The sequence below is a fragment of the Streptomyces sp. S.PNR 29 genome, from assembly GCF_030386795.1.
GTDB lineage: Bacteria > Actinomycetota > Actinomycetes > Streptomycetales > Streptomycetaceae > Streptomyces.
On sequence record NZ_JANUQM010000019.1, the window covers coordinates 114,645 to 166,489 of the forward strand.

A 51,845-nucleotide genomic window follows, 5' to 3' on the forward strand; every position below is an offset into this window, starting at 1 on the left:
GTGGCGTTCAGCGACGACGACTCCTGGTGGGCCCCCGGCGCCCTCGGCCGGGCGGCCCGCCTGTTCGACGACCATCCGAGGCTCGGTCTGCTCTCCGCCCGCACCCTCGTCGGCCCGTCCGCGGACCCCGACCCCCTCAACGACGTCCTCGCCGACTCCCCCCTCGGCCCGGCCGCCGACCTGCCGGGCACCCAGGTCCTCGGCTTCCTCGCCTGCGCCTCCGTCGTCCGCCGCAGCGCCTACCTCGACGCGGGCGGCTTCCACCAGCTGCTGTTCTTCGGCGCCGAGGAGACCCTCCTCGCCTACGACCTGGCCGCCCGAGGCTGGGGCGTCACCCACCACCCCGACGTGGTCGCCCACCACGACCCCGACCCCACGCCCCGCACCGACCGCCCGGCCGTCGTCCGCCGCAACGAACTCCTCACCGCCTGGCTGCGCCGCCCCCTGCCGTACGCGCTCGCCCGCACCCGCGACCTGGCCGCCGAGGCCCGCCATGACCCCCACGCCCGGCGCGCCCTGCGCGAAACGCTGCCCCGGCTGCCCGCCGCACTGCGCGACCGCAGGCCACTGCCCCCGCCCGTCGAGCGGGCCGCCCGCCTCCTGGAGGGAGCCTCATGACCGACGCCCGCACCACCGTGGTCGTCATCACCCACAACCGGCGTCCCGAACTGCTGCGCACCCTCGACCGCCTCGCCGAACTGCCGGAACAGCCGGCGGTGATCGTCGTCGACAACGGCTGCACGGACGGTACGGCCCCCGCCGTCGCCCGGCACCACCCGGGCGTCCACCTGCTCCGTCCCGGCCGCAACCTCGGCGCCGTCGGCCGCAACCTGGCGATCCGCCGGGTCCGTACGCCGTACGTCGCCTTCTGCGACGACGACTCGTGGTGGGCGCCCGGCTCGCTGTCCGGGGCCGCCGACCTCCTCGACCGGCACCCCGCGCTCGGCTCCGTCACGGCCCGCATCGTCGTCGAACCGGATGGCGCCGAGGACCCGATCGTCGAGGAACTGCGCAACTCGCCCGTGCCCGGCCCGAGCTGGCTGCCCGGCCCGGCCCTCGGCTCCTTCCTGGCCGCCGCGACCGTGCTGCGCACCGACGCCTTCCGCGCCGCCGGCGGCTTCCACCCCCGGCTGTGGCTGGGCGGTGAGGAGGAACTGCTCGCCGCGGACCTGGCGGCGGACGGCTGGTGGCTGATGTACGCCGATCATCTGACGGTGCATCACCAGCCGTCCGTGGCCAGGGACTCCACGCTGCGCCGGACGCACGGCATCCGCAACACCCTGTGGTTCACCTGGCTGCGTCGCCCGGCCCGCCCCGCCCTGCGCCGCACCCTGCACCTCGCCCGCACGGTCCCGCGCGACACCGCGTCCCTGCGCGCCTTCGCCGAGGCGACGGCCGCCCTGCCGTGGGTGCTGCGGGAGCGCAGGGTGCTTCCGGAGGAGGTCGAGTCGCGGCTGCGCCTGCTGGAACCGGCCCAGCGCCGGTCGAAGGCGCGCAGCTACACGGGCTGAGCCCCGACGCACACGACCCCGCGCCGGCCACCGTGGCCGGCGCGGGGTCGTACGGGTCGGTGTCGCGGACGGACGGCTCAGCCGGAACTCGGGCGCTCGCCCTTCGGCCCCCGGCCGCGCTCGGTCTTCGGGCCGCGGCTGCGCCACTCCTGGTCTTCCTGGAGTTCCTCGTTGGCCGCCCTGTTGGCGTCCTGGTCGGAAATGCCGGACCCTTCGGCGTCCTTGCGGAGCCGGGCCCGCCGGGTGTCGTACTTCTTGCTTCCGGGTTCGGGCACGACGATCACCTCCTGCCGACCGGGTCCCCGGGGCCCCGGAAGGGCAAACGCCTAGCCTTCCGTCCAGCGGCACAGCAGCCTGAACACCGCGAACAGCGCCAGGGGCCACACACCGGCGAACGCCCAGATCACGCCCGGCTCGGAGGTGATGATTCCGGCCACCATGAGGGCGATCGACACGGCGAGCAGGGCGATGACCGTCCGCAGCCGCGGCCGGTACGCGGCCAGACGGTTCGGATCGGGGCGGCGGCTGGGCCGCAGCGTCCGCAGGCGCCGGTCGAGCCGGCGGTCGCGGCGGAGCGCCCGTTCTATCTCGTCGAGGATGCGCTGCTCATGATCGGGGAGTCGGCCGGTGGTCACTGCCTCTCCTCTCGGGGCGACCGGACAGACATGCGGGTGCCCCGAGAAGGCCGGAAACTAACCCTCGGCCCCCGGCGCCAGCGCCTCGACGAGCCGGTCGGCGCTGTCCGGCACGGCACCGTCCCGGAACCCGGCGCCGATCCGCCGGGCGGTCTCCCGGCCGGGGCCCAGGCACCAGTCCCACCAGCGCTCCAAGTGCCGTACGTCCAGCCGCTCGGCGGGCACCAGCGCGGGCCAGCCGCAGGCGTGCGCCTGTGCGGTCACCTTCGCACCGCCCGCGACCGGGTCGACGGCCAGCGCCGGGATGCCGGCACGCAGCGCCAGCACCAGCCCGTGCAGCCGGTCGGTGACGACGAGATCCAGCCGGGCCAGCACCGACTGCAGTTGGGCGGGCGTCGCGCTGAGCCGCCAGTCGTGCGCGTCGAGCCGGGTCTCCAGCTCCAGCCGGGCGCAGTCCCTGCCGGCCAGCCAGCGGGTGATCTCCTCGGCGGCCTCGGCGTGCCGCCGCTGCCGCCCGTACTCCTGCTGCCCGTGCGTGAGGACCACCCCGACCACGGGTGGGACGGGCAGGGCGGGGGCGCGGGCGGCGAGGTCCTTCGTCGGCTCGACGTCCGGGGCGTCGCGGGCCAGCACGCGGTGGAAGCCGGTGACGGCCGGGGAGCCGGGGTCGATCACGGAGGTGCCGACGGCGATCCGCACACAGTGCGCGAACCGCCGGTGCAACTCCTCGACCTGCGGCCCGTGCACCGGCCCGCACACGAACACCAGATGGGAGTACGCCTGGGGATCCACGTCCTCGAAATGCAGGCCGTCCGCCCGGAAGCCGGGGCTCCATACGACGTCGTAGGCGTGCCCCGCCCGCCCGAGCACGTCCTGGACCCGGTGCAGCGCCAGCACGTCCCCGGCGGTCGCCTCCCCGTCCAGGAAGCTGAACCACCCGGTCAGCAGGATCCTCGGTCGCCCATGCACAGTGCGGGCCGAGTGCCCTGCCGGCCGGGTCGGCAATCACCGCATGTCACGCATCGCAGGTCACTGGGCGTAGAACGTGGCGTCCGCCCGGTCGGTGGCCGTGCTGGGGGTCTGCACGTACAGCAGGTACTCCCAGTGACGGATGTAACGGCCCGGGTAGTTGTACGACTCGTAGGAGACACCCGCGGAGTCGGACAGCCCGGCGCGCCTGACGAAGGTGGCGTCGGACGCGAACTGGGCCGTGCCGTCGTTCTTCTCCAGCCACACCTCCAAGTTCTTGTGCCGCAGGTAGTAGCCGGGGAAGTTGGCCGACTCCAGCGACACCGTGCCGCTGCCGGCCAGGCCGGGGACGACGCGGAACTGCGAGTCCGCGAGCGGGGAGACATTGGCCTCGATCTTGGCGCGGTAGTCCCAGTGGCGGATGAAGCGGTCGGCGAAGTTGTACGAGGAGAAGCGCTGCGGGGTGACCCCGTCGGCGACGGGGATGCCGAAGTCGGGGGTGCCGTCGGCCTTCCAGTACAGCTTCTGCACGCGGGTGCGGCGGTTGGGGTCGTTGAGCGGGTCGCCGGTGATGTCCTTGTAGCTGCGGTCGTGGTAGACGAGGATGTCCGACTTGCCGTCCTCGGAGACGGTGAAGGAGTTGTGGCCCGGCCCGTACTGCGAGGTCGCGTCGCTGGACTTGAAGACGGGCTGCGAACTCTTCGACCAGGAGGCGGGGTTGGTGAGGTCGGCCGAGGCGGACGCGGTCAGCAGACCCAGGCAGTAGTTCGCGTCGGTGGCGCTGGCGGAGTACGACATGAAGACCTTGCCGCCGTGCTGGATCACCGCCGGGCCCTCGTTGACCTTGTAGCCGACCGTCTCCCAGGACAGCGTGGGCTGCGAGATCTCCGCCGGAGTGCCGGTGATCGTCCAGGGGTTGGCCATCTTCGCGACGAACAGGCTCGTGTTGTTGTTCTCGGCCGGGTTGCGCTGAGCCCAGGCCAGGTAGCGGACGCCGTTCACGGAGAACGTGGTGGCGTCGAGGGAGAAGCTCTCCCACGTGGTCTTGATCTGGCCCTTCTCGGTCCAGGTCGCGGTGAGCGGGTTGGCGCCGGTGCCCTCCAGGACGTACATGCGGATGGCCCAGATGTCGTTGGTGGCGCCGGCCGCGAAGTACACGTACCACTTGCCGTCGATGAAGTGGATCTCCGGTGCCCAGATGTGGGCGCCCATCACACCGCTGGTGTGCTTGGTCCAGATGGTGACCTCCTGGGCCGTCGACAGGCCCTGGATGGTCGTCGCCCGGCGCAGCACGATGCGGTCGTACTCGGGGACGGTCGCGGTGAAGTAGTAGTAGCCGTCGGTGTGCTTGAAGATGTGCGGGTCGGCGCGCTTCTCGGCGATCGGGTTGGTGTACGTCACGGCCGGGGAGGCGGGCACGGCGGCCTGTGCGGTGGTGCCGGGCCCGGCGAGGCAGGCCGCGACGGCGAACAGGGCGGCCATGAGCAGGCGTATGGCGGTGCGTCTCAAGGTGGTTCTCCAGAGGGGGGTCAGGCGGTGGGGACGAGCCGCCACTGCTGGCAGGTGTTGTTCAGCCAGGTCCACTGCCGTACGTCGGTGCCGTTGGCGGTACCGCAGTCGGCGACGTCGGCGACCTTGCCGCTGCTCTCGTTCACGATCCGGACGTAGTCGCCGCTCGCCGTGAACACCAGCCGGAAGCGCTGGCACTTGTTGTTCAGCCAGGACCACTGCCTCAGGTCGGCGCCGTCGGCCGCGGAGCAGTCGGCGGTGTCCAGCACCTTGCCGGTGGCGACGTTGACCAGCCGGTTGGTGTCGTCGCCCAGGTCCTCGACCTTCCACTTCTGGTTGGCGCCGCCGTTGCAGCTCCACTGGAAGACGTTGGTGCCGTCGGCGGTGTTGCCGCCCTCGACGTCCAGGCACTTGCCGCTGTTGCGGTTGACGAGGGTGTACGACGCCGGGGTCGCCGCCGTCTCGCCGGACGGGCCGGGGAGCGTGGTGCCGAGCGCGACGGGCGTGCCGAAGTTCGGGGTGCCGTCGGCGTTCCAGGTGAACTCCTGCGCGCGGGTGGTCCGGCCGTTGCCGCAGCCGCCGTTCGCGGAGGAGTTGGCGTGGTAGACGATCCAGTTCTCGGTGCCGTCGGGCGAGGTGAAGAAGCCGTTGTGCCCGGGTCCGTACACGCCGTTCGCGTCGCTGCGCTGGAAGACCGGCGTCTGCTTCTTGGTCCAGGACGCGGGGTTCAGCGGATCGGAGCCGGTCAGCTCCAGCTGGCCGAGCTTGTAGTCGGCGGTCGCGCAGTAGCTGGCGGAGAAGGTCAGGAACGTCCGGCCGTCGTGGTACAGCGGTTCGGGCCCCTCGTTGACCGCGCCGCCGGAGGTCTCCCAGCTCAGGGTGGGGCTGGAGATGATCGTGAAGGTGGAGCTGCTGAGTGTGTACGGGTTGCTCATCGGCGCGATGACCAGGCTCTGCTTGCTGCCGCCGATGAAGCCGCTGCCCACCAGATAGAGCCGGTTGTCGTGCTCCAGCACGCTCGCGTCGATCAGCCAGCCGTTCGGGGAGAGGTTGGAGCCGGTGAGTGATCCCTTGTAGGTGTACGGCCCCAGCGGGTCGGTGCCGGCGCTCTCCAGGACGTGGGTGCGCTGGGAGTCGCAGCAGGCCACACCGCTCTGGCCGGCGGAGTAGTACAGGTACCAGTGGCCGTTGAAGAGGTGGATCTCCGGGGCCCAGATGTTGGTGTTGCGGGTCGGGGTGGTGTCCGACCACACCTGGATGTTCGGCGCGGTGGCGAGCCCGGCCAGGGTCGGCGACTTCCGCATCCCGAGGATGCCGGTGAACGTCGTGGTGATCAGGTAGTAGTTGCCGTTGTAGTACTGCAGCCAGGGGTCCGCGCCCTTGGTTGATTTGAGGGGGTTGGTGTACGGGCGGCCGTCGGCCGCGGACACCGGCTGGGTGGCGCCCACGAGCGCGAGCAGCAGGGCGAGCACGCAGACCAGCAGGGGTCTGTGGCGCGTGCGGGGGTGGTGAGTCCGAGCCATACGGGACCGTCCCTGTCCGTAATTTCGAACGTAGTTCGTGAATTCGGTCAGAAGATAAGTGGGGGGCATGATCCCGTCAACGATTTGGGCAAGAGCGGGTGCGCGGTACCGGCTGCCGCAACAGCCTCACGCCGCCGTGTAGCTGAAGAAACCCCGCCCGGACTTCCGCCCCAGCAGCCCGGACTCGACCATGCGGCGCAGCAGGGGCGGCGGGGCGTACAGGGGTTCGCGGTACTCCTCGTACAGTGCCTCCCCGATCGCCGCCACCGTGTCCAGGCCGATGAGGTCGGCCAGGCGCAGCGGGCCCATGGGGTGGGCGCAGCCGGCGGTCATCCCGGTGTCGATGTCCTCCGCCGTCGCCGTGCCCGAGCTGACCATCCGTACCGCCGCCAGCAGGTACGGCACCAGCAGGGAGTTGACGACGAAGCCCGCCCGGTCCTGCGCGACGATCGTCCGCTTGCCCAGCACCTCACCGGCGAAGGCCCGCACACGCTGCTCCGTGGCCCGGGAGGTGTGCAGGGACGGGATCACCTCGACCAGCGGGAGCACCGGGACCGGGTTGAAGAAGTGCAGGCCGATCACCGACCGAGGGCGGCTGGTGGCCGCGGCCAGGCGGGCGATGGGGATGGAGGAGGTGTTGCTGGCCAGGACGGCGTCCGGGGCCGTGACCACCTCGTCCAGCCGCCGGAACAGCGCGGTCTTGGCGTCCTCGTCCTCGACGGCGGCCTCGATGACCAGGTGCGCCGCGGCCAGGCGGGACAGGTCGGCGGTGACGGCGATGCCCGCGAGCGCGTGGGCGCGGTCCTGCGGGGTGAGCGTGCCCTTCTTCTCCGCCCGGAGCAGGGAGTCGGCGACGCCGGCCAGCCCGGCGCGGGCCCTGTCCTCGGTCACGTCGCACAACGTCACGGACAGCCCGGCCCGGGCGCAGACCTCGGCGATGCCCCGGCCCATCTGCCCGGCGCCGACGACTCCCACGCGTGTGATCGCGGTCATGTGTCCCTCCCTGTGGTGTCGGATCGAGCGTAAGCCGGGCACATGCCCTCTGACCTGCTCTGATGGAACGCTTTTCGCGCACAAAGATGCGCCGGCCGGACGTCGACGTCAGGTGGCGGAGGCCGTCGCCGGCTCCCGCAGGCGGCGGATCACAGCGCGTACCGCGGGGGAGGTCTCCCCGCTGCGGTACGCGCCCACCAGCCGGGTGGTGAGCCGCAGGTCCGCCAGGGGACGGAAGGCCACGCCCGGGATGTGGACCCGGCTGAGCGAGGCGGGCACCAGCGCCACGCCGTGACCGCCGCCGACCAGCGTCAGGGCGGCGATGAAGTCCCGTACCGGAGGAGCGATGTCCGGGGTGAAGCCGCCGTGGTCGCCCACCTGGAGGATCTGGTCGCGGCAGCCGTACTCCTCGTCGAAGTACGGTGCCACGAAGCGCTCCTCGCGCAGTGCGGCGGTCGGCACCGCCTCATGGGCGGCCTGCGGACCGTCCTCCCGCACCGCCAGGAGCACCTCCTCCGTGAGCAGGCAGGTCGCCGTGACCCCGGGCGGGTACACCGGCCGCCAGCGCAGGAAACCGACGTCGATGTCCCCGGCCGCCAGCGCCTCCAGCTGGGCCGGGGTCTCCAACTCCCGCACGCCCACCGTCAGGTCGCTGCCCGGTGCCGAACAGGCGGCCAGGAGGCCGGTGACGACACCCGAGAAGGCGGCCGAGGCGACATAGCCGATCTCGGCGTGCCCCAGCTCCCCGCGCCCGGCCCGACGGCCCACCGCCTCCGCGCGCGCCGCCTGGGCGAGCGTGCGCTCGGCCTCCGCCAGGAACAGCCGCCCCGCATGGGTCAGCGCCGGGCGCGAGCGCCTGCCGCGGTCGATGAGGCGCACGCCGAGATGCGACTCCAGCGCCCTGATCTGCGCACTGAGCGCGGAGGGCGCCAGATGCAGCCGGTCCGCCGCCCGCGCGAAGTGCAACTCCTCGGCGACGACGGCGAACGAGGCCAGCCAGCGCAGTTCCACCGTCTTCTCCTGCCTGCCGTCTCCGGCCTGCCCTCAGGGGAGCACGACGTAGTTGCCGAACCCGCCGTCGCTGTCGGTGACGCGTCCCGAGATCGCTTCGTTCACCTTGGACAGCGGGAAGGGCTTGGTGATCAGGTAGGACAGGTTCAGGGCGCCGGTGCCCACCATGTCGGCGACCTCCTGGCCCTGCGCGGTGGTGAACCAGTTGGAGCCGATCAGCTGGACCTGCTCGTCCATGAGCCATTTCACGTCCACCGGCAGCCGGTCACCCACACCGCCGACGTTGATCACCCTGCCGCCGCGGCGGACGCCCAGCATCGAGTCCAGCATCGTCTCCACCGGGGCCTTGGCCCCCAGGGCGCTGATCACGAAGTCCGCCCCCTCACCGCCGGTGCGGGACTTCGCCCACTCGCCCGAGGAGCCCTCGCCGAGCCGCATGACCTCGATCCGGTCCGGGGCCAACTCCTTGACACGCTTGAGGAGTTCCTCGTTGCGGCCGGTGCCGAGGACCCTGGAGACGCCCGAGGCCAGCGCGAGCAGGGTGGCGGCCACACCGAGGGTGCCGGTGATCCCGTCGATCAGCCCCACCTGACCGGGGCCGGCGGCGGCGTGCCTGAGGGCTCCGTAGGACGTGCCGATGTAGCCGAGCTTTCCGGCCTGCTCGAACGTCATGGTGTCCGGGATGTTGACGATCGCGTGCTGCGGCGCGGTCATGTACTGCGCGAAGCCGCCGTAGGGGTAGAGGTCGAAGATCCGCTGCCCGTCACGGGACGTGCTGAAGTAGCCGTTCAGCGTGAAGTACCGGCACCGGCTGAGCTCGCCGCCGCGGCACACCTGGCAACTGCCGCAGGAGCGCAGCGGGCTCACATACACCCGGTCGCCGGGCTTGGTGTTGAGCACCGCCTCACCGACCGCCTCGACCACGCCCGCGGGGTCCAGGCCGAAGATCGCGGGCAGCTTGGGCAGCGGCTGGTGCGGGTACCACGTGGGCCAGTTGTTGATCACGTTGGCCATGTTCGGCACGATCCCGCACGCCTTGACCCGTACCAGCACATCGGTCGGACGCGGGGTGGGCACGTCGATCGTGTCCACCGACATCGGCTCACCCAGCGCGTGCAGCCGTGCGGCGAGCATTTTCGCCATGGAAATACTCCTTGAAATCACCGCGCCGAGAGCTACGAATTCGGGAACGGATTCGGGTAATTGGCCTCAAGATCGATGTCCAGCAGACCCATGATGCGGACGCCGGAGTTGTACCAGGCGATGGACAACGACAGTTCGACCATCTGCCGGCTCGTCAGATGTTCGGCCGCGGCACGCCATGTCTCCTCGGAGACGTCGACCCGGAGCGTGGACTCCTCGGCCAGGCGCATCACCGCCTTCTCCGTCTCGTCGAACAGGCCGGACGACTCGAAGTCGGCCACCGCCGCGAGCTGTTCCTCGGTCAGCCCGGCCTTCAGGCCGTGCGACTGGTGGTGCGCGACCTCGTACGCGGACCGGGTCGCGTGCCCCACGGTCAGGATGGCCAGCTCACGCAGGCGGGGACTGAGGTCGGCGGCGCGCAGCGAGTTGGCGTAGGTCAGGAACGCGTCCAGCTGGGCCGGCGCGCCCGCGAGGGCGAGGAAGATGTTCGCCGTCGGTACCTTGCGCTCGGCTTCCAGCCGGTCGTACAGGGGTTTCAGCGACTCGTCCGCGTCCTCGCGGCGAAGGTAGGGCACTCGTGCCATTGACGTCTCCAGGGGGAGGGGATGCGGAAGGTCAGGGGATGGGCTGTTCGAGCAGGAACCGCTCCAGCGACATCGGCTTCGGCAGCTCGGCCGGCGGGGTCTGCGGCACACCGGCGAAGGGCGACGCCTCGAAGTACCACTTCTCCAGGGCCGGCAGGCCCCAGCGGGCGTTGGTGCTCAGCGACGCGGCGTCCCAGCGCACCGGCTCGATCTCGGTGTCGATCGTCTGGTAGTGGCTGTTGAACACCTCCACGCGGTGCCCGTCGGGGTCGCGGAGGTAGGCGAAGAGCATCCCGCCCGGGCCGTGCCGTCCCGGGCCCCGCTCCACGCCGTCGCCGTAGCCGAGGATGCCCGCCCAGTCGCAGGCGGTGAAGATGTCCCGGCTCTCGGAGACGGTGTAGGCGAAGTGGTGCAGGGCGGGCCCGGTGTTCTCGACGATCGCGAGGTCGAGACAGGTGCCCTTGCGGTACATGAACGCACCCAGCAGCTTGTCTCCGTGCTCCAGGTACTCGGAGTTGCGGAAGCCGAGCTCGCTGTAGAACGCGCACAGCTCGTAGGTGTCCGGGGCGAAGACCTGGTAGTGGTCCAGGCGCTGCGCGTGGGCACCCCGGTGGCGCTCGAAGTCGATGTGCAGCCGCGGCCGGGTCTCCATGTGCGCGCACAGTTCGAGCGGTGTGCCGACGGGGTCGCTGACGTGCAGTGTGCGGCCCTGGTACGGGACGTCGGCCCACTCGGCGGGCAGCCCGCGTTCCCGGAACCAGGCGTAGGCGAGATCGAGGTCCTCGTCGAAGAAGACCCGGAAACCGATCCTGCGGCACGAGCCCGCGCCCTCCTCGTCCAGCTCCAGGACGAGGCTGTGGTGGCAGGCCTCCGCCAGGCCGCGGAGGTGGACGGTGCGCGCGTCCTCGTCGCTGACGACGAGCCCCAGCGCGGCCGTGTAGAACCTCTTGCTCTCGGCCAGATCGGCGACGGTGAGACGCACATGGCTGGACCGGGTGATGTGGAAACTCGGGCGCAGATTGACGGGAGGCAGCATGGTGGGCTCCGTGCTCCGATCGGCTCTGGAATTCGATGACTGTAATACCGGGAGGCCGTTCTACGGCGGTCTCGTATTGCGGGGAGCGCGTATTACGGCGTGGCGAACGGAAAAGCGGACCATCCGCTGAATTCCGCGGAGCCGCCGAGGGCCTCCTCGATGCGCAGCACCTCGTTCCACTTGGCCATGCGCTCGGAGCGGGTGAACGAGCCCACCTTCAGCTGGCCGGCGTCCCAGCCGACGCTCAGATGGGCGATGGTGACGTCCTCGGTCTCCCCGGAACGCGCGGAGACGATCGTGCCGAAACCGGCTTCCTGTCCGGCCCGGAGGGCCTGGAAGGACTCCGTGACCGTGCCGGCCTGGTTCGGCTTGACGAGTACGGCGTTCGTCGCACCGGCGGTGGCCGCCGCCTCCACCCGCTTGGCGTTGGTGACCAGGTAGTCGTCGCCGATCACCTGGCAGCGCCGGCCGTAGCGCCGGGTGAACTCCCGCATGCCCTCGTGGTCGTCCTCGCCCACCGGGTCCTCGACGGACAGGATTGGGTACTGCTCGATCCAGCCGCCCAGCATGTCGATGAGTCCGGCGGTGTCCAGCGTGCGGTCGTCCAGGGCCAGCGTGTACCGCCCGGCGGAGCCGAACTGCGAGGCCGCGACGTCCAGCGAGATGCCGACCTGGGCGGGGGAGGCGAAGCCGGCCGTCCCGATGGCCAGGGTCAGCGTCTCCAGGGCCTCCTCGTTGGAGTCGAACGCGGGCCAGAAACCGCCTTCGTCGGCCACCCCCTGGGCCTTGCCGGCCTTGCGCATCAGACTCCCGGCGGCCCGGTAGATCTCCGCCGTCCAGTCCAGGGCCTCGGCGAAGCTCCGCGCGGCGGGGCAGACCACCATGAAGTCCTGGACGTCGACGCGCCGGTCCGCGTGCGCCCCGCCGCCGAAGATCTGGATCTCCGGCAGCGGGATCCGGACGGGGCGGTCGCCCGCCAGATGGAGCCACAGCGGCTTGTCCGCCGCGGCGGCCGTGGCGTGCAGGACGGCCATGGAGGCCGCCACGATGGCGTTGCCGCCGAGGCGGCTGCGGTCGGCGGTCCCGTCGAGGTGCACCAGCAGCCGGTCGACCGCCGCCTGGTCGGCCGCGTCCCGGCCGATGAGGGCGGGGGCGATCTCCTGGTTGACGGAGCCCACCGCGCGGTGCACGTCGAACCCGCCGAACCTGGTGCCGCCGTCCCGCAGGTCCAGCGCCTCGCCCTGCCCCGTCGAGGCACCGGCCGGAGCGATGGCCCGCCCGACCGCACCGCCGGCGAGACGGGCCTCGACCTCCACGGTCGGGCGACCGCGCGAGTCCCACACCCGGCGGCCGTGCAGCCTGGCGATGCGCGTGTCTGTCATGGGGTACGACCTTTCGACCTACGGGTGCGATCGGAGCGGCTCGGCGGCCTGGGCCCGGAGGGAACGGCGTATGTCGGCCGGCTCCTGCACCGCTGCGTCCGGCGGTGCTATCGATAGCGCAATGGTGGGGAGGTGATGCTGTGCGTGTCAAGGGTGAGGTGTGCACGATTCGCCAGGTGGTTCGATCGACGGTGCTATCGTTAGCATGCTGTCGGGTTGTAGGGCCCGACAGGACTCCGGTGGGCCGCGCTCCGCCCGGACGGACGGACAGCACGGGCGGGACCGGCCCACCGGTCAGAGGGCGAGGGCGGGACCGCGCGCGGTCAGTCGCTCTCCAGGCGGCTCAGCGCCTGCATGGCCTCGCGCTCCAGGCGTGCGACATCGCAGAGGATGCTGCCTGCCCGCACGAGGCACTGCTCGGCGCCCGATGCACCGGCCTTCGTGATCAGCGCTGCGACTTCTGTCCACAGGGTGGCCGCCTCGGCGTACAGTCCGTGGCCGGTGCGCAGGTGGCTGCTGTCGAGCTGTTGGAGGCACTCGGCGAGGAAGTCGCGGTAGAGGTTGCGGAACAGGGCGCCGCCGGTGCCGGCCTGCTCCATCAGCAGGGCGGCCTGCGGTAGGTCCCGCTGCGGGTCGTCGGTCCGCCGGAGCCAAGTGCGCACCAGCTTGCCGGCCTTCTCGATGCCTCGGTGGCCGAGGTTGGCGATGGGCGGGTCGAGGAAGGCTTCGGCGCAGGCGGTGATGGCGGGAACGATCCGGTCCGATGGTGACGGCAGGTTCCTCGGAGCGGTGAGGGTGAAGGACCGGTGCCTGGCGGTCATCGGGCCGCGCGCGGCCCTGGCCCGGGCGAGGCTGGTCAGGCTGGTGGACACCGTTCCGCCTTGCTGGTCGGTGTCCACCAGGTAGGCGTCGTGGTCGTCGTAGCCGTACATGGCGACGACATGACCGCCGAAGTGCACCTTGGACCCGAAGTAGTCCAGGTGGTAGCTGTCGAGCTGCAGTCCGACGGGGTGACCGGCGTCGATGGGGGCCACCACGTTCTCCCATGCCCTGCGGGGGGAGGTGGTTTCCTGGACCCGGAGCTCCAGCCCGAGTCCGGTGGCCAGGTTCCTGGTGAGCTCGAACGGTCTGACCCGTCCCCCGAGGAAGGGGAAGCCCATGTTCTTGCTGTCCCAGTAGACGAAGGACAGACCGGAACCGAGGCCGAAGAGCATGGGCTCGGACAGATCGAGTCCCTGGTGCCGCAGCAGCACCCCCAGAGCCGTCGTCTCGCAGTGCTGCGTACCTCGGGCATCGATGCCCCGTACGGTGGTCATGCAGTGCTTTCCCGAGCGGAGTCCGGCCGGTGTCAGCCCACCGCCTTCCTGACGAGGGCGCTGATGCGCTGTTCGTCGGCTGCGGTCAGCTCCTTCAGGGCGTAGGAGGTCGGCCACATGGTGCCGTCGTCGAGCGCCGCCTGGTCGCTGAATCCGAGCGTGGCATACCTCGATCTGAACTTCTGCGCGCTCTGGAAGTGGCAGACGACCTTGCCGTCTCTGGCGTAGGCGGGCATCCCGTACCAGAGTTTGGGCGTGAGGTCCGGAGCGGCGGCCCTGACCACGGCGTGAATCCGCTCGGCGAGGACCCGGTCCGCCTCCGGCATCTCGGCGATCTTCGCGAGCACGTCCCGCTCCGCCGCCGCCTCCTTCTCCGCCCGCGAACCGCGTCGCGCCGCCGCCTTCTTCTGTTCCTGAGCGTGCTCCTTCATCGCGGCCCGCTCTTCGGCGGTGAACCCGTTGTACTGCTCGGCTGCCGTGCCGGAGTTCTCGGCGGGCGACTTCGACGGCGACGTGTGCTGCATGGCAGATGTCCTTTCGTGCACGGAGCGAGGCAGGTGGGAGGGGCGGGAGTTCAGGACCGGGAGTCAGGCGGTGCGGAGACCGTGGACGGCGCGGCGGTGAGTGACGTGCCAGATCGTGCCGTCCGGTGCCCGTACGACGCCGCCGTAGCCCCACAGCGACTTGGTGGCGGGCTTCAGCACCGTGGCGCCGGCGTCCACGGCGGCGCCCAGGAAGCTGTCGACGGTGGCCGGCCCGGACACCGTGAGCGCCAGGGCGAAGCCGCGGAATCCGGTGGAGTGCGCCTCGGATGCCCGCAGGCGTACGTATGTGTCCACTGAGAAGGCGGTGCAGAAACGGTGGGCGGCCTCGGGGTCGGCCACCTCCAGGGTGACGGATGCGAGGGCCGTGGTGGATGCGGTGGTTGCCATGGCCATCACGCTATGGGCTGCCCGGCGGCCCGGGCTTCTCGAATCCTGACCGGTCTGGTCACCCGCTTCGCCACACACGCCGGCATCCCCTCCACCGTGACCGCAGATCCCGCATCACCGGCCGTACTCGCCGCTTCCGCCCGGTCGGCCGCCGCTTCCGCCCGGTCGGCCGCCGCTTCCGCCGCACGGCGCCGGAAGGCTCCGGGCGGCATGCCGACCAGCTCGGTGAAGCGGGTGGTGAACGTGCCCAGCGACGCGCAGCCGACCGCGAAGCAGACCTCGGTGACGCTGAGGTCGCCACGCCGCAGCAGCGCCGTCGCGCGCTCGATGCGACGCGTCATCAGGTACGCGTACGGCGACTCGCCGTAGGCCGCGCGGAACTGTCGGCTGAGGTGTCCGGCGGACATGCTCACCTCGCGGGCGAGCGCCTCCACGTTCAGCGGCTGCGCGTACTCCCTGTCGATCCGGTCGCGGACGCGGCGCAGCCGCGCGAGATCGGCCAGGCGCTGGGCCTCGACGCGTGCACGCCGCCACTCGGGCTGACACATTGCGAGAACTCCCCTTCCCTTCGGTGATGAGGACCGGGCCGCCGGAGCCGGCCGAGCACCCGCACGGCTCAGCGAAGCTCCTGGATGCGCACCAGGTTGCCCGCGGGGTCGCGGAAGGCGCAGTCGCGGATGCCGTACGGCTGCTCGGTCGGCTCCTGGACGACCTCGGCGTCACTGGCCTGCACCTTCTCGAACGTGGCGTCGAGGTCCGGGGTGGCCAGCAGGATCCAGCCGTAGGTGCCCTTGGCCATCATCTCGGTGATGGTGCGGCGCTCGGCCTCGGTGACTCCCGGGTCGGCGGCCGGCGGCGCCAGGAGGAGGGACGTGTCGGGCTGACCGGCCGGGCCGACCGTGATCCAGCGCATCCTGCCCTGCCCGACGTCGCTGCGGACCTCGAAGCCGAGTACGTCGCGGTAGAAGGCGAGCGACGCGTCCGGGTCGTCGTGCGGCAGGAAGCTGGTGTGAATGGTGATGTCCATGCCGAGCAGGCTAGAAGCGGCTCGGTGTCCCGCGCTTCTCGATTCCTGACCGACCTCACCGAAACCGTCCGCCACAGCCTCGGCAAGCCGGCCGATGCGGGAGGCATCGGCCGGCGCGAGTTCCGCGTGGGGCGGTGCTCCCGTGGCGGCTACGCGAGCCAGAGCGAGCCACGCCGATGACGCGCCGGCGGAATGTCCACCGTGTCCGCGGCATCGAGTGCGAGTGCGCCGGCGGTGGAATTCACCAGCCTCAGGAGAGTCCCCACCTGGGCTCGTAGCCGCTGCCGCGCCCGGCGTTCCTCCACCGCGGACCACTGGGCGACGGAGCGGTCCCCCTGGTGTCGGGGGAACGAGTAGAAATCCACCGTGCGGCGGACCACGCCCGGTTGGGGCCTTCTGGACTCTCGTGTCGCATCAGCGAGGCTGCGTGCGCTGTACCTGAGGTCGTAGAGCACCACGGAACGCCAGGGGCTTCCTGGTGAGCGGTCGTGCGTGCTCCGGCTGTGTGCAGGGGGAAGGTGGTGGGCGGTGCGGGTCACGGGACTCCGTTCGCAGCAACCGCCAGGTATTTCCTGGCGGGCTACCTGAAGCCCCTCGGCCCTGTCGAACGTGCGTTGTCCATGCGCGCAACACTATCTCGCCGCTTCCGCGGGCATGCTTGTCACGTGTCCGCGGATCCCGTACCCCGAGGACCTCGGACCTGTGCCGTCACGGGCGGCACCGTGGCCGCTGAGTGAGCGGCGCGGGCCCGCGTGCCGGGGCCGCGCGGACGAAGGACCGGCCCGCACCTGACGGGAGAACGGACCGGGAGGTCGTCACGCCGTCGGCAGCCGTTTCCCGGCCGGTCCCGGAAGAGACCGCCACCGCGAAGGACATGACGGTGAACGACATCACGGTGAACGACGTCCGGAGGCGCCGGACGGAGCCCCTGCTCGACGGCCGCGCGGCCGGCCCTTGGGCGGTGCCGTGCTGCCCCGGACGATCAGGGAGCCGGGGGAGAGCGAGGTGTACGGGCCGTCGTTGCCGGGCTGCGTCCTCAGGCGCCGCAGCAGCCACAGGGCGCACCCGGTCGCCATCTCCTGGACCGGGAGGCCGACGGTGGTGAGCCCCGGGCCCCACCAGGAGAACCCGGGCTCGTCGCCGAAGCCCACCACCGACAGGCTCCCGGGCACCTTGACGCCCAGCTCCGTCAGTTCCTCCAGGACGCCCAGGGTGTGCGGCACCGACCCGAGCACCAGGGCGGTGGGCGGCGACGGCTGCTCCAGCAGCCTGCGCACGGCTTGGCGGCTGTGTTCGGTGGACGACGGCGGTCCCAGCTCGACGTGTCCGGCCTCGTCGGGCAGGCCGCCCTCCTGCAGGGCGGTGCGGAAGCCCCGCAGACGCTCCGCACCCGTGGGCAGTTCGACGGGGCCGCCCAGGTAGCCGAGGTGCTGGTGCCCCTGTGCGACGAGATGGGCCGTGGCCTCGCGCAGCGCCTCGTGGTCGTCCAGGCCGAACCACTGGGAGCCCAACGACGGGTGGCGGCGCAGCAGTTGCAGGTGCGGCATCGCGCGCAGCAGCTTGACGGAGTCGCCGTGCGGGCGCGCGGTGGGCACGATGATGACGCCGGCCACACGGTTCGCGGACAGCTCCCGCAGGTGGCGCAGCTCCACCATCCGGTCGTCGTCGGTCTCGGAGAGCATCAGCTGGAAGCCCTCGGCCTCCATGTTCTTCGACAGCTCGTGCGCGATGGTCGAGTAGAAGCTGTTGCGGATGTCCGGAATCACCAGCCCGACGACGTTGCTGGACGCACCCCGCATCATCCGCGCCGCGCGGTTGCCGACGTACCCCATCTCCGAAGCCGCCTGACGGACCCGGAACTTGGTCTCCTCGCTGATCCTCGCGTCGTCGGCCAGCGCCCGGCCGACCGTCGACACGGAGACCCCCAGGCGTTCGGCGATGTCCCTGGTGGTGATCACGTGATGGGGCCCCCTCGCATGACTGGTCCCGGCGCCGTTACATTCTGTGTGCCAACGATAGCACCGACGTTGCGCTCCGTGGTCGCGCAGATCTGATCTCCGGGTTGATGTGTGCGGTCTGTGCTAACGTTAGCACTGCTGATCGGGCCGTGCAGCCGCCCGCGGCTGCCTAGTTGCGGAGGTCATTCGTGCGGATCGTCAGGTATTCCGTCGGCGGTGTGCGCCACTATGGACAACTGAAATCAGGTGACACCGGGATCACGCGATGCGAGGGCGATCCCTTCACCGGAATGGCTCCCACGGGTGTCACCGACGAAGTCGGCGATGTGACCCTGCTTTCACCGCTGGAGCGGCCGCGGATCTTCGGGTTCGCCTACAACTACGCCGCGCATGTCGACGAAACCCACCGTGATATTCCGGACGTTCCCGTGTGCTTCATGAAGCCGAGTACGGCGGTGGTGGGGCCGGGTGATGCCATCGTCTATCCGGCCGCCGGCGAACTCATCCATTTCGAAGGCGAGTTGGTCGTCATCATCGGAAAGGAAGCCCGCCATGTGAAGCCCTCCGACGCGCAGGAGTACATCCTCGGCTACACGTGCGGAAACGATGTCAGCGACCGCATCGTCCAGCGCGAGGAGAGCGCGTTCGGCACGCTGCTGATCGGCAAGGGCCAGGACACCTTCGCCCCTCTGGGACCGGTCATCGCGACGGACCTCGATCCGTCCGGGCTGTCCCTGACCACCCGTGTGAACGGCACGGTCATGCAGTCGGCGAGCACGGCCGACCTGCTGCTCGGCGTGCCGGAGCTCGTCGGTTACCTCAGCCGCCACCTCACGCTCCTCCCGGGCGACGCGATCATGACCGGAACCCCTGCGGGTGTCGGGCCGATCCGCCCCGGTGACGAGGTCGAGGTCGAGATCGAGGGCATCGGCGTCCTGCGCAATCCCGTCGTGGCCGAGCGCCTTTGAGGTCCCGGTCCGGCCGTGTGACCGCGCGACGTGCGCCGGGGCCTGTCCACCGCCGAGCGGTGGGCAGGCCCCGGTCGTGTGGGGTCACCGTCGGCTCACGGACGGACCGCGTTGTTGAACTGCGAGGTACGGACGAAGGACAGGGCCAGGACGCCCACCAGCGGCAGCAGCGTCACCTGCAGCAGCCCCGCCCGGTGCCACCCGAAGGACTCCACCAGGGCGGCGAAGAGCAGGCCGGAGAAGGCTGCCGTCCCGTAGTAGCTGGTGACGAAGAGACCGGAGGCGCGTCCGATCTGCTCGGGGCGCACGGCCCGCTGGATCGCGCTGTTGGTGTTCGGGTAGAGCACGCCCAGGCCGAAGACGCCCATGAGGAAGGCCAGTACGCACTGCGGGCCGGTCCCGACGTGGGTCTGGTAGATGCCCACGCTGATGACGGAGCAGGCCAGCAGGCTCACGATCAGCAGGTTGCGCTGGTTCATACGGTCACCGAGCCAGCCGCCGAGGATCGACAGCATGCCGCCGAAGCCGAGGAAGCTCATGGCCAGCGCGGCCTGGCCGGAGCCGTAGTGCTGGGAACTGATGAGAAACGTCGGGTACAGGCCGATGAATCCGTAGACGGCCACACCGCTGACGACCGAGTGCAGGGCCAGCGCGACGGTGTTGCGGTGGTAGGGGGAGGCCGGCATGTACTCGTAGGTCCTGGTCGAGGTGACCCTGTCGACGGTCGTCTCGGTCAGCGCTGCCTTCACGAGGAACACCGAGACGGCGGCGATCAGCAGTCCGGCCGTTCCGAACAGGTAGAACGGCGAGTGCCAGGTGCCGTGCGTGTTCATGAGCCAGACGCCGATCAGCGGGCTGACGAACACGCCGAGGGAGTAACCGACGCCGATCGTGCCGAAGGCGAGGCCCCGCCGGTGGGAGAAGAAGGCCCCGACCGCCGCGAAGATGGCCGCGGACTGCATGCCCTCACCGAAGCCCGAGATGATCCGGTACGCCGTCATGTCGGCGAAACCGGTCGCCAGAGGGGTGGCCATCGTGCCCAGGGAGTAGATCACGATGCTGACCAGCAGCACCGTCTTGCGGCGGAAGCGGTCGAGGAGGTAGCCCGCCGGGAGTCCGGCGATCGCCATGCCGAGGGTGAAGTTCGTCGCCAGCAACCCGCCCTGCTCCAGGGAGAACCCGTACTCCTGGCGGATGTTCGGCAGCAGGGGAGGGAAGACCTGCCGGTCCATCGCGTTGACCATGTAGGACAGCGTCAGCAGCAGGAAACCCACCCCGATCATGGGGCGGGAGAGCGGGGCCGGGCCGCTGTCCACCGTGCTCCGGACGGGCACGGTACCGGTGTCGACTTGCGCTGCGTGATTCATTGCGGCTCCTGGGGAAAACGGGGCCACGGCAGGCCGCGGCGGATTCGTCGCCGTACGGGATGTACGGGCGAGGCGATGAGGAGAATCGGTGAGCAGAACACGGACTCGGGGCGGCGACCGATGACGTCGCCGTGCGCGTGAGAGAGGGCGTGCGGTGGTCTGCCGCGCGGTCGAAATGCCGCGTGCGGAATGGCGCGGGCCGGCCGCACGGCCGTAAACACCCGTCGTAGAACGTCCGTGGCTGTGGCGTCTTCGACAGCCGGACCTTGTGTGGACACTTGTCGGCCACACGGTCCTGGGCTCGCAGAAACCATGATGGGAAGACCCCGGCGCGTCAAGACATGAACGGCGGATTTCTTCGGCGGTTTCCGTCTGTCGCAGCCGCCACGCCAAGCCTTGACGTGGTGAAGGCGCTCAATGCTATCGTTAGCACCACGTGGTTGTGACACAGTGATTCGACCTGCATCCCTCTTCCCTCATCACTGGCGGCCCGGTAACGGGCGGGACGCCCGGCGTCCGCTGCGGACCGCACGATTCTGCGAGGACCACCTATGAACCCACCGAGCCGCCCGGGCACCGTGCTGCTCACCGACTACGCCTGGCCCGACGACTCCGTCGAGCGATCGGTCATCGAGAGGGCGGGCCACACTCTGGTGACCGGCCCCGCCGAGCCCGCCGCCGCCGAGGTCGTCGAGGAACTGGTCGCCGAGCACCGGCCCGCCGGGATCCTCACCTGCTGGGCGCCCGTCTCCGCCGCCGCGGTCGGCGCCTCACCGGACCTGCGGATCGTGGCCCGGCTCGGGGTCGGCCTCGACAACATCGCCGTGGACGCCGCCACCGAGCGGGGCGTGTGGGTCACCAACGTGCCGGACTACTGCGTCGAGGAGGTCTCGGACCACGCCGTCGGCATGGTGCTGGCCTGGACACGCGGCCTGGCCGTGTCCGACCGGGACGTCCGTGCGGGCCGATGGGACCCCGCGAGCGCCCGGCTGCGCCGGCTGTCTGCGCTGACCTGCGGCGTCGTCGGATACGGGCGCATCGGGCGGGCCACGGTGCGCAAGCTGGGCGCGTTCGGCTGCCGGATCCTGGCCCACGACCCGCACCCGCCGAAGGACGTCCCCGGCGTGGAGATGGTGGACCTGGAGGAGTTGCTGCGCCGCAGCGACGTGGTGATCCTCCATGTGCCGCTCACGCCGGACACCCACCACATCGTCGGCGCCGGGCAACTGGCGCTGATGAAACCGGGCGGCCTGCTGGTCAACGTCAGCCGGGGCGGTCTGGTGGACACCGACGCGGTCATCAAGGCGCTGGACAGCGGGCACCTGGGCGGGGCCGCCTTCGACGTCCTGGAGAGCGAGCCGCACGTTCCGGCCGGGCTGACGGCCCAGCCGGGCGCGCTCCTCACCCCGCACGTCGCCTTCTCCTCCGACGCGTCGGTGACGGAACTGCGCCGCCGCGCCGCCGAGGAGGTCGTACGGATCCTGGCGGACGAGGCACCCGCCCACCCCTGCAACCGCCCTCGCGCCCTGCCCGCCGGGGCGGGTGACCGGCGATGAGCCAGACCTCGACCCACGCCGGCCCGGACTCCGCGCTGACCGGCTTCCTGCTCGCCCATGACCTCGCCGAACCCGGCGAGGCCGCACAGTGGACGCCGCTGGCGGGCGGTGTCTCCTCCGACCTGTGGCGGGTGGACCTGCCGGGCCGCTCCCTCTGCGTCAAGCGGGCCCTGGCCCGGCTGCGGGTCGCGGCCGACTGGCAGGCGCCGGTGTCGCGCAACGCCTACGAGTGGGCGTGGATGCGCTTCGCGTCCCGGCACCGCCCGGACAGTGTGCCGGAACTGCTGGCCCACGACGCCGGAGCCGGCCTCTTCGCCATGGCGTACCTGCCCCCGGATCGCTACCCGATGTGGAAGGCACGGCTGCTGGACGGCGAGGTGGACGTGGCGACCGCGGCGGCCGTCGGAGAGGTGCTCGGCAGTCTGCACGCCGCCAGCGCCGGGGACGCCGCGCTCGCCGCCCGGTTCGCCACCGACGACAACTTCCACGCCCTGCGCATCGAGCCGTACCTGCTGGCCACCGCGGCCGCGCACCCCGGCCTGCGCGACGAGCTCCGGCGCATCGCCGACCGCACGGCCGGCACCCACCTGGCCCTCGTGCACGGCGACGTCAGCCCCAAGAACATCCTCGTCGGCCCGTCGGGGCCCGTCCTGCTGGACGCCGAATGCGCCTGGTACGGAGACCCGGCCTTCGACCTGGCCTTCTGCGTGAACCACCTGCTCCTCAAGACCCTGGTGGTGCCCGGCCGCCGCGCCGACCTGCTGCGGGCCGCCGGTGCCCTGGCCGAGGAGTACCTCCACAAGGCCGGCTGGGAACCCCGCGCCGCGCTGGAGGCCCGCGCCGCGTCCCTGCTGCCGGCACTGCTGCTGGCGCGCCTCGACGGCAAGTCCCCCGTGGAGTACCTCACCGACGACCGCGACAGGGCGTTCGTACGGGCCACGGCGGGTGCCCTGCTGCACACCCCTGCCGAGACGGTGGGGGCCGTACTCGACACCTGGCGGTCCGGCCTCGTCCGGCACCCCGCTCCCGACAACCGGCAGAATCGAGGAGACACCCATGCGCAGAGTCGTCACCGGTCATGACGACAGCGGCAGGTCGGTCGTCGTCAGCGACGGCCCGATTCCCCGCAGCCGCCGGTTCACCAGCCTGCCGGGCTGGGTCTCGTCCCTGCCCTGGGCGACCGAACCGGGAGCGCCCGTCAGCCGCACGGGCGAGGACCCGACGCCGAAGGTCGCCAGTCTGCTGCCGGCACCCGGCGGCACGCGCTTCATCGTGCTGACCATGCCGCCGGACTCGGCGATGCGGGACCCGTCGTTCGACCCGGCCGCCTTCGACCGGGAACAGCGAGCCGACTCACCCGGCATCGCGGAGCTCATGGAGCCCGACGGCATGCACACCACCGCGACGGTGGACTACGGCATCGTGCTCCAGGGCGAGGTCGTCCTCGAACTCGACGACGGCCACCTCACCCCGCTGTCCGCGGGGGACATCGTCATCCAGAACGGCACCCGCCACGCCTGGCGCAACCGCAGTGACCGGCCCGTCACCGTGGCCTTCGTCCTGATCGGCGCCGAGCGCGTCCGCTGACGCGGGGGCCGGTCGGGGTCAGTCGTGCAGCAGGGTGCGGCCCAGCCAGTCGGAGTGGTCGCGTACGCCGGGGAGGGTGAAGAAGTAGCCGCCGCCGGTGGGGGTGATGTAGTCGACCAGGGGTTCGTCGACGAGGCGTTCCTGCGTGGCCTCGAACTGGCGGACCACATCCTGCTGGTAGCAGCAGAACACGAGCCCCATGTCGAGATTGCCGGCCCGGTCGACACCCCGGTCGTAGTTGTAGCCGCGGCGCAGGATGCGGGAGGCGTCCGTGCCGGCGGTGCGCGGGTTGGCGAGCCGGATGTGCGCGTCGAGCGGGATCGCCTCGCCGTGGGGATCCTTGGCGTAGTGGGGGACGTCCCTCTCCCGGGCACCGTCGAGCGGGGCCCCGGTGTCGCGGCGGCGGCCGATCATCTTCTCCTGCTCGGTGAGCGAGACCCGGTCCCAGAACTCCACCCGCATCCGGATGATCCGGACGACCTGGTAGCTGCCTCCGACGGCCCACGACGGCTCGCCGGTGCCCCCGGTCACCCAGACCAGCCTGTTCATCTCCCGGGCGGAGGACGTGTCGGGGTTGGCGATGCCGTCCTTGAAGCCGAGGAGGTTGCGCTGCGCGCCGGACGGCCGGGAGGGGTTCCGGAATCCGTCCACACGCCACCTGATCTGCATCGCGCCCCGGGTGTGGCGGGCGATGTCGCGCAGGGCGTGCAGCACGGTGTCGGAGTGGCCCGCGCAGATCTGCAGCGACAGGTCACCGTGGCACTCGGCCGCGTCGAGGTCGTCGTTCGGGAAGGTACGCATCGGCTTCAGGTGCCGTGGCCGGGCGGAGGCGAGGCCGTAACGGTCGTCGAAGAGGGAGGCGCCCACCCCGACGGTGACGGTCAGCCCGTCGGCGGGGACGTCGGGGCCGAGGATGCCGCTGTCGGACGGCGGGGAGCCCACGCCCAGGTCCTCCGGGACCCCACCGGTGGTCAGGAAGCGGGCCCGTGCGGTCAGCGTGCGCAGCAGGCCGGCGAGTTCGTCCCGGTTCCCGGCGATGACGTCGAAGGAGACGAAGGCGGCGGCGGGTTGCTGCGGGGTGACGATCCCGGCCTGGTGGGCGCCGTGGAAGGGCACCGCACCCGTCGCCGTGGCGCCGCCCTCCGACGCGGCGGCCAGTTCCGCCCCGGCGAGTCCGGCCCCGGCCAGCGCCGCCCCGGCCGCGCCGACGCCGAGGGCGGTCTTGACGAACGTACGGCGCCCCGCGGGGCTCGGCTGCTGGGTCGGCATCAGGGGTCCTCTCCTGGTGGTGCTGTCGTGCGGGTTCCGGGGCTCAGGCCGCCCGGCGGATCTCCAGCAGGTCCGGAACGGGGGCGAGTTCCTCCAGCAGCTGGCCCATGGCGCCGTCGAGCCGCTCACGGGTGCCGGTGGGCAGGCGCTCGACGGGGGTCCAGCCGCCGTCCTCGCGGCGGGCGGCGAGCACCAGGTGCTCGGTGCGGCCCATCCAGCTGCCCACGGCCGTGAGGACCTGCGGGTCGCGCCGCTCGATCAGCGGGCGGAGCAGGCCGAGCAGCTCCCGCGTGCCCTGGAGGTCGGCCTCCGCCGTGGCCAGGTTGGTGCCGCTGCCGTAGTCGTCGGCGCCGGTCAGCTCCTGCTGGAGGGTGTCCTCCAGGATCTCGTGGGTGCGCAGCGGAAGGTCGTTCGGGTCGAAGTCCTGGTGGGGGAAGTCCTTCTGCAGGCCGGCGACGTCGGCGGTGAGCCGGCCGGCGGCCCTGGCGAGGGAGGAGGCCGGCTCACCGTGCCACAGGCCGTACTCGACGCGGTGGAACCCGGTGAAACCGGGGTCCTTCAGCCCACCGGGCAGCCCGGCCGTCGTCCCGTCGATCTTCGCGTCGAAGTTCCCGAACGTGCCGTAGGCGGCGCCCAGCGCGGCGTACGCCTCGTGCGCGGGCACCCAGTCCGCGCGGGCCCGGTCCAGTCGGCCGGCCTCGATGTCGCGCTGCAGGGTGCGGGTCCTGGTCAGCAGTCCGGCCAGACCCTTCTGTACGTAGGCCCGGTACGCGGCCAGCGGCCCGGCGAGGTCCTTCTCCGCCACCGGCAGCACCGGCCTGTCCGTACCGCCACCCGTGACCCGGACCGCTGCGGAGGTGACGGCCCTGCCGCCGGCCGGCACGCAGCGCCAGGCGTACCGCCCGCTGCCGATCGTGGCGATGAGGGCGCGGGTGGTGCCGGGCGCGATGCCCTCGACCTCGCCGTAGACGGCCGACGTGGACGGGTCGATCAGGTACGCCTCGACGGTGCGGCTGCCGTTGTTGCGCACCTGGAAGGACTGCCGTCCGGGCTCGGGAGCGGCGAACCCCCTGCCGCAGTCCGCCGGGGAGACCGTGATGGTGGCGGCGGAGGCCGGCTTGGCCCCACTGACCGCGACCAGCACACCGGCGACCAGCGCGGGCGCGGCGAGCGCGGCTGCCGGTACGACCCAGCGGGGGAGGCGGCGGGCGGTCGGTGCGCCCCAGCGGGGGAGGCGGCGGGTGGTCGGCTCGGGTGTGGGTACGGCGGCGGCCGTCGCCGGTGTGCGGGCAGCGCCCGTACCGCGCACGCCCCGCACGAACAGCCCCATCACCGCCACCAGGTACGCGCCGTACACCAGGATCTGGAGCCACGTCATCTGCGGAGTGAGATTCAGTGTGCCGCTGACCAGCGTGGCGTACCAGGAGCCCGGGTCGATGCTCGCCGACAGGTCGAAGGCGTACGCCGTCGAGCCCGGCAGAACGCCGCCCTCCTCAAGGTCGCGCACGCCGTAGCCGAGCACCCCGGCCGCGATCACGATCAGCGCGGCACCGGTGACGGTGAAGAACCGGGTGAGGTTTAGGTGCAGCACCCGCCGGTACAGGCCCCAGCACACGGCGGCCGCCAGCAGCAGGCCCGCCCCGGCCCCGATCAGCGGGCCGGCGGACTCCCCGGCCGCCTGCCCCGTGGTCCACAGGAACAGCGCGGTCTCCAGCCCTTCGCGCCCCACGGCGAGGAAGGAGGTGGCGACCAGCACGCCCGCGCCCATGCCCAGGGCGGCGGTGACCTTCTCCTTGAGCTCGCCGGAGAAACTCCGCGCCGACCGTCGCATCCAGAACACCATCGCGGTGACGAAGACGACGGCGACCACGCTCAGCGCGCCGCCGAAGGCCTCCTGCGCCTGCCCGGACAGGTTGGCCGCGGTGAACGTCAGCACCGCCCCGAAGCCCATCGACATGCCCACCGCGGCCAGCACCCCGGTCCATACGTGCGGCAGCCGGGAGCGATGGCCGGAGCGGACCAGCGTGGCCACCAGAACCGACACGACCAGGCCGGCTTCCAGCCCTTCACGCAGGCCGATCAGAAAGCTCGGCAGTGCGTTGTCCCACACCAGGGCACTCCTCTCGGGCACAACTCGACGCGATCACCGCTCGGCCAAGGCGGGCTTAGCGTAGGCAAACCTAACTGCCCGTGGTGGAAGGGAGTTGAGGCCCTGTTAAGAGACGGGTGAGAACCCAGTGCATGCTGAATGCCGGTCAGCGGACCGAACCACAAGGAGCCGAGGTGCGACTCGACGCGGTGAGCAAACGCTACGGAAGAGGCGGTTGGGTCCTCCGGGACGTCCACGCCGAGATCTCCCCGGGGGACGTCGTGGCGTTCTCCGGCGGCAACGGGGCGGGAAAGTCGACGCTGTTGCGGATACTGGCCGGTGTCTCCCGCCCGACCAGCGGATCGGTCACCGGCAGGCCCACCGCCGTCGGCTATGTGCCCGACCGTTTCTCCCCTCAGGGCAGGATGTCCGCGCTCTCCTACCTCACGCACATGGGCCGCATCCGGGGACTGCCCACCCGTACGGCGGCCCAGCGGGCCCGGCAGCTGCTGGACCGCCTGTCGCCGGCGGGCGGTGAGGAGGCGCAGCTGCAGACCCTGTCCAAGGGCAACGCCCAGAAGGTCGCGCTGGCACAGGCGCTGATCGTGCGGCCGGGGCTGCTGGTCCTCGACGAGCCCTGGTCGGGGTTGGACGCCTCGGCGCACGGCGTCCTCGCCGAGGTCATGAAGGAGGTCGCCGAGGCCGGCGGCGCGGTCGTGTTCACCGACCACCGCGCGGCCGTCGTCAGGGCCCACGCCACCCGCTCCTACACCGTGCGGGACGGCGGGGTGAGCGCCGGCCCGACCGGCCCGGGCGCGTCCGCACGGCCGGTGACCGAGGTGCTCCTCACCTGCCCGGACAGCGGGCGGATCCCCGCGCCGCTCGACTGGTCCGCGCTCGACGGCGTCGTGTCCGTCAGCGACCAGGGCACCACCACGGCCGTCCGCGTCGACCAGGCGTGCTCCGACGCACTGCTGCTCGTCGCGCTGCGACAGGGCTGGTCCGTGGCGGGCCTGGTCCGCGACGCGGACGGGTTACGCCGTCACGGGCACGGGAGGTGACGGAGGTGATCGCGCTCATCCGCTACTCGCTGGCGGTCGTGCTGCACTCCCAGCGCTACCTCGCCCCGCTGCTGCTGTTCACCGGCCTGATGGGGGTGCTCACCGTCAACGGCAGCGGCCCGCTGCCCCCCGCCTACGCGTCGTCGGCCGGGGCCCTGTTCGTCGCCTCGACCTGGCTGACGGTCGCACTGCTCAGCCTGGACAGCGCCCCGCAACGGGCCATCGTGACCGTCACCGCCGGCCGGTCCTGGCGGGTGCTGCTCGGCTCGATCGCGACGGTGCTGTTCAGCTGCCTGCCGCTGATGGTGTTCGGGCTGCTCTTCCCGCTGTGGGTGGGCTCGTACGACGTCCGCCCGGCGGACCTGCTGCTCGGCACGGTGGCGCAGCTGACCTGCGCGCTGACGGGGACCGGCATCGGCGTGGTGTGCTCACGTCCGGTTCTCCGGCGGCACGGACACGCGCTCGTGGCGGCCCTCGCTCTGGTGATGACCACGCTGTTCGTGCCGGGGCTGCCGCCGGTGAACCGGCTCTTCCGGCTGATGGCCCGCTCCTCGGACTCCGCCGGACTCCTCGCACCCGCGCTGGGCATGCTCGGGATCTCGGCGCTGCTGCTCGTCCTGTGCGGGGCGGTCGCGCAGTACGTGACGACTCGCCGGGACTGAGGCCGGGCAACGCTCTCGCTCACGGCGACCGGCTGCCCCGCCCGCACCAGCAGCAGCGCCAGCAGCGCCCTCTCCTGCGGCCCCCGAGTGCCGGCTCCACGCCGGCCCGCCGCACCCGTACCGCCCCCAGAACCGCGAAGTCCACCGGCGCCGGCGGCACTTCGTCCCCCTTGGATCTGCCCATGCCGCTCTCAGCGGGCCGCGGCGGCGAGGGACCGGGCCGGATGGCGTGGGCCGAGGAAGACGACGATGCCGCCGGCGTCGGGGGAGGGACGGGTGACCCGGGTCCAGCCCCGACGCCGGTAGAAGGCCACGGTCCGGGGCGCCTGGGTGGAGGTGAGCAGCCAGGAGCGGCCTTCCGGGGCGTCTGCGGTGACCGCCTCCAGCAGGGCGGAGCCGATGCCGGTGCCGTGCGCGGCAGGGCGGACGGCGATCTCGTCGACCTCGCGGGCGCCGCACAGCCACTCGACGGTGCGCTCGGCACCGAGGCCCGCGGCGGCCTGGGGGTAGCAGCGGTCGGTGGGGAAGGGGGTGAGGGTGGTCCAGGCGGTGGCGAACCCGACGACCTGACCGTCCTGCACGGCTGTTGCCGCCCTGAAGCCCGGACGCCGTACGTCCACGGGCAGCCGGTCCGCGAACTCGGCGGCCATCTCCGCGTCGGCGTTCCACGGCGGGGCGCTGAAGGCGTCGACGTACACGGAGTACAGGGCGTCGGTGTGGGTGAGCAGGTCCTCGCCCTGGAAAACGCGGATGTCGGTGCCCATCAGGTCCCCTGCTCCTTCGTGCGCGCTTGCGGGTAGGCCATCAGCTGCCCCAACTATGCAACAAGGATTGATCTTCACCCCGCGGTTCGCCACAGTCCTCGGCCATCCGCCGCGTGCGTCGACGGACGCTCCGGGCATGTCGGGTGAACCAGTCGGCCCTGTGCGGTCGCGGCCCTCGCTCACCAGGGACAACCCGGAGAAATGCCCAGGACCGACGCGGTCGGCACCGAACCCGACGGGAGGACCTCATGACCGCCGGGATGCCGCACGCCGACGACGTCGTCACCCGCGGCTGGCCATGATGGCCACGGCGCCCACCCGCCCGCATCCGGGCGGGGAGACCGCGGCGGAGAATCTCGCCGTCGGCCCCGCCGCGGCCGTGATCGACCGGGCCCGTGACGCCGTACGCAAGGCGATGGGCGACGACAGCTGATCGGTTCCGACGGCGGCCGGAGCGGGGCCCCGGGTGGCTGTTGGTCCCTCCCGTGCCGGGTACTCGCTGTCTCAGCGGTGATGGGATACCGCTGCTCAACCGGCGCAGGTGAGGAGGCGACGGTATGCGAGTGCACGATCGAGTGGTGGTGGTGACCGGGGCGTCCAGCGGTATCGGGCGTGCCACGGCCGAGGCGTTCGCCCGGAAGGGCTGCGCGGTGGTACTGGCGGCACGCCGGGCGGAAGCGCTGGAGGCCGCCGCACGGGACTGCGAGAGGCATCGCGGCGCACGGGCCCTCGCCGTCCCGACCGACGTGACCGACGTCGGAGCGGTCGAGGAGCTGGCCCGGCGGGCGGTGGAGCGCTTCGACCGGATCGACGTATGGGTGAACGCCGCCGCCGTGACCGTTTTCGGGCCCTTCCAGGAGGTCCCGCTGGAGGACTTCCGCAAGGTGCTGGACGTCAACGTCATGGGGTACGTCCACAGTGCCCGCGCCGCGCTGCGCGTCATGCGCGAACAGGGCCACGGCACGCTGATCAACGTTTCCTCGATCGCGGGGGTGGTCAGCCAGCCCTACACCCACGCGTACGGCATGTCGAAGTACGCCGTCCGGGCCCTCAGCGCCAGCCTGCGCCAGGAACTGCGGCTGGAAGGCGCGAAGAACATCCACGTCTGCACGGTGCTGCCCGCCACCATCGACACGCCGCTCTTCGAGCACGCGGCGAACTACACCGGCCGCAAGGCGGTGGCGATGCCGCCGGTGTACTCCCCCGAGCGGGTGGCCCGCACCATCGTGGACCTGGTGCGGGTGCCGCGCCGGGAGGTGGTGGTCGGTCCCATGGGCCGCTCCACGGTGCTGGAATCCCGGATGGCCCCGGGCATGGTCGAGCGCATGATGGCCCGGCAGGTCGACAGGACGCACCTGTCCCGCGAGGAGCCTGCCCCGGCCACCCACGGCAACCTGCATGTTCCCGCACCGGGCACGGGCGCGGCCCACGGCGGCTGGGGCGGACGCCGGCGCACCGCCGTGCGCCGGCTGGGAACGGCCGCCGCGCTGGCAGGCGTCGCCGCGGGTGCCCGCCGGCTGGCCCGCACTCCGTGACCGACGGCCCGCCGGCCCAGCGGCACGACGGGAGCGCGGGTGCCGCACGGTCACCGCGGCCGCCGGCGCCCGCGCCCCCGCGGTGGAGCGGGGGGCGTCAACGGCTCAGCAGACACGGCAGTGTGCTCAGGCCGGTGGCGCCGACGAGGACGGCGCAGGCGCAGGCGGCGTGGCGTCTGAGCAGGTCGCGCCGGAGTTCGGCGTAGCGGTTCTCGTACTCCTGCCGCAGCTCCGCGGCCCGCGCGACCGTGGCGAGGAGCATCTGACGCGTGAGGTCGATGCGCTGGCGGACGTAGTGGCTGGTGAGGTCCTCCGCCTGGGCCGCGGTCAGCCACGGCATCCGGGCGCAGAGGTCCGCGGCCTCGCGGCGCGCGTCGTCGTGGTGGGCGCGCGCCATGAGGTAGCCCTCGATCTCGTTGACCAGCGGGCCGGCCCGGTCGCCGTGCGGACCGTCGCCTCCCGGGCGGCTCATGGCCGCGGGCCGCCTTTGTGGTCACTGGCGTCCAGGACGTCGCGCCGGCCGACGTTCTCCCGCTGGTCGAGTTCGGCCAGATCCGGGTGGTGCAGATCGAAGGCGGGGGATTCGGAGCGGACCCGGGGCAGCGTGATGAAGTTGTGGCGCGGTGGCGGGCAGGAGGTGGCCCACTCCAGCGAGCGCCCGTATCCCCAGGGGTCGTCGACCTCGACCCGCTTGCCCTGCTGGGCGGTCTTCCACACGTTGTAGAGGAAGGGCAGGGTGGACAGGCCGAGGAGGAAGGCGCCGATGCTCGACACGGTGTTGAGGGCGGTGAAGCCGTCGGCGGCGAGGTAGTCGGCGTAGCGACGGGGCATGCCCTCGGAGCCCAGCCAGTGCTGCACCAGGAACGTTCCGTGGAAGCCGGTGAACAGCGTCCAGAAGTGGATCTTTTCCAGGCGTGTGTCGAGCATGGTGCCGGTCATCTTCGGCCACCAGAAGCTGAATCCGCCGAACATCGCGAAGACGATCGTGCCGAAGAGGACGTAGTGGAAGTGCGCGACCACGAAGTAGCTGTCGGTGACGTGCCAGTCCAGCGGCGGTGAGCCGAGGATGACACCGGTCAGCCCGCCGAAGAGGAAGGTGACCAGGAAGCCGGCCGCCCACAGCATCGGCGGCTCGAAGGACAGCGAGCCCTTCCACATGGTGCCGATCCAGTTGAAGAACTTCACCCCCGTGGGGACGGCGATGAGGTAGGTCAGGAAGGAGAAGAACGGCAGCAGGACGGCGCCGGTGGCGAACATGTGATGCGCCCACACCACCGAGGACAGCCCTGTGATGGCGATGGTGGCGCCGATCAGCCCCGTGTAGCCGAAGATCGGTTTGCGGGCGAAGACCGGGATGATCTCGCTGATCACGCCGAAGAACGGCAGCGCGAGGATATAGACCTCCGGATGGCCGAAGAACCAGAACAGGTGCTGCCACAGGATCGCCCCGCCGTTCGCGGGGTCGAACACCTGCGCACCGAAGCGGCGATCGGCCTCCAGCACCAGCAGTGCCGCCGCCAGCACCGGGAACGCGAGCAGCACCAGTACCGAGGTGAGCAGCACGTTCCAGGTGAAGATCGGCATGCGGAAGATGGTCATGCCGGGACCGCGCATACAGATGATCGTGGTGATGAAGTTGACGGCGCCGAGGATCGTGCCGAAACCGGAGAGCGCCAGCCCCATGATCCACAGATCCCCGCCGACGTACCCGCTGCGGATGGGTCCGCTGAGCGGGGTGTAGGCGGTCCAGCCGAAGTCGGCGGCACCCTGCGGGGTGAAGAAACTGCCCAGCACGATCAGGCCGCCGAAGAGGAACAGCCAGTAGGACAGCATGTTCAGCCGGGGGAAGGCCACGTCCGGAGAACCGATCTGCAAGGGCATGACCGCGTTGGCGAACCCGGCGAACGTCGGCGTCGCGAACAGCAGCAGCATGATCGTGCCGTGCATGGTGAACGCCTGGTTGTACTGCTCGGTCGACAGCAGTTGCAGCCCCGGACGGGCCAGCTCCGCGCGGATCGCCATCGCCAGCGCCCCGGCGATCAGGAAGTACCCGAACGACGTGATCAGGTACAGGTGCCCGATCTTCTTGTGGTCCGTCGTCGTCAGCCAGGAGACGATCACCTGCCCCCTGCTGCGGCGCTCCGCCGCCGGTACCGGAGCAACCGGTTCAGTGTGTGTCGCCATCAATTCCCTCGATCGGCAGCAATCAGTGCAAGGGCTGGTACAGAGCGCGACGACCAGCCCAGCGGAACGTAGTCCCGCCGCCTTCGAGCCATCACCTCGCAGCGGCTGTCCTTGGGCCGAACGGACGACGGATCCATCCGTCCGGGTGGGTGGCGGCCGGAGTCCTCGGTGTGGCCGGACGCTGCGCGCATCGGCCGGACGCCGTGGGCGGCGCCGGCAGGGCGGGGCGGCGTCAGGCCAGGTCCGCGCCCCGCAGCAGGAGCTGTGCCACGGCCATGCCGGCCACCGCGATCGCCGCCCGGAACGGCCACCGGCTCCGGGGCCCCGACGGAACGGCCGTACCCGCGACCGCGACGGTTCCCGCCACCGCTGTCAGTACCCGGTCCGAGGCCGCCACCGCCCCGGGCGGCCCCGCGGCGACCACGCCCACGGCCGCCAGCATCACGAACGGGGCCAGCCAACGGCAGGCCGGGCGGCCCAGCCGCTGCGGCAGCCCGTGCACGCCCGTCGCCAGGTCGTCCTCGATGTCCGGAAGGACGTTCACCAGATGCGCCCCCACGCCCAGCAGCGCCGCCGCCGTCACCGCCCACCAGGCGGGCCAGGACGGCGACGGCAGACCGAGGGTGACGAAGACCGGCAGCGAGCCGAAGCCCACGGCATAGGGCAGCGGTGAGAGCACCGTGTGCTTCAGCCGCAGGTTGTACGTCCAGCCGGCGGCCACGCCCACCAGGTGTGCCGCTCCCGCGGCGGCGCCGCTCAGCAGGGACAGCGGCACGCACAGCCCCAGGGCCGTCCCGGCCGCGAGGGCCGCCGCCCGGGGCGGGAGTTCACCGGTGGCCAGCGGCTTGTCGTGTCGCCCGCAGGCCGTGTCGCGCCGCGCGTCGGCCGCGTCGTTGCACCAGCCGACCGAGAGCTGACCGGCCAGCACGGCCGCGGCCACCGCGGCCGACCCCGTCACCCCACGGCCCGCCGCCACGCCCAGTGCGGTCACGAACGCCGTCACGGCCACGGCCGGCTCCGGATGGCAGGAGCGCAGCAGCACCGGGACACGGTGTGTCGTACGCGCGAGAACCCCAGACGGGTGGAGAGACACGTACGCAAGGTAATCGGACACGCACGGCGAGGAAGTCATTACCGACATGCGTGTCCCCGTGATCGTCGACCCTGCCCCGTCCGCGTCCCGGTCCCCGTCCACCGCGCCGCGCCCGACGGCCGTGCCCGCCACGGCGACCCCGATCGCCGCCGTCCGCACCGCGCTGCCGCCGCACCGTTACGCCCAGGAGGACCTCACCGAGCCGATCGGCGACCTGTGCCTGCCCCCGGGGGCGGACCGCACCGTACTGCGCCGCATTCACGCGTCCGCCGGGGTGCGCACGCGTCATCTCGCCCTGCCGATCGAGCGGTACGCCGCACTCGGCGACTTCGGGCGGAGCAATGACGCGTGGATGGCGGCGGGCCTGCGACTGGGCGAGGAGGCCCTCACCGGAGCGCTGAAGGAGGCGGGCCTCGGGCCGGCCGATGTCGACCTGCTGGTGTGCGCCTCCATCACCGGCGTCGCCGCCCCCTCGCTCGACGCCCGGCTGGCCGGGCGCATGGGGATGCGGCCCGACGTCAAGAGGCTTCCGGTGTTCGGCCTGGGCTGCGTGGCGGGCGCCGCCGGCCTCGCCCGGGTGCACGACTACCTGCGCGGGCACCCCGACGACACCGCCGTACTGCTCACCGTCGAACTGTGCTCGCTGACGCTCCAGCTGCGCGACGACTCCCGCGCCAACCTCGTCGCCGGCGCGCTGTTCGGCGACGGTGCGGCAGCGCTCGTCGCACGCGGCAGCGGCAGCGCCGGACCGGACGCCGCCGGGCCCTCGGTGGTCGCCACGCGCAGTCGTCTGTATCCGGACACCGAACAGCTCCTGGGGTGGAACATCGGCGCCGGCGGCTTCCGCGTCGTGATCGATGCCGGTGTTCCCGGCCTCGTCCGGGACCACTTCGGCCGGCACGTGCGCGCCTTCCTGGCCGACCACGGCCTGACCACCGGCGACATCGGAACCTGGGTGTGCCATCCGGGAGGCCCCAGGGTCCTCTCCGCCGTGACCGACAGCCTCGGCCTGCCCGCCGGTGCCCTGGACTCCGCGCGGCGCTCACTCGCGGCCGTGGGGAACATGTCGTCCGTCTCCGTACTGCACATCCTGCAGAGCATCCGGGAAACCCGCCGCCCCGAGCCCGGCACATGGGGGCTGCTCCTGGCGATGGGCCCGGGATTCTGCTCCGAACTCGTCCTCCTGCGCTGGTGAGCGTCCTCATGCCGTGGTACCCGCTGCTCGTCCTCGCCGTCGCCGCCGAACGCGTCGCCGAACTCGTCGTCGCCCGCCGCAACGCGGCCTGGACCCTCGCCCGGGACGGCGTGGAGCACGGCCGTGGCCACTACCCGGTGATGGTCGCCCTGCACACGGGCCTGCTCGTCTGCTGTCTGCTCGAACCCGTGCTCGCCGGCCGGCCGTTCCTGCCCGCTGTCGGGTGGCCCATGCTCGCGCTCGCCGTACTGGCCCAGGCCCTGCGCTGGTGGTGCATCACCACCCTCGGGCCGTACTGGAACACCCGGGTCATCGTCGTTCCCGGAGCGCGCCTGGTCGGCGCGGGCCCCTACCGCTTCCTGCGCCACCCCAACTACGTCGCCGTCGTCGTGGAGGTCGCCGCCCTGCCGCTGGTCCACTGCGCATGGCTGACCGCGACGGTGTTCACCGTCGCCAACGCGGTGCTGCTCGCGGTCCGTGTCCGGTGCGAGAACGCGGCCCTGGGCCAGGCGGTGCCCGCGTGAGGGGCGGGCACGACCTGCTGATCGCCGGAGGCGGGCCGGCGGGCCTCGCCACCGCCCTGTACGCCGCACGCGCCGGTCTGGACACCGTCGTCGCCGAGCCCCGCCGGGCGCCGGTCGACAAGGCGTGCGGTGAAGGCCTGATGCCCGGCGCCGTCCGCGCCCTGACCGCCCTCGGCCTGGAGGTCCCCGGTCACCCCCTCACCGGCATCCGCTACGTCCAGGGAAGCCGCCAGGTCCAGGCCGCGTTCCGGCACGGCCCGGGCCTCGGAGCACGCCGCACCGGCCTGCACGGCGCCCTGCACCGGGCCGTCCTGGACGCGGGCGTGCCGGTACTGCCCCTGCGGGTGGGAGAGGTACGGCAGGACACCACGGGCGTGACCGTCCCCGGCACCGGGCTGCGCGCCCGGTGGCTGGTCGCCGCGGACGGCCTGCACTCACCCGTGCGCCGCTCCCTCGGCCTGGAGGTGAAGACCCGGGGCGCACCCCGGTACGGGCTGCGCCGGCACTACGCGGTGCCCCCCTGGTCGCCTTACGTCGAGGTCCACTGGGGAACGCACGCGGAGGCGTACGTCACCCCGCTCGGCCCCGCACTCGTCGGCGTCGCCCTGCTGACGTCCCGGCGCGCCCCCTTCACCACCCAGCTGGAGAACTTCCCCGAACTGGCGGCCCGCCTCCCCCCGGAAGCGGCCGTCACCGCGGTCCGAGGCGCGGGGCCGCTGCGCCAGAGAGCCCGGACCCGTGTCCACGGGCGGGTCCTGCTCGTCGGGGACGCCGCCGGATACATCGACGCGCTGACCGGTGAGGGCGTCTCCCTCGCCCTCACCGGCGCCGAAGCCCTGGTCGCCAACGTGCGCCGGGGCACACCCAGCCGCTACGAGACCGACTGGAGCCGCACGACCCGCCGCCACCGTCTCCTGACCCACCTCCTCGTGCGGGCCCGTCAGCAACCCGCCCTCGCGCCCCGCATCATGCCGACGGCCGAACGCCTGCCCCGCCTCTTCGCGGCAGCGGTGAACGCCCTGGCATGATCACTTGCCTTGGTGACCGCCGCTCACCCCATCCACGGCGCGAATAGCCCGGATACGGAATCCGGATCGCTCAGGGGATGGCGACGGGCGTTCCGGCCCCCCATAGTCGTCGCTACCCGCACGCCGCTGTCCGATCCGCCGCCGGTGTGCGGCCCTCGCCGGCATGCCGTGCGCCGTCTGCGCCCCGTGAGGCATGCCCGCTCCGTCACGCCGTCCCCTGGAGTCGCCATGCCCGGTTCCGTGTTCCCGCCGCCTCCCGCCGCGGTCGATGACGCCGCTCCGTCACCCGTCGCCGTGTCGGGCCCGGCCCATCTGCTGCGGGTGACCCTGCTGATGGCGGGCAGCTGTCTGCCGATCCTGGGGGCGGTGCTGATCGCCCCGGTGCTGCCGAGGATGCAGGACCACTTCGCGTCGAGCCCGGGTGCCAAGGCGCTGGTTCCGCTCGCGTTGACCGTGCCGGCCCTGGCGCTGGCGCTGCTGGCCCCGTTCGCCGGGGTGATCGTCGACCGGCTGGGCCGTAAGCGCCTGCTGGTGGTGGCGACCGTGCTGTACGCCGTGTTCGGCACGGCGCCGCTCTGGCTGGACTCCCTGGGCGCGATCATCGCCAGCCGCGCTCTGGTCGGTGTCGCCGAGGCCGCCATCATGACCTGCTGCACCACACTGATCGGCGACTACTACACCGGTCACCGGCGGGTGAAGTACCTCGCCCTGCAGACGATGTGCGCATCGGCGTCGGCCACCGTCTTCTTCGTGCTCGGCGGCGTCGCCGGCGCGGCGGGCTGGCGCGTGCCCTTCTGGGTGTACGCCGTCAGCCTGGCGCTCGCCCCGCTGATGGCCACCGCCCTGCCCAGGCCGGTGGTGCACGCGGCCGCCGAGCGTGCCCCGGCCGCACGCCGCCCGTTCCCCTGGCGGAAGCTGGCGGGCATCTGCGCCCTCACCTTCTTCGGGGCGATGGTCTTCTACACCGTCCCGGTGGAGATGGCGTACCTGCTGGACGACCTCGGAGTCGAGAACACAGGGGTGATCGGTCTGGCCACGGCGGTCGCCAGTGCCGCCACGGTGGGCGGAGCGGTCGCCTTCGCCCGCCTGAAGCGCGCCCCGGATCCGATGCTGCCCGCCGTCCTCGCGCTCTGCGCGGCCGGATTCGCCGTGATGTTCCTCGCGGGCAGCGCCCCGGTGCTGGTGGTGGGCGCGGTGATCAACTGCCTGGGCACGGGCATGCTGCTGCCCGCCCTCCTCACCAGTGCCATGTCCCGGCTGGCGTTCGAGGACCGCGGCCGGGGCACGGGGCTGTGGACGGCGGCCTTCTTCGGCGGCGAGTTCGTCTGCCCGCTGGCGCTGCTCGCCGTGGAGTCGGCGGTCGGCAGCCTGGCCGGTGCGGTGGGCGTACTGGGGCTGGCCGCCGCGGTCGTCGCGGGCGGCCTGCAGGCGGCCCGCCGCCGCGCGGACGCCACCGGTCCCCGGGCGCTGCCGGAGCGGCCGGCCTGAGGCCGGGAAACCGGGGAGAGCACGGAAGCAGGCGCCCGGCCCCGCCACCTCGGGCGGGCACCCCGCGGGGGCGTGACATCCACGGATGGCGCGGAGGCGGGGCCACGACGTTCCCGGCTGCCGCAGACGCGCGGCTTCGCCGATCACGGGCGGGGCTTTGCCGTTACGGGGCTGCTGTCGCTCAGGGGCTGGTGCCGGTTACGGGCGCTGCCGTCGCTCACAGGCCGCCCGGTCAGACTGCTGCTCCGTTCCTGGGCCGCTGCGGGTCGGGCGGCTGCCCCATTCATGGGCCGCTGCGCCTCTGGGGGGGGCTGCCCCGCTCACGGGCTGCTGCGGGTCTGGGGGCTGCCCCTGCTCACGGGCCGTCCCGCTCACGGGCTGTGCCGCGCAGGGGTCTGTCCGCTCACGGGCCGCTGCCGGCCAGGGCACTGCCCTGCCCTGCTCACGGACCACCCCGCTCCCGGACCGCTGCCCAGCGCAGGACGACTGCCGGTCCCGGACCCTCAGGTCGGGATCGGATCCGGTCCCGCCTCCGGCGCCGGTGCGGCGGAGGCCGCCTCTTCCCCGCTGTCGCCCGTCAGCGTCGCTCCCACCTCCGCCGCCTTCCGCCGTAGCCAGATGTGGGCCGCGTCCTGGGTGTGCACGGGGTGCCACCACATCGCCTGCCGTACCGGTACGGCCTCGAAGGGGCAGGGCAGGACGCGCACCGCGGCGGAGCGGACCGCCCTGCGGGCGAGGCGTTCCTGGATCATCCCGATCCGGCGAGTGCCCTCGATCATGTGGGGGAGCAGCTGGAAGGTCTGGACGGAGACCTCCACCCGCGGGCTGATGCCGAGCATGCTGAGCTGGCGGGCTACCGGCGCGTCATAGGGGCGCTGGTATACGGCCCACGGCAGGCGGGCCAGCAGGTCCAGGGTGAGTGCGTCGCCGACCTCGGGGTGGTCGTCGGCGACCATGCACAGCCAGCGGTCCTGGAAGAGGTCGACGCAGGGGAAGCCGTCGATGACGCCGTGCGGCATCAGCAGTCCGTCGACGGTGCTCAGCAGGGCGGCGGTGTTCTCCTCGACGGAGGGCGCCGGATGCTGGAAGGTGAGCCGGATGCCCGGAGCCTCCTCGTGCAGGGCGTGGGCGAGCGCGGCGCCGAACACGGCCGCGCCGTAGTCCGAGGCGAGCAGGGTGAACTCCCGGGTCTCGGCGGCCGGGTCGAAGTCGGCCTGGCTGGAGAAGACCCGTTCCAGCAGGTCGCACGCGGTGGCGCTGCGGTCGCGCAACGCCACGCCGAGCGGCGTCAGCTCGTAGGCGTTGCCGGTCCGGGCGAGCAACTCGTCGCCGAAATGGCGGCGCAGCCGGGACAGCGCCGCACTCATCGCGGGCTGGCTCAGTCCGACGCGCTCGCCGGCCCGGGTGACGTTGCGCTCCTCCAGCAGCGCACGCAGGGCCACGACGAGGTTGAGGTCGAGTCGGGACAGGTTCACCGGGCACCACCCAAGAGAGCGAGATGTATCCACGCCGTGGATGTGGCACATCCACAGGATTGATTTCCGTGATTCGCCGTTCGAGGCCACAGTAGACCGCAACCCAGCGGGAGGACATCTCATGGCAACACTCGTGCAACCTGCCGGCCCGTTCGCCCTCGGCACCTTCTCGCTTCCGGACGGGGAGCCGTTCCCCGGACTGCTGGCCGGCGGCCGGGTGCTGGACCTCGGCAGGTCCCTGGCCTGGGCGCCGTCCGGGATGCGCGCCGTGCTGGAGCGGTGGGAGGAGGCCCTGCCCGTCCTGCACACCCTCGCGGGCGAACCCGCCCTGGAGTGGCGCCCGTTGGACGGACTGCGCGTGCACGCCCCCGTCGAACCGCGCCAGGTCTTCCAGTCCGGCGCCAACTACCGGCAGCACGTGATCGACCTGGAGGTCGCCCACCGCGCCCCCGACGACCCCCGCACGGCCGAGGAGGCACGCGCCGAGATCGCGGAGATCATGGACCGGCGGGCGGCCGAGGACCTGCCGTACGTGTTCATCGGCCTCCCGAGCGCCATCACCGGCCCGTACGACGATGTCGTCCTGCCGGCCTGGGCCGAAAAACCCGACTGGGAGCTGGAGTTGGCGGCCGTCATCGGCAGGCCCGCCCACCGGGTCGGCGTCGAGGAGGCCCTGGAGTACGTCGCCGGCTACACCATCGCCAACGATCTGACCGACCGGGCCACCGTCTTCCGGCGGGACATGCCGGCCATCGGCACCGACTGGCTGCGCAGCAAGAACGCCCCCGGCTTCACCCCGCTCGGCCCGTGGATCGTGCCCGCCGAGTCGATCGGGGACCCGGGCGACCTGCGCGTCACCCTGAAACTGAACGGCGAGACCATGCAGGACGAGTCCACCAAGGACATGATCTTCGGTGTGGCGCGGATGGTGTCGTACGTCTCCCGGACCGCCCGACTCCTGCCCGGCGACCTGGTGCTCACGGGCAGCCCGGCCGGAAACGGCATGCACTGGGGCCGCCTGCTGCGCGACGGTGACGTCATGGAGGGTGCCATCACCGGGCTCGGCGTCCAGCGCACCCGATGCGTCGGGGAGGCCTCGTGAACCGCCACGATCCCGAGGGTGCGATCGCCGAGGCCGCCAAGGCGTACTCGAACTGGGGACGCTGGGGCGAGGACGACGTGCTCGGCACGCTGAACTTCCTCGACGAGGCCAAGCGGCGCGAGGGCGCCGCGCTCGTACGACGGGGCGTCAGCTTCTCGCTCTCGCAGTCCTTCGACATGAACGGCCCGCAGAAGGGCTGGCGCCGGCGCACCAACCCGGTGCACACCATGCTCGACACGGGCACCGACGCCGCCCTCGGCAACCAGGGCTTCCCGCACGGCATCGGCGGCGCGGACGACGTGATCGCGATGCCGTTGCAGTGCTCCACCCAGTGGGACGGGCTCGGCCACATCTTCGACCACGGCAAGGCGTGGAACGGACGCGACGCCTCGGCCACCGTCACCTCCGAGGGCGACCTGGTCACCGGCATCGAGCACATGGCCCCGCATGTCGCCGGACGCGGGGTGCTGCTCGACGTGGGTCGGGTCGCCGGCGAGGACGGCGAGTTGCCCGACGGTTTCGCGATCACCGAGGACCACCTGACCGCGGCCGCCGAGGCGCACGGGGTGAGCGTGGGCCGGGGGGACCTCGTCGTCGTACGGACCGGGCAGCTGGCCCGCGCCCGGCGGGACGGCTGGGGCGACTACGCGGGCGGGCCCGCGCCGGGCCTGTCGTTCACCACCGCCGGCTGGCTGCACCGCACCGAGATCGCCGCGATCGCCACCGACACCTGGGGCTTCGAGGTCCGGCCCAACGAGTTCGACCACGCCTTCCAGCCCCTGCACCAGGTCGTCATCCCCAACATGGGCCTGCTCATCGGCGAGATGTGGGACCTCGACGCCCTCGCCGCGGACTGCGCCGACGACGGCGTGTACGAGTTCTGGCTCACCGCCGCTCCCCTCCCCATCACCGGCGCTGTCGGCTCCCCCGTGAACCCCGTCGCCGTCAAGTAACCCGCCGAGCCGTACTCCCGCCGCCCGAAGCCGCGCGGCCCGACCTCGGGAGGTATCCCCGACATGGCTGACAGCCTCAACCGAAGAATCCTCGTCGTCGGCGGCGGCGCCTCCGGCAACGCCGTGACCGTCCTGCTGCGCCGGGCCGGCATCGCCGTCGACCTGATCGAGGCCAAGCCCGACTGGAACGCCACCACCGGCTCCGGCATCACCCTCCAGGGCAACGCCCTGCGCGTCCTGCGCGAACTGGGAGTGTGGGATCAGGTGGAGGCCTCCGGGTTCCCTTACAGCGAGGTGGGCCTGACCGCCCCCGACGGCACCGTGCTGGTCGTCGTCGAGGACATCCGGACCGGCGGCGACGACCTGCCCGCCACCCTCGGCATGCAGCGCCCGCAGCTCCAGCAGATCCTCATCGAAGCGGTCCGCGCCTGCGGCGCCACCGTCCGCCTGGGCACCACCGCCGAGTCCCTGGAGCAGGACGCCGACGGTGTCTCGGTGCGGTTCAGCGACGGCACCGAGGGCCGCTACGACCTGGTGATCGGCGCCGACGGCCTGGGCTCCGCCACCCGCGCCGCGATCGGCGTCACCGACCGGCCCGAGCCGACCGGCATGGCCATCTGGCGTATCGCCGCCCCCCGGCCCGAGAGCGTGACGCGCACCGACCTCGCCTACGGAGGCCCGGCCTACATCGCGGGCTACACCCCCACCGGCGACAACACCCTCTACGCGTACCTCGTCGAAGGGTGCCGCGCCCGCTCCTCCGTCGACCCGGCCGACTACGCCGACGAGATGCGCCGACTGGCGCAGGGGTACGGCGGGTCCTGGCCGGAGATCACCCAGCACATCACCGATCCCGGACAGGTCAACTACACCTGGTTCAACCGGCTGCTGGTCGAGGGCTCCTGGCACCGCGGCCGGGTCGTGCTGATCGGCGACGCCGCCCACTGCTGCCCGCCCACCATCGCCCAGGGCGCGGCCATGTCCCTGGAGGACGCCCTCGTCCTCGCCGAACTGCTCACGAGCGGCCGGGACTGGGACGACGAGCTGTTCCAGGGCTACTACGAGCGCCGCGCACCCCGGGTGCGGACCGTCGTCGAGGCGTCCGTGCAGATCGGCCAGTGGCAGCTCGACCGCGTGCGCGACGCCGATGTGCCCGGGCTGATCGGCCGCACGATGAACATCCTGAAGGAGCTGCCGTGAACGGACTCACGGTGGACGTGCACGCGCACGTCCTGCTCCCCGAGGTCGACGCCCTCGTGGCGGACCTGCCCGGACTGGCCCGGGCCCGCGCCCTCGACGCCCGCCGCAACGGCCCCGCGGCCCTCGCCGTCAGCGGCCCCATGGTCCGCGAGCGCGCGCCGAGGATGACCGACGTCCGCCTCCGGCTGGCCACGATGGACGCGCAGGGCGTGGACGTCCAGCTGGTCAGCCCGTCCCCCTCGCACTACCACTACTGGACGGACCAGGAGACGGCCGAGAAGGTGTGCCGGCTCGCGGCCGAGGCGACGGCGGCCCACTGCGCCCAGGCTCCCGGGCGGCTGTACGGCCTCGGCCTCGTGCCCCTGCAGCACCCGCAGCTGGCTGTACGTTCCCTCGAACACGCCCTGGAGCAGGGCCTGTCGGGTGTCGAGATCTCCAGTCACGCCCCGGGCCGCGAGCTGTCCGACCCGGCGTACGAACCCTTCTGGACCCGCGCCGAGGAGACCGGCGCCATCGTCTTCCTGCACCCTTTCGGCTGCACCCTCGACGAGCGCCTGGACCGGTGGTACCTGTCCAACACCGTCGGCCAGCCGACCGAGAACGCCGTCGCGCTGTCCCACCTGATCTTCTCCGGGGTACTGGACCGGCACCCCGGGCTGACGGTGATCGCCGCGCACGGTGGCGGCTACCTGCCCACCCACATCGGCCGCTCCGACCACGCCTGGCGGGCCCGCCCCGACGCCCGGGGCTGCGCACGGGAGCCGAGCAGCTACCTGAAGCGGCTGTACTTCGACTCCCTCGTCCACGACCCCCACGTGCTGCGGGAGCTGGTCCGCGCCGCCGGCCCGGACCGGATCCTGCTCGGCTCCGACTTCCCCTTCGACATGGGCACCGAGGACCCGCTGGGCGCGCTGCGCGCCGCGGGCCTGCCCGAGGCCGACTTCCACGCCGTACGAGGCGGCAACGCAGCCGCCCTGCTGAAGAAGGACTGACCCGATGCGTCTGCTCACCCACCTGCGGCACGTCGACCTCGCCGTGCCCGACTACGACAAGCAACTCGACTTCTACGCCGGCGTCTGGGGCCTGACCAAGGTCGCCGAGGACTCCGGGATCTCCTTCCTCGCCGCCGAGGGCAGCCCCGAGAGGTACGTCGTGCGGCTGCGCAGGGCCGACGAGAAGCGTCTCGACCTGGTCTCCTACGGGGCCGGCAGCCCGGCCGACGTCGACACCCTGGCCGACCGGCTCCTCTCCCAGGGCGTGCGGTTGATCTCCCAGCCGGGGAAGCTCGACACCCCCGGCGGTGGTTACGGCTTCCGCTTCTTCGACGTCGACGGCCGCACCATCGAGGTATCCGCCGACGTCGAGGCCCGGCAGCACCGCAGGATCGAGGAGAAGGAATCCATCCCGGTCCGCCTGTCGCACGTGGTGCTCAACTCCCCGGACCTGAACAGGACCCGTGAGTGGTACGAGCGTCACCTCGGCTTCCGCCTCTCCGACACGCTCAGCTCGCCGCACATGGGCGAGGTCATGCACTTCATGCGGATCAGCAACCAGCACCACTCCATGGCCATCGCCCAGGGCCCGCACACCTCCCTGCACCACGTCTCCTTCGAGATGCGCGGCCTGGACGAGTACATGCGCGGCTCCGGCCGCGTGATGCGCGCCGGTCACCGCAAGATCTGGGGCCCGGGCCGGCACATGGCGGGCGACAACACCTTCACGTACTTCCTCGACCCGCACGGCAACACGGTCGAGTACACCACCGAGCTGGAGGAGCTGGACGAGGACACCTGGCACCCTCACGTCTACGACTTCTCCCGGCCCGAGGTCACCGACCAGTGGGGCACCGCGAACCCCATGAACGAACTGGTCGCCAAGGAGTCGTTCAACGACGTCGACCGCGGCGTCTTCGTCGCGCCGCCGGTGTGAGGGCATCCGCCATGCGCATCGCCAGTTACGTGCACGAGGGGCGCCGCCACTGCGGCGTCGTGGAGGGCACCGTCGTACGGGCCCTGCCCGACGGCACCGCACCACTAGCAGCCGTCGGGGTCCGACCCGTGGGTGCCGCCGTCCCGCTGTCGGAGGTACGCCTGCTGCCCCCGCTGGAGCCGCCCACCGTGCGGGACTTCGTCACGTTCGAGGAGCATGTCGAGGGCGTACGACGGTCCGTGGACGGGGCCGGCGGGGTGCCGGAGCAGTGGTACCGCGCCCCGACGTTCTACTTCACCAACCCCTACGCCGTGTACGGCCCGTACGACGACATCCCCATGCCCCCGGGGTCGAGCGTGCTCGACTTCGAGCTGGAGGTGGCCGCCGTGATCGGCAAGGAGGGCCGCGACCTCACCCCCGAGCAGGCCCGCGACCACATCGTCGGCTACACCGTCCTCAACGACTGGTCCGCCCGCGACCTGCAGTCCGCCGAGATGAGGGTGGGCCTCGGCCCGTGCAAGGGCAAGGACACCGCCACCACGCTGGGTCCCTGCCTGGTCACCGCCGACGAACTGGAGCGGTACCGCGACGCGGACGGCTTTCTGCGCCTGGCGCTGACGGCCCGCGTCAACGGCGAGGTGGTCGGCAGGGACCTGCTGTCCCACATGAGCTGGACCTTCGAGGAGATGGTCGCGTACGCCTCCCGCGGCACCGTCGTCCGCCCCGGCGACGTCCTCGGCTCGGGCACCTGCGGCAACGGCGGCTGCCTGGCGGAGCTGTGGGGCGTACGGGGCAGGCAGGACCCGCCGCCGCTGAAGCCGGGCGACACCGTCACCCTCACCGTCGAAGGCATCGGCACCGTCTCCAACACCGTGGTCCCGGGCGCGGTGCCGGTGCCGCTGCCGGCCGGCCGCCGCCGCAGCCGGGAGCGGCCGTGAGCGACCGGTGTCCCAGGCTGCTCGGCAGGGTCGTCGTCGTCACGGGCGCGGCCCGGGGGCAGGGTGCCGCCGAGGCCGAGGCGCTGACCCGCGAGGGCGCCCATGTGATCGCCACCGACGTGACCGAGGCACCCGGCTGCCGCCGGCTCGACGTCACACGCGACCAGGAGTGGGCCGCACTCGCCGCCGAGCTCAAGGAGTCGTACGGCCATGTCCACGGCCTGGTGAACAACGCGGGCATCACCTGGCGCGCCCGCCTCGGCGACGTACGTCCGGACGACTTCCACCGGGTGCACGCGGTCAACGTCACCGGTCCGCTGCTGGGCATCCAGCACCTCGCCCCGCTGATGCCGCCGGGGTCGTCCGTCGTCAACGTCGGCTCGACGGCCGCGCTCACCGGCCACTACCCGGTCGCCTACACGGCGAGCAAATGGGCGCTGCGGGGCCTGTCGAAGGCGGCCGCCCTGGAGCTCGGCCCCCGCGGCATCCGCGTCAACACCATCCACCCCGGCTACATCGAGACCGACATGACCGCCTCCGCGGCCCCCGCCTTCCGTGCGGCGAACATCCGCGAGACCCCGCTCGGCCGCACCGGCACCGTCGACGAGGTCACCCCGCTCGTCGTGTTCCTCCTCTCCGCCGAGGCGTCCTTCATCACCGGCGCCGAGATCCCCGTGGACGGAGGTCTCACCGCCCACGGAGGCGCCAAGTCCGTGTCGGATGCACTGCGTTCATGACAGCCGTGGCGTGGACGGGCAGGGCCCTGCGAGTTGCGGACAGAAGGTGTCCGCGATCGGCGCTAGCGTGCGGAGCATGACCAAGCGGAGCGTGACCAAGACGACGACCCCGGCGGGCCCCGTGCTCGGCACCCGCGCCCTGAACCGCGCCACTCTCGCCCGGCAGCTCCTGCTGAGCCGCTCGCCGATGTCCGCGAAGGCCGCCGTCGAGCATCTGGTCGGCCTTCAGGCGCAGAACGTGAAGCCCCCGTACTACGCGCTCGCCGCCCGCCTCGACGGCTTCGCACCCGAGGAGCTGTCCCGGCTGATGGCCGACCGCGAGGTCGTCCGGATCGTCACCCTGCGCTCGACCATCCACACCCACACCGCCGACGACTGCCTCACCCTGCGGCCGCTGGTGCAGCCGGCCCGGGACCGCGAGATCAACACCTTCCGCAAGGGGCTCGCCGGCGTCGACCTGGACCGGCTCGCCGCGCTGGCCCGCGACCTGGTCGAGGCCGAACCCCGCACCATGGGGCAGCTGCGCGAGGCGCTGCTCGCCGAGTGGCCCGACGCCGACCCGCAGGCCCTGTCCGTCGCCGCCCGCTGCCGTCTCCCGCTGGTCCAGGTCACCCCGCGCGGACTGTGGGGCAGGAGTGGCCAGGTCGCCCTCACCACCGCCGAACACTGGCTGGGCCGGCCCGCCGAGCCGGCCCCCGCTCCGGACGCGACCGTACTGCGCTACCTCGGCGCCTTCGGCCCGGCGTCCGTGAAGGACATGCAGACCTGGTCGGGACTGACGCGGCTGCGCGACGCCTTCGAGCGGCTGCGTCCCGGGCTCGTCACCTTCCGGGACGAGAAGGGAACCGAACTCTTCGACCTGCCCGACGCTCCCCGCCCCGACCCCGGCACCCCGGCCCCGCCCCGCTTCCTGCCCGAGTTCGACAACCTGCTCCTCTCCCACGCCGACCGCACCCGTGTCGTGCCGCCCGAGCACCGGGGCCGCACCTGGCAGGGAAACCTCGCCCACAGCGCCCTCCTCGTCGACGGCTTCCTGGCCGGGGTGTGGCGGCTGGAGCCGGACGCGCTGGTGATCGAGCCCTTCGGGGGGCTCAGCAAGGCCCAGCGGGAGGAGGTCACGGCGGAGGGGGAGCGGATGCTGAGGGTGCTGCACGGGGAGTCGTCGTACGACATCCGCTTCGGGACCGTGCGGAAGCGGTGACCGTCGCCCGGACATGGAAAGGGGGCGTTGCGGGCCGCTCGTGGTGGCTCGCAACGCCCCCTGGTATGTCACCTGAGGGGTGCTCAGGAGTTCTTGCCCGGTCTGCTCGGCTACGAGTTGACCTGCGCGGTCACCAGGCTGGAGAAGGTGGTCAGCCGGGTGTAGACACCCGGGTAACCGGCCTGGGCGCAGCCCTCGCCCCAGGAAGTGATGCCTGCCAGGACGCCCCCTATGAGCAGGGGACCGCCGCTGTCGCCCTGGCAGGTGTCAACGCCGCCGGAGGTGTATCCGGCGCAGACCATCTCGTTCGCGACGAAGTCGGAGCCGTACGAGCTGCTGCAGCTGGAGTTGGACACGATCGGCACGGTCGCGGTGCGCAGCTGGTTGGAGGAGCTGCCACCCGAGGAGGTGGTGCCCCAGCCGATGATGCGGGCGGTGGTGCCGGCCGCGTACACGGAGGTGTCCGTCGACGAGACGTACTTCGCCGTGGTGTACGGCATCGAGGTCGACAGCGTCAGCACGGCCACGTCCTCGCCCTTGGTGGCCGTGGTGTAGCTCGGGTGGATCCAGATCTTGCTGACTCTGCTGACCGTGCCGTTGGTGCCGTTGAGGTAGGTGCGGCCGCCGACGACGCGCACGCTGCTGGTGGTCTCGCCGACCATGCAGTGGGCCGCGGTGACCACCTTGGTCGGAGACACCAGCGTGCCGCCGCAGAACTGGTTCTGCGAGGCGTCCGTGATCTGCATCATGAACGGGTACGCGGTCGTCGTGGTCGTCGTACCGCCGACGATGGGCTGCGGGGCGGCCACGGCGGTGGGGGCGGTGAGCAGCGCGGTCGCGGCGGCGGCAGCGGTGGCCGCGACGACGGCGGCGGCCTTCTTGGCACGGGTGAGCCCGAACATGGGTCTCCTCATCGGATTGCCGGTGGGGGGTCGCACGGTGGGGGTGGTGCACGGGGGCCGCTGTCGGGACCGGCCCCCGTGTGCCCGGGCGAGCGGCACGGATCCACGCTAGAAGTCGGAGGATCGACCTCCCAATGAGGGAACCCCCTAAGGGAGTTGGGCAGGGAAAACCCTCGGTGGCCGCTCGGCGGACCCTGCGGATCGGCGCGTACGGCACACTCCGCGCGGCTCAGTTCGTACGGCGCCCCGCCGCCAGTCTGACGATGTCGACGCGCGATCGGATCCCCAGCTTGCGGTAGACCCGGGTCAGCGTCGCCTCGACGGTCTTGACGCTGATGAACAGCCGTGCGGCGATCTCCCGGTTGGTGGCGCCCTCCATGACGAGCGCCGCGACCTGACGCTCCATCGAGGCGAGGCACTCCAGGCCGTCGGGTACGGCGGCGGGCGCCGGGGCCGGCTCCGGCGGGCCCGACGCGGCTGCGGCGTCCACCTGCCGCAGCCACGGCAGCGCCCGGCAGCGCCGGAACAGCCGCGCCGCCTCCTCGTACGAGGTCGGAGCGGGCTGCCTGGTGCGCAGCCGGGCGAGCGCGAAGGCGGCCCGTGCCTCCTCCAGGCCGTGCCCCAGCTTGGCGAGCCGGTCCTGGGCCGACGTCAACTGTCCCAGCGCGCCGTCGTGTTCGCCGCGCGCCGCCCGTACGAGGGCCTCGGCCCGGTCGATGACGGCCAGCACGCTCTCCCGTCCGAGCCGCAGCGCGTGATGGCGGGTGATGTCGATGACGTCCTGCGCCTCGGCGGCCTCCCCGACCTGGACCAGGGCCTCGGCCAGATCGCCCTGCCAGCGGCCGCGCGCCGGGTCGGTGACGCCGAGGCCGTGTTCCAGTTCGCGCACCCGGCGCAGGGACACCACCGCTCCCGGGGCGTCCCCGGCCACCAGCTGGGCGTGGCCGAGGGCCGTCAGGGCGCGCGAGGCGTACATCTGGTCGCCGATCTGCTCGGCGTGCTCGACCGCCTCCCGCGCCAGCGCGAGCGCCCGGTCCACGTCCCCGCCGGAGGCCTCCGCGAGGGAGGTGAGCACGGCGGAGGCCGTCTCGCCGATGCCGGAGTCCCGGGCCAGCCTGAGGCCCTCCCGGGCCAGGTCGAGGGCCCGGCCGCAGTGACCGGAGCGCAGTTCGGTCTCGGCGAGGAACCGCAGGAAGTGCACCTCGCTCTCGACCATGCCGCGCCGCCGCACCTCGCGCAGCAGCGCGGTGATGGTGGCCCGGGCCTCGGGCAGCTGGTCGCTCATGATCAGCCAGCGGAAGCGGGCCGAGCCCGCGCCGTTGTGGTGGCAGGCGACCCAAGGGTCCTGGGGCTCCTTGAGCGCCCGTTTGATGGTCGCGGGGGCGTCGGGGTGGCCCATCAGGGTCTCGGTCTGGGCCTGGAAGGCGAGCGCGAGGAGCTCGGTGCGCCGGTCGCCGGCCCGCGCGGCCAGCTCCGCCGCGCGCGCGGCCTCCTCACGCCCTTCGGCGAAGGTGCCCTCGACGACCAGTCCGCGCCACGCCAGCTGGTAGTGGACCTGCGCCAGCAGCCCCGGGTCGTCGCCCGCGTCGGCCAGCGCCTGCGGGAAGACGGCGTCGACGTCGCCGAGGGCGTGCCCGGCCGCCTCGATCACCACGATCCAGGCCCGCACGCGCTCCGCGGGCAGGACGGACCGGGTCAGTACCTCGCGGGCGATGTCCCGGGCGAGGTCGACCTCGCCGGCGGTGATGGCGTCCTCGGCCGCCTGCAGCCGGCGCTCGTCCGGGCCGGGGGCGCTGTCCGCCGGGGTGTGCCGGGCCGCGAGCAGCCCGAGGGACGCGGCGACCGACGGCGCCCCGCGGTCCCGGGCCAGCGCGGCGGCCTCCGCGAGCCGGGCCGCCACGTCCGGGTCGGTGCCGTGGGTCGCCAGCGCCAGGTGCCGGGCCCGCTCGATCGGGTCGGACGCCGCCGTGGACAGCGCGGCGTGCGCGGCCCGCCGCTCCTGCGCCGGGGCCTCCGCGTACAGCGCGGCCGAGATCAGCGGATGCGCGAACCGCAGGGCGGGACCCTCCGGCTCCGTCGCCAGCAGCCCCAGCTCGGCCGCCTGGGCCGTCTCGGCCTCGGCGTGCTCCCGGCCCGCGGCGTGCAGCAGCGCCAGTGTGGGGCGGGCGCCCGCGCTGGCCACCAGGAGGGTGCGGCGGGCCTCGTCGGACAGCATGTCCAGGCGGTGCAGTACGAGGGCGCGCAGCGAGGTCGGTACCGGCAGCGGCTCGCCGGGGCGGGGCGGGGTGGGGTTCTCGGCGAGGGCACGGCCCAGCTCCAGCGCGAACAGCGGGTTGCCGCCGCTGGTGCGGTGGATGTCGCGGACGGTGGAGCGGGGCAGGCCGGTGTAGCCGCGGTGGTCGAGGAGTGCGGACACCTGGTTGCGGGAGAGCGGGTTCAGGCGGACCGCGAGGGTGTCCGGTGGGGACGCGCGTAGATGACGGTCGTACTCCTGCCCCTCGGTCCGTACCGCGCACAGCAGCCGCACCGGGGTGTCGCCCAGGCGGCGGGCGGCGAAGCCGAGGAGTTCGGCGCTGGCCGGGTCCAGCCACTGCAGGTCGTCGGCGACGACCAGGACGGGGCCTTCGGCGGCCAGGGCGCGCAGCGCGGACAGCACCGCCAGGCGCAGCGCCAGCCCGTCGCGCTGGAGGGTGGACTCGCCGCGGCCGGTGAGCGCCGACTCCAGGGCGGTGCGCTGGGCGGCGGGCAGTTTGCCGGACACCTCGTCCAGGACCAGGCCGAACAGGTCGGCGAGGGCGAGGAAGGGGAGATGGGATTCGGACTCGGTGGCGGAGCAGCGCAACACGGTCCGTGCCGAGTGGGCGCATTCCGTGGTCAGTGCCCGCAGGACGGTCGACTTTCCTATTCCGGCGGGGCCGTGGAGCAGCACACTGCCGCCCGAGGCGAGCTGCTCACGCGCCTGCGCGAACAGCTCCTCCCGGCCGATGACCAGGTCGGGGCGGCATCTGGCAGGCTCCTTGAAGTCCCGTCGCACGGTCACCGCTCCCTCCGTGTGTCGTGTCCTGGCCAATATTAGGCAATGGGTCATTGAATTTCGGACGGATGAGATGGTGAGGGAAATAACAGCGGCGAAGCATGGAGAATTACAAAGCGCGCCCGAATGAATAGCGCCCCGCCTGTGGCCTCGTGGGATACGGTGCGGCAAACAGTGCAAACCTACGGCAACCACCCGGCCCGTCGCGCGGCGACCACGGCCTCTCCGCGGGTCCGGGCGCCCAGCTTGCGCATGGCGGAGCGCAGATACGCCTTGACCGTCTCCGCCCGCACCCCGAGCCGCTCGGCGGCCACCGCGTTCGTGGGGCCTGTGGCCACGGGGCCAGTATGTCCGCCACTACGGCAACCACCCGGCCCGTCGTGCGGCGACCACGGCCTCTCCGCGGGTCCGGGCGCCCAGCTTGCGCATGGCGGAGCGCAGATACGCCTTGACCGTCTCCGCCCGCACCCCGAGC

48 protein-coding genes and 3 pseudogenes (1 of these 51 only partly in view) are annotated in these 51,845 nt (G+C 72.2%); 22 read left to right on the forward strand and 29 right to left on the reverse strand.

What is annotated here, in order from left to right; translation table 11 throughout:
• Both NW895_RS37525 and NW895_RS37530 read left to right on the forward strand, forming a co-directional pair.
• A protein-coding gene (locus NW895_RS37525) for a glycosyltransferase (RefSeq protein ID WP_289941517.1) crosses the window boundary here: on the forward strand, nt 1-618 show its 3' portion. Its footprint begins 246 nt before the window's first position; 618 of the gene's 864 nt are visible here — the last part of the coding sequence; its start codon lies beyond the left edge, outside the window; the stop codon is at nt 616-618.
• Entirely contained in the window at nt 615-1,511 is an 897-nt protein-coding gene (locus NW895_RS37530; RefSeq protein WP_289941440.1) for a glycosyltransferase, read from the forward strand. The genes NW895_RS37525 and NW895_RS37530 overlap by 4 nt, the downstream gene beginning before the upstream one ends.
• A gap of 77 nt (nt 1,512-1,588) precedes the next feature.
• On the opposite strand, the gene NW895_RS37535 is transcribed toward NW895_RS37530, so the two are convergent.
• The 17 genes and pseudogenes from NW895_RS37535 to NW895_RS37615 form a co-directional block, all read right to left on the reverse strand.
• Nucleotides 1,589-1,786, reverse strand: coding sequence for a hypothetical protein (locus NW895_RS37535; RefSeq protein ID WP_289941441.1), 198 nt, complete (start codon nt 1,784-1,786; stop codon nt 1,589-1,591).
• Between the two features lie 51 nt (nt 1,787-1,837).
• Nucleotides 1,838-2,146, reverse strand: coding sequence for a DUF3040 domain-containing protein (locus tag NW895_RS37540; RefSeq protein ID WP_289941442.1), 309 nt, complete (start codon nt 2,144-2,146; stop codon nt 1,838-1,840).
• Nucleotides 2,147-2,203: 57 nt separating this feature from the next.
• Nucleotides 2,204-3,115 (reverse strand): polysaccharide pyruvyl transferase family protein, encoded by a 912-nt coding sequence (locus NW895_RS37545; protein WP_289941443.1) that lies wholly within the window; start codon nt 3,113-3,115, stop codon nt 2,204-2,206.
• Nucleotides 3,116-3,175: 60 nt separating this feature from the next.
• Nucleotides 3,176-4,597 carry a family 43 glycosylhydrolase gene (locus NW895_RS37550; protein ID WP_289941518.1) on the reverse strand — a complete coding sequence of 474 codons (1,422 nt, stop codon included), beginning with the start codon at nt 4,595-4,597 and terminating at the stop codon, nt 3,176-3,178.
• A 47-nt stretch (nt 4,598-4,644) separates the two neighbouring features.
• Entirely contained in the window at nt 4,645-6,147 is a 1,503-nt protein-coding gene (locus NW895_RS37555; protein ID WP_289941444.1) for a family 43 glycosylhydrolase, read from the reverse strand.
• A gap of 126 nt (nt 6,148-6,273) precedes the next feature.
• On the reverse strand, nt 6,274-7,140 hold the full coding sequence (locus tag NW895_RS37560) for a 3-hydroxybutyryl-CoA dehydrogenase (RefSeq protein WP_289941445.1): 867 nt from the start codon (nt 7,138-7,140) through the stop codon (nt 6,274-6,276).
• 108 nt (nt 7,141-7,248) lie between these two features.
• Nucleotides 7,249-8,151, reverse strand: a complete 903-nt coding sequence (locus NW895_RS37565; protein ID WP_289941447.1) for a LysR substrate-binding domain-containing protein — start codon at nt 8,149-8,151, stop codon at nt 7,249-7,251.
• A gap of 33 nt (nt 8,152-8,184) precedes the next feature.
• A complete protein-coding gene (locus NW895_RS37570; protein WP_289941448.1) occupies nt 8,185-9,294 on the reverse strand; it encodes an alcohol dehydrogenase catalytic domain-containing protein in 1,110 nt (369 codons plus the stop codon).
• Between the two features lie 32 nt (nt 9,295-9,326).
• Complete coding sequence (locus tag NW895_RS37575) at nt 9,327-9,878, reverse strand: carboxymuconolactone decarboxylase family protein (protein ID WP_289941450.1); 552 nt, start codon at nt 9,876-9,878, stop codon at nt 9,327-9,329.
• A 31-nt stretch (nt 9,879-9,909) separates the two neighbouring features.
• Complete coding sequence (locus tag NW895_RS37580) at nt 9,910-10,914, reverse strand: VOC family protein (RefSeq protein WP_289941452.1); 1,005 nt, start codon at nt 10,912-10,914, stop codon at nt 9,910-9,912.
• 92 nt (nt 10,915-11,006) lie between these two features.
• Nucleotides 11,007-12,296, reverse strand: coding sequence for a phosphopyruvate hydratase (gene eno, locus NW895_RS37585; RefSeq protein WP_289941454.1), 1,290 nt, complete (start codon nt 12,294-12,296; stop codon nt 11,007-11,009).
• 323 nt (nt 12,297-12,619) lie between these two features.
• Entirely contained in the window at nt 12,620-13,612 is a 993-nt protein-coding gene (locus NW895_RS37590) for a BtrH N-terminal domain-containing protein (RefSeq protein ID WP_289941455.1), read from the reverse strand.
• Between the two features lie 32 nt (nt 13,613-13,644).
• Nucleotides 13,645-14,136: a DUF1801 domain-containing protein gene (locus NW895_RS37595; protein ID WP_289941456.1), complete on the reverse strand. Its 492-nt coding sequence runs from the start codon at nt 14,134-14,136 to the stop codon at nt 13,645-13,647.
• A gap of 108 nt (nt 14,137-14,244) precedes the next feature.
• Nucleotides 14,245-14,550 (reverse strand): annotated as a pseudogene (locus NW895_RS37600) (glyoxalase); the annotation flags it as partial.
• Nucleotides 14,550-15,092: a helix-turn-helix transcriptional regulator gene (locus NW895_RS37605; protein WP_289941457.1), complete on the reverse strand. Its 543-nt coding sequence runs from the start codon at nt 15,090-15,092 to the stop codon at nt 14,550-14,552. The gene NW895_RS37605 and the pseudogene NW895_RS37600, both read right to left, overlap by 1 nt.
• 68 nt (nt 15,093-15,160) lie before the next feature.
• Nucleotides 15,161-15,571, reverse strand: a complete 411-nt coding sequence (locus NW895_RS37610) for a VOC family protein (RefSeq protein ID WP_289941458.1) — start codon at nt 15,569-15,571, stop codon at nt 15,161-15,163.
• An 890-nt stretch (nt 15,572-16,461) separates the two neighbouring features.
• Nucleotides 16,462-17,529: a LacI family DNA-binding transcriptional regulator gene (locus NW895_RS37615; RefSeq protein WP_289941460.1), complete on the reverse strand. Its 1,068-nt coding sequence runs from the start codon at nt 17,527-17,529 to the stop codon at nt 16,462-16,464.
• Between the two features lie 188 nt (nt 17,530-17,717).
• Between NW895_RS37615 and NW895_RS37620 the strand changes: the two genes are divergently transcribed.
• Entirely contained in the window at nt 17,718-18,497 is a 780-nt protein-coding gene (locus tag NW895_RS37620) for a fumarylacetoacetate hydrolase family protein (protein ID WP_289941461.1), read from the forward strand.
• 95 nt (nt 18,498-18,592) lie between these two features.
• Here the strand turns inward: NW895_RS37620 and NW895_RS37625 are convergent, their stop codons facing one another.
• A complete protein-coding gene (locus NW895_RS37625) occupies nt 18,593-19,864 on the reverse strand; it encodes an MFS transporter (protein WP_289941462.1) in 1,272 nt (423 codons plus the stop codon).
• Nucleotides 19,865-20,415: 551 nt separating this feature from the next.
• Between NW895_RS37625 and NW895_RS37630 the strand changes: the two genes are divergently transcribed.
• The 3 genes from NW895_RS37630 to NW895_RS37640 are packed head-to-tail and all read left to right on the forward strand — an operon-like array spanning nt 20,416 to nt 23,007.
• Nucleotides 20,416-21,420 carry a C-terminal binding protein gene (locus NW895_RS37630; RefSeq protein ID WP_289941463.1) on the forward strand — a complete coding sequence of 335 codons (1,005 nt, stop codon included), beginning with the start codon at nt 20,416-20,418 and terminating at the stop codon, nt 21,418-21,420.
• Complete coding sequence (locus tag NW895_RS37635) at nt 21,417-22,502, forward strand: aminoglycoside phosphotransferase family protein (protein WP_289941464.1); 1,086 nt, start codon at nt 21,417-21,419, stop codon at nt 22,500-22,502. The genes NW895_RS37630 and NW895_RS37635 overlap by 4 nt, the downstream gene beginning before the upstream one ends.
• Nucleotides 22,477-23,007, forward strand: coding sequence for a cupin domain-containing protein (locus NW895_RS37640; RefSeq protein ID WP_289941465.1), 531 nt, complete (start codon nt 22,477-22,479; stop codon nt 23,005-23,007). The genes NW895_RS37635 and NW895_RS37640 overlap by 26 nt, the downstream gene beginning before the upstream one ends.
• An 18-nt stretch (nt 23,008-23,025) precedes the next feature.
• Here NW895_RS37640 and efeB read toward each other — a convergent pair whose 3' ends face one another.
• Both efeB and efeU read right to left on the reverse strand, forming a co-directional pair.
• The gene (gene efeB, locus NW895_RS37645; RefSeq protein WP_289941466.1) at nt 23,026-24,276 is read right to left on the reverse strand and encodes an iron uptake transporter deferrochelatase/peroxidase subunit; all 1,251 of its coding nucleotides are present in this window, start codon (nt 24,274-24,276) and stop codon (nt 23,026-23,028) included.
• Between the two features lie 43 nt (nt 24,277-24,319).
• Nucleotides 24,320-26,386 carry an iron uptake transporter permease EfeU gene (gene efeU / locus NW895_RS37650; protein WP_289941467.1) on the reverse strand — a complete coding sequence of 689 codons (2,067 nt, stop codon included), beginning with the start codon at nt 26,384-26,386 and terminating at the stop codon, nt 24,320-24,322.
• Nucleotides 26,387-26,559: 173 nt separating this feature from the next.
• Between efeU and NW895_RS37655 the strand changes: the two genes are divergently transcribed.
• Together NW895_RS37655 and NW895_RS37660 are read left to right on the forward strand one after the other, a co-directional pair.
• Complete coding sequence (locus NW895_RS37655; RefSeq protein ID WP_289941469.1) at nt 26,560-27,426, forward strand: ABC transporter ATP-binding protein; 867 nt, start codon at nt 26,560-26,562, stop codon at nt 27,424-27,426.
• 5 nt (nt 27,427-27,431) lie between these two features.
• The gene (locus tag NW895_RS37660; RefSeq protein ID WP_289941470.1) at nt 27,432-28,088 is read left to right on the forward strand and encodes a hypothetical protein; all 657 of its coding nucleotides are present in this window, start codon (nt 27,432-27,434) and stop codon (nt 28,086-28,088) included.
• A 191-nt stretch (nt 28,089-28,279) separates the two neighbouring features.
• On the opposite strand, the gene NW895_RS37665 is transcribed toward NW895_RS37660, so the two are convergent.
• On the reverse strand, nt 28,280-28,852 hold the full coding sequence (locus tag NW895_RS37665; protein WP_289941471.1) for a GNAT family N-acetyltransferase: 573 nt from the start codon (nt 28,850-28,852) through the stop codon (nt 28,280-28,282).
• Nucleotides 28,853-29,162: 310 nt separating this feature from the next.
• Between NW895_RS37665 and NW895_RS37670 the strand changes: the two are divergent.
• Together NW895_RS37670 and NW895_RS37675 are read left to right on the forward strand one after the other, a co-directional pair.
• A pseudogene (locus NW895_RS37670) lies at nt 29,163-29,285 on the forward strand (hemerythrin domain-containing protein); the annotation flags it as partial.
• Nucleotides 29,286-29,409: 124 nt separating this feature from the next.
• Nucleotides 29,410-30,387: an SDR family oxidoreductase gene (locus NW895_RS37675; RefSeq protein WP_289941472.1), complete on the forward strand. Its 978-nt coding sequence runs from the start codon at nt 29,410-29,412 to the stop codon at nt 30,385-30,387.
• Nucleotides 30,388-30,484: 97 nt separating this feature from the next.
• On the opposite strand, the gene NW895_RS37680 is transcribed toward NW895_RS37675, so the two are convergent.
• The 3 genes from NW895_RS37680 to NW895_RS37690 all read right to left on the reverse strand — a co-directional run bounded on the left by NW895_RS37680 (nt 30,485) and on the right by NW895_RS37690 (nt 33,610).
• Nucleotides 30,485-30,859, reverse strand: coding sequence for a hypothetical protein (locus NW895_RS37680; RefSeq protein WP_289941473.1), 375 nt, complete (start codon nt 30,857-30,859; stop codon nt 30,485-30,487).
• Entirely contained in the window at nt 30,856-32,571 is a 1,716-nt protein-coding gene (ctaD, locus tag NW895_RS37685; protein ID WP_289941476.1) for a cytochrome c oxidase subunit I, read from the reverse strand. Before ctaD ends, NW895_RS37680 begins: the two co-directional genes overlap by 4 nt.
• A gap of 232 nt (nt 32,572-32,803) precedes the next feature.
• Nucleotides 32,804-33,610: a UbiA family prenyltransferase gene (locus tag NW895_RS37690; protein ID WP_289941519.1), complete on the reverse strand. Its 807-nt coding sequence runs from the start codon at nt 33,608-33,610 to the stop codon at nt 32,804-32,806.
• A 100-nt stretch (nt 33,611-33,710) separates the two neighbouring features.
• On the opposite strand from NW895_RS37690, the gene NW895_RS37695 reads away from it, so the two are divergent.
• From NW895_RS37695 to NW895_RS37710, 4 genes are all read left to right on the forward strand, one after another.
• Nucleotides 33,711-34,859: a 3-oxoacyl-[acyl-carrier-protein] synthase III C-terminal domain-containing protein gene (locus NW895_RS37695; protein WP_289941478.1), complete on the forward strand. Its 1,149-nt coding sequence runs from the start codon at nt 33,711-33,713 to the stop codon at nt 34,857-34,859.
• A gap of 8 nt (nt 34,860-34,867) precedes the next feature.
• Nucleotides 34,868-35,383 carry an isoprenylcysteine carboxylmethyltransferase family protein gene (locus NW895_RS37700; RefSeq protein WP_289941480.1) on the forward strand — a complete coding sequence of 172 codons (516 nt, stop codon included), beginning with the start codon at nt 34,868-34,870 and terminating at the stop codon, nt 35,381-35,383.
• Nucleotides 35,380-36,411 (forward strand): NAD(P)/FAD-dependent oxidoreductase, encoded by a 1,032-nt coding sequence (locus NW895_RS37705; protein ID WP_289941482.1) that lies wholly within the window; start codon nt 35,380-35,382, stop codon nt 36,409-36,411. Before NW895_RS37700 ends, NW895_RS37705 begins: the two co-directional genes overlap by 4 nt.
• A gap of 228 nt (nt 36,412-36,639) precedes the next feature.
• Entirely contained in the window at nt 36,640-37,899 is a 1,260-nt protein-coding gene (locus NW895_RS37710) for an MFS transporter (protein WP_289941484.1), read from the forward strand.
• Between the two features lie 503 nt (nt 37,900-38,402).
• Here the strand turns inward: NW895_RS37710 and NW895_RS37715 are convergent.
• A complete protein-coding gene (locus tag NW895_RS37715) occupies nt 38,403-39,374 on the reverse strand; it encodes a LysR family transcriptional regulator (RefSeq protein ID WP_289941486.1) in 972 nt (323 codons plus the stop codon).
• 121 nt (nt 39,375-39,495) lie between these two features.
• Here NW895_RS37715 and NW895_RS37720 point away from each other — a divergent pair, with 121 nt between their 5' ends.
• The 8 genes from NW895_RS37720 (at nt 39,496) to NW895_RS37755 (ending at nt 47,434) form a co-directional block, all read left to right on the forward strand.
• Nucleotides 39,496-40,476 (forward strand): fumarylacetoacetate hydrolase family protein, encoded by a 981-nt coding sequence (locus tag NW895_RS37720; RefSeq protein WP_289941489.1) that lies wholly within the window; start codon nt 39,496-39,498, stop codon nt 40,474-40,476.
• Nucleotides 40,455-41,429: a cyclase family protein gene (locus tag NW895_RS37725; RefSeq protein WP_289941490.1), complete on the forward strand. Its 975-nt coding sequence runs from the start codon at nt 40,455-40,457 to the stop codon at nt 41,427-41,429. Before NW895_RS37720 ends, NW895_RS37725 begins: the two co-directional genes overlap by 22 nt.
• A 63-nt stretch (nt 41,430-41,492) precedes the next feature.
• Nucleotides 41,493-42,629, forward strand: coding sequence for an FAD-dependent oxidoreductase (locus tag NW895_RS37730; protein WP_289941491.1), 1,137 nt, complete (start codon nt 41,493-41,495; stop codon nt 42,627-42,629).
• Nucleotides 42,626-43,621, forward strand: coding sequence for an amidohydrolase family protein (locus NW895_RS37735; RefSeq protein WP_289941492.1), 996 nt, complete (start codon nt 42,626-42,628; stop codon nt 43,619-43,621). The genes NW895_RS37730 and NW895_RS37735 overlap by 4 nt, the downstream gene beginning before the upstream one ends.
• A gap of 4 nt (nt 43,622-43,625) precedes the next feature.
• Nucleotides 43,626-44,558: a VOC family protein gene (locus tag NW895_RS37740; protein ID WP_289941493.1), complete on the forward strand. Its 933-nt coding sequence runs from the start codon at nt 43,626-43,628 to the stop codon at nt 44,556-44,558.
• Between the two features lie 11 nt (nt 44,559-44,569).
• On the forward strand, nt 44,570-45,496 hold the full coding sequence (locus tag NW895_RS37745; protein ID WP_289941494.1) for a fumarylacetoacetate hydrolase family protein: 927 nt from the start codon (nt 44,570-44,572) through the stop codon (nt 45,494-45,496).
• Nucleotides 45,493-46,233, forward strand: a complete 741-nt coding sequence (locus tag NW895_RS37750) for an SDR family oxidoreductase (RefSeq protein ID WP_289941495.1) — start codon at nt 45,493-45,495, stop codon at nt 46,231-46,233. The genes NW895_RS37745 and NW895_RS37750 overlap by 4 nt, the downstream gene beginning before the upstream one ends.
• A 76-nt stretch (nt 46,234-46,309) precedes the next feature.
• Nucleotides 46,310-47,434, forward strand: coding sequence for a winged helix DNA-binding domain-containing protein (locus NW895_RS37755; RefSeq protein WP_289941496.1), 1,125 nt, complete (start codon nt 46,310-46,312; stop codon nt 47,432-47,434).
• 110 nt (nt 47,435-47,544) lie between these two features.
• Here the strand turns inward: NW895_RS37755 and NW895_RS37760 are convergent, their stop codons facing one another.
• From NW895_RS37760 to NW895_RS37775, 4 genes and pseudogenes are all read right to left on the reverse strand, one after another.
• The gene (locus NW895_RS37760) at nt 47,545-48,336 is read right to left on the reverse strand and encodes a serine protease (protein ID WP_289941497.1); all 792 of its coding nucleotides are present in this window, start codon (nt 48,334-48,336) and stop codon (nt 47,545-47,547) included.
• A 229-nt stretch (nt 48,337-48,565) separates the two neighbouring features.
• Complete coding sequence (locus NW895_RS37765; protein ID WP_289941498.1) at nt 48,566-51,376, reverse strand: LuxR family transcriptional regulator; 2,811 nt, start codon at nt 51,374-51,376, stop codon at nt 48,566-48,568.
• Nucleotides 51,377-51,552: 176 nt separating this feature from the next.
• A pseudogene (locus NW895_RS37770) lies at nt 51,553-51,708 on the reverse strand (LuxR C-terminal-related transcriptional regulator); the annotation flags it as partial.
• Nucleotides 51,709-51,727: 19 nt separating this feature from the next.
• Nucleotides 51,728-51,845, reverse strand: a 118-nt coding sequence (locus NW895_RS37775) for a LuxR C-terminal-related transcriptional regulator (RefSeq protein ID WP_289941521.1), incomplete at its 5' end; no start/stop codon positions are given.

Excerpts from the sequence above, each read along its gene's own strand:
- NW895_RS37530 (WP_289941440.1), top strand. The coding sequence starts at position 615 with ATGACCGACGCCCGCACCACCGTGGTCGTCATCACCCACAACCGGCGT.
- NW895_RS37550 (WP_289941518.1), bottom strand. The coding sequence starts at position 4,597 with ATGGCCGCCCTGTTCGCCGTCGCGGCCTGCCTCGCCGGGCCCGGCACC.
- NW895_RS37555 (WP_289941444.1), bottom strand. The coding sequence starts at position 6,147 with ATGGCTCGGACTCACCACCCCCGCACGCGCCACAGACCCCTGCTGGTC.
- NW895_RS37560 (WP_289941445.1), bottom strand. The coding sequence starts at position 7,140 with ATGACCGCGATCACACGCGTGGGAGTCGTCGGCGCCGGGCAGATGGGC.
- NW895_RS37570 (WP_289941448.1), bottom strand. The coding sequence starts at position 9,294 with ATGGCGAAAATGCTCGCCGCACGGCTGCACGCGCTGGGTGAGCCGATG.
- NW895_RS37575 (WP_289941450.1), bottom strand. The coding sequence starts at position 9,878 with ATGGCACGAGTGCCCTACCTTCGCCGCGAGGACGCGGACGAGTCGCTG.
- NW895_RS37580 (WP_289941452.1), bottom strand. The coding sequence starts at position 10,914 with ATGCTGCCTCCCGTCAATCTGCGCCCGAGTTTCCACATCACCCGGTCC.
- eno (WP_289941454.1), bottom strand. The coding sequence starts at position 12,296 with ATGACAGACACGCGCATCGCCAGGCTGCACGGCCGCCGGGTGTGGGAC.
- NW895_RS37590 (WP_289941455.1), bottom strand. The coding sequence starts at position 13,612 with ATGACCACCGTACGGGGCATCGATGCCCGAGGTACGCAGCACTGCGAG.
- NW895_RS37595 (WP_289941456.1), bottom strand. The coding sequence starts at position 14,136 with ATGCAGCACACGTCGCCGTCGAAGTCGCCCGCCGAGAACTCCGGCACG.
- NW895_RS37605 (WP_289941457.1), bottom strand. The coding sequence starts at position 15,092 with ATGTGTCAGCCCGAGTGGCGGCGTGCACGCGTCGAGGCCCAGCGCCTG.
- NW895_RS37610 (WP_289941458.1), bottom strand. The coding sequence starts at position 15,571 with ATGGACATCACCATTCACACCAGCTTCCTGCCGCACGACGACCCGGAC.
- NW895_RS37625 (WP_289941462.1), bottom strand. The coding sequence starts at position 19,864 with ATGAATCACGCAGCGCAAGTCGACACCGGTACCGTGCCCGTCCGGAGC.
- NW895_RS37630 (WP_289941463.1), top strand. The coding sequence starts at position 20,416 with ATGAACCCACCGAGCCGCCCGGGCACCGTGCTGCTCACCGACTACGCC.
- NW895_RS37635 (WP_289941464.1), top strand. The coding sequence starts at position 21,417 with ATGAGCCAGACCTCGACCCACGCCGGCCCGGACTCCGCGCTGACCGGC.
- NW895_RS37640 (WP_289941465.1), top strand. The coding sequence starts at position 22,477 with ATGCGCAGAGTCGTCACCGGTCATGACGACAGCGGCAGGTCGGTCGTC.
- efeB (WP_289941466.1), bottom strand. The coding sequence starts at position 24,276 with ATGCCGACCCAGCAGCCGAGCCCCGCGGGGCGCCGTACGTTCGTCAAG.
- NW895_RS37665 (WP_289941471.1), bottom strand. The coding sequence starts at position 28,852 with ATGGGCACCGACATCCGCGTTTTCCAGGGCGAGGACCTGCTCACCCAC.
- NW895_RS37675 (WP_289941472.1), top strand. The coding sequence starts at position 29,410 with ATGCGAGTGCACGATCGAGTGGTGGTGGTGACCGGGGCGTCCAGCGGT.
- NW895_RS37680 (WP_289941473.1), bottom strand. The coding sequence starts at position 30,859 with ATGAGCCGCCCGGGAGGCGACGGTCCGCACGGCGACCGGGCCGGCCCG.
- ctaD (WP_289941476.1), bottom strand. The coding sequence starts at position 32,571 with ATGGCGACACACACTGAACCGGTTGCTCCGGTACCGGCGGCGGAGCGC.
- NW895_RS37695 (WP_289941478.1), top strand. The coding sequence starts at position 33,711 with ATGCGTGTCCCCGTGATCGTCGACCCTGCCCCGTCCGCGTCCCGGTCC.
- NW895_RS37700 (WP_289941480.1), top strand. The coding sequence starts at position 34,868 with ATGCCGTGGTACCCGCTGCTCGTCCTCGCCGTCGCCGCCGAACGCGTC.
- NW895_RS37710 (WP_289941484.1), top strand. The coding sequence starts at position 36,640 with ATGCCCGGTTCCGTGTTCCCGCCGCCTCCCGCCGCGGTCGATGACGCC.
- NW895_RS37720 (WP_289941489.1), top strand. The coding sequence starts at position 39,496 with ATGGCAACACTCGTGCAACCTGCCGGCCCGTTCGCCCTCGGCACCTTC.
- NW895_RS37725 (WP_289941490.1), top strand. The coding sequence starts at position 40,455 with ATGCGTCGGGGAGGCCTCGTGAACCGCCACGATCCCGAGGGTGCGATC.
- NW895_RS37730 (WP_289941491.1), top strand. The coding sequence starts at position 41,493 with ATGGCTGACAGCCTCAACCGAAGAATCCTCGTCGTCGGCGGCGGCGCC.
- NW895_RS37740 (WP_289941493.1), top strand. The coding sequence starts at position 43,626 with ATGCGTCTGCTCACCCACCTGCGGCACGTCGACCTCGCCGTGCCCGAC.
- NW895_RS37745 (WP_289941494.1), top strand. The coding sequence starts at position 44,570 with ATGCGCATCGCCAGTTACGTGCACGAGGGGCGCCGCCACTGCGGCGTC.
- NW895_RS37755 (WP_289941496.1), top strand. The coding sequence starts at position 46,310 with ATGACCAAGCGGAGCGTGACCAAGACGACGACCCCGGCGGGCCCCGTG.
- NW895_RS37760 (WP_289941497.1), bottom strand. The coding sequence starts at position 48,336 with ATGTTCGGGCTCACCCGTGCCAAGAAGGCCGCCGCCGTCGTCGCGGCC.